Consider the following 57,671-nt stretch of genomic DNA (forward strand, 5'->3'; position numbering starts at 1 on the left):
TGCTGTTGCTGTTGCTGTTGCTGTTGCTGTTGCTGTTGCTGTTGCTGTTGCTGTTGCTGTTGCTGTTGCTGTTGCTGTTGCTGTTGCTGTTGCTGTTGCTGTTGCTGTTGCTGTTGCTGTTGCTGTTTCAGTTTCTCCTCTACAACCGACAGGTTCTTTTTCGCAGCATCAAAGTCAGGTTTTTCTTTGATTAACTGTTCGTAGAGTTTTTCTGCATCTTCCAATTGCCCGTTTTGGGCAAGTGCGTTCGCAAGGTTATAACGTCCATTCAAACTTGGGTTATTTGAGAATGCTTCAATAGCGCTTTCATAGTCGCCCGCTTGATAACTTGCCGCGCCTTTCCAATTTGGATCGGTAAAGGTACTTTGCGCTTTCTCAAACTCACCTTGCTGGTAGAGCTGCTCACCTTTCTGATTTTGGTTTAGGAAGGCATTAGCTTCTGCTTTCGGCGTCCAAGTCATTGGCAATACTGTTGCGATGAGTACCCAAATCATGCCGCGTCGAAAGAGCAGAGCGGCAGGAAAAAGCAACAAAGGTAGCAACCAGAAACCACCATTCAAGCGAGAATCGGTTTTGACATCGTCACTTTGTTTCGCACCTAGGCTGTGGCTAGCGTTGTTGGTAAAGGCTGCGATGTTCTCAACATCACGGTTATTGTGCTGAATTGGCACAAACAGTCCGCCGGTTTCCTTTGCTAGCTTTTGCAAGTTTTTTAGGTTTGTTTTGGCTACTACAGTATTACCTTGTCGGTTCTTCATTAATGAACCGTCAGGCAAGGCAATAGGCGCACCTGTTGCTGTGCCGATAGCGAGTACTGACACACGGATGTTTTTGCCGTTAAGCAATGCCAATGAGCGAGAAAGCTCGGTGTCATCTAAATCGTCCGCTAATAGAACGATATCACCTTGACTCACGCCTGCTTGAGTGAACTGGTTCACTGCTGTTTCAATTGCTGATGGTAAGTTAGAGCCTTGGTAGGGCATTAACTCTGGAGACAAGTTTTCGATAATGCCTGCAAGTGTGCTGGAGTCTGTCGTGAGTGGACTAAGTGTATAAGCGTCACCAGCGTAGGCGACCAAACCAGTGGAGCCTTCTTTCCATTTCGGCAGTAAATCCAGTGCTTTATAGCGTGTTTGTGACAGTCGATTTGGCTTCACGTCCGTTGCGTACATAGAGCGTGACATGTCCAGAACTAGCACTCGATTTTGGCTCAACTCAAAGCTTGGGCGAGTGTTGGTTTGCCAACTAGGACCTGCCAAGGCGATACATGCTACTGCCCAAGCCACTCCCCATACTGCAAAGTAATGTTTGGTTTTGACTGAATGACCAAGCATCTTTGCTAAATGAGGAGCAATTAATGATGACTTTTTCGTTCTGTACTGACTATTAAGGGCAAGCGCGACAGGAACGACGAGCAAGCCTAGCAACCAATATGGGTGTAAGAAAGTAAACTCAGCCATGTTTTCTCCTTACTACAAACAAGAACACGGAAAGTGCAAGTGCTGCGCCTAGTGGATAAGGGAACCATTCCGACTGAGGACGCCAGGTTTGGGTTTCACTAGAGACTGGTTCTAGTTGGTTAATGGTGTCGTAGATCTTTTCAAGTTCTTTAGCATCACGCGCTCGGAAGTACTGACCACCTGTCATTTCTGCGATCTTTGTCAGTGTCTGCTCATCAAGATCTGAAGCCGTATTTACTTTCCGCGTCATGAAGAAGTCTTTCACCATCATTTCGCCAGCACCTACGCCAACGGTGTAAATAGTGGCATTGTATTTTTTGGCAATCTTAGCCGCTTCGATAGGATCGAGAACTCCCGATGTGTTGCTCCCGTCACTAAGCAAGATCATGACACGTTGTGGCGCATCACTATCGACAAAGGTTTTTGTTCCTAGACCGATACCATCACCAATCGCGGTGCTATTGCCCACCAAACCAATTACGGTTTGGTTGATTTGTTGCATCACGGTTTTGCGATCTGCGGTCAAAGGCGTTTGCAGATAAGCGTGGTCACCGAATAAAACCACACCTAAACGATCACCTTGGCGCTTTGCTACGAAGTCGGATAAGACTTTTTTGACTGCGGTTAGGCGGTCGATGTATTCGCCATTGTAGTTCATGTCTTCTTTCTGCATTGAGCCAGATAAGTCGACCACTAACATCATATCGCGGTACTTGGGTTGGAAGTCGACCGGATCGCCATACCAAACGGGGCGAGCACAGGCGATGACCAATAAAGCCCATACTCCAACAGACAGGGCTTTTTGTACCAGTTGCTTTGGTTTACTGTTGTGCTGATTATCTGGCAAATACGCCAGTTTAATTTCAGCTTGCTGAGTCTCTTCAGGGAAGAACTTAAAAATTATCCAAGGTAGGGGCAGTAATAGCAGTGCCCACCACCAGACAAACTCAATGTTCATCCACTGAGAAAGGCTCGAAACGAGAGTTGCCTCAGTCACGAGTTTTTGCCTTTTTCTTTGGTGGCAATGCGGTCGAAATCCAGAAAGTGCAATCATCAATCAAATCCTGATGTTGCTCTTGACCAGATTTTTGATACAGCGCCGCTTGCCACTGTTGTTGTTTGTCGACGAATCGAGTTTCTTTGGTGTAACTATCAAGAAACTCGTACCAAGCAGAGCCTGTTAATGGCGCGATGTCTTCACGAGGGAAGTAACTCAAAGCTGCTTGACGAAGAACCTCTAATGCAGAAGAAGGCGTATGTGGTGTTATTGGGTTGGTTAACAGTTTCAATGCGGTCTTCTTTGCAACAAGACGCTTTGAACGCCACCTTAAGTACAATGCGACAATTAAGATGGAAAGAATTACACCGCCCAAAACAGCCCACCATCCCCAAGCGAGTGGGAACCAATCAGGTGCATTAGGTAGGATCAAAGGTTCAAGGTTTAGGCTTTGGTTATTCGTTGTCATTATTACTACTGCTTGAATGATTTGTATGTTGTTGCTGTTATTAGCTTAATTGCTGAACCAGCGGTAACCCGCTCGATAGGCTATTAAACGGAATTGCCATAGAATGACATTGTTGTTTGATTGCTTGCTGATGTTTGACAAAGTGAGACTCTAATTCCTTACGTTGTCCCTTTGAGCCGAAGTTAAACCATTGACTACGGTGTCCATCAGACGCTTTTGCTTGTCCTCTAAAGTCAGTTTCGCCTCGCTCTAGAGGATCATAAAACTGCACTGCACGAACACTGTTGTGTTGTTTTAACCGGCGTAGTTGAACCAACTCTTTCTCTTCAACTTGAGCAAAATCACTCAGCAGAATCAGTTCACTGCCTTTCGGAGTGAGGTTGTGCAGCGTTTCAATTGCACTCATGTATGGCAACGTGCGTGTGCTGGCAGCTTGTTGATTTGTAAGTAATTGATTGTGAGTATTCACTATCGCGTCAAGAATTCTCAGCCCTTGCTTTTGTAAAGAGGAAGGGCGGAACTCAATGCACTGGGAACCATCATCAATCACCGCGCCAATGCGGTCTTTCTTGGCTAATGTTAGCCAAATCAAGACGCTAGCGAAGTGCGCCAGTTGAACCGATTTCAACACGTATTGCGATCCGAAGTGCATACTAGGACTCAAGTCGATGTACAAAATCACCGCTTGTTCTTTGTCTTCAGCAAACAACTTGGTGTGCGCTTTTCCCGTTCGAGCAGTAACTCGCCAATCGATGCTGCGGATATCATCACCCGCTTGATATTGGCGCACTTCCATAAAGTCCATACCACGACCTTTTTGACGGCTGGTATGATTACCGCTCATTTGTGACCAAATACTCTGGGCTGGTGGCAACCAACGAACCGATTGAGTGCGATATTGAAGCAGCTCTTCTAGGGTCAATGTCACCCCATTCGCATGAGGTGGCAATGTATATGATGCAGACATGTCACCTACCTACGTTATGCGCTACCTACAAGGCTAAGAAGTTTGTCGATAACCTGATTCGCTGTAATGCCTTCTGCTTGAGCGTGGTAGCTAAGTAGAAGACGGTGGCGTAGCACAGGGTAGGCCATGGCTTGAACATCTTCTGGTGAGACGAAGTCACGACCTGCTAGCCATGCATGAGCGCGAGCACAACGGTCAAGGGCGATTGTCGCGCGTGGGCTCACCCCCATAGACAACCATTTTGCTAATTCTGAGTCGTAGTCACTTGGCTGTCGAGTTGCCATAACAAGACGAACGATGTATTGCTCAATCGCATCTGCCATATGGATATTGAGTACTTCTTTACGCGCAGTGAAGATGTCTTCTTGACTTAAGCTTGGACGCTCAACCGTTGCTTCACCTTTTGCCTCCCCACGATTGATGCGCAAGATCGCCAGTTCATGCTCTGCATCTGGGTAATCTACATCAAGGTGCAACAAGAAGCGGTCGAGCTGCGCTTCTGGAAGTGGGTAAGTACCTTCTTGTTCAATCGGGTTTTGTGTCGCCATCACCAAAAATAGCTCTGGTAGGGCATAGGTGTTTCTTCCCGCTGTCACTTGCTTCTCAGCCATTGCTTCAAGCATCGCAGCTTGCACTTTAGCCGGCGCACGGTTGATCTCATCGGCAAGGATCAATGAGTTGAAAATTGGACCAGACTGGAAGGTAAACTCGCCTGTTTCTGGACGGAAGATATCGGTGCCCGTCAAGTCTGCTGGCAGTAAGTCAGGTGTGAACTGAATTCGGTGGAAATCACCTTCTACACAATCCGACAGAGACTTAACCGCACGAGTCTTAGCCAATCCTGGAGGACCTTCAACCAAGATGTGCCCATCGGCAAGTAGAGCAATAAGAAGCTGTTTAACGAGATCATGCTGACCAATGATCTGAGACTCTAAGTAGCTTTGAAGAGTTTCGAAGTTTGTTTTGTGCATTTTTTGGACTCTCTGGGTATCCATATGATTCTTGTTTTGAGTATTGGTCACTTTCTCAAGGGGAAAAGTTCCAGTACGTCCGCGTAATTTATCTTTTCAATATTGGGGCGAGTAAAGTGATTGCAAGCCATTGAAAAGCGTGAATTACCTTACTCGACAGTCTGTTACATCACATTTGCATAATTTTGTGAGAATTTTCTCTAGTTTTGTAGGGGGAGGTCGATATAGATTTCATGCCGTGCATACCAAGCTTATATGCACCTAGTTTTACTCTGTTCAGAATGCAGATAATAAGTGATTCTTTTAAAGGTCCAGATATGTTGAAACTTAATTCCCTGAGTATCAAACAGAAGGTTGTCATCGGTATTACTTTTGCCGTTCTTGCTTCTACAATTATTGTCGGTGTGATGGCTCAGCGCCATGCACGTGAGGTGCTAAGTCACCGCTTAATCGACATTGAGCTGCCTGCTATGTTGCAGCAAATTAATACTGAAATTGACCGCGAAGTTGTACAGATGCAACAAGCGGCAAAACAACTTGCTACTAATGAATTTGTCGTTGAAGCCTTATCAACGACAGACCGTAACCCATCAGTAGAAGCACTACTTGTTCAACAGCTTAACAATGTTAAATCCCAATATCAGTTGAACGACGCTTCCGTTGCGAACCGACAAACGGCTTACTACTGGAACCAAAATGGTTTCCTGCGTCAACTTAACCACTCACAAGACGGATGGTTCTTTGGGTTCACTTCTTCTGGTCAAGATACGTCAGTTAGCGTATTCCAAGAAGCGAATGGCGACGTGAAAATGTTTGCCAACTACCAAGACGTAAACGGTATTTCGATGTCTGGTCTGTCTAAGTCGATGGATGACATGGTATCGCTACTTAATGGATTTAAAATTGAGAAAACGGGTTATGTGTTCCTAACAAATAGTAAAGGTGACATCCAAATCCATCGCCAACAAGGTAAGAACAAAACATCTATTAATCAATTGTTCGGCGGCGCAGCATCTCAATTGCTAAATAAAGGTCACTTTAATCTAGTTACGACTGAGTTCGAAGGGCAAGACATGTTTGTGTCGAGCCTATACGTGCCGTCAATGGACTGGTTTGTTGTTGGTGTGGTTCCTGTGAATGAAGTGTTTGCTGATCTGGATGCAACCGCAGAGAAAATGTTGTTCACAACAGCAATCGTGGCGCTGATCTTCATTGCGATGGGTGTTCTACTTGCCAACAGCATTACTAACCCAATTCGTCAAATCGCTGACCGCTTCACTGACCTCGGTGAAGGTGAGGGTGATCTTGCTCAGCGTATTGAAATCAAAGGTAACGACGAAATCGCTCAGCTATCAAAAGGCTTTAACGGCTTTATTGAGAAGATCCACGCTACCATGAAAGAAGTATCGCTAACCAGTGGTGCGCTAAGCCAAGCAGCAGACAGTGTTTCAAGTAAGGCAACATCTACGCACGATAATAGCCAAGAGCAACGCGACCAAACTATTCAGGTAGTAACAGCGATCAACCAAATGGGTGCGACGATCAGTGAGATCGCATCTAATGCGGCAACAGCGGCAGATACGGCAAACCAAGCGTCTGATAACACCCAAACAGGCCGTCAAGTCGTAACGCAAGCAAAAGAAGTGATCAGTCGCCTTGCTGGTGATGTGGAAACCACAAGCATGGTGGTCACTCAACTTGCGACAACGACCAAAGACATTGGCTCAATTTTGGATGTGATTCGTGATATCTCTGAGCAAACCAACTTACTTGCGCTTAACGCTGCGATCGAAGCTGCGCGTGCGGGTGAGCAAGGTCGAGGCTTTGCTGTGGTAGCGGATGAAGTGCGTAATCTTGCGTCACGTACTGCTGATTCTACTGAAGAGATCCAGAAGATGATTAACCAACTTCAAAGTGATGCTCAAGATGCTGTGACAGCAATGGAAGCGGGTAAAGCGGTAACGTTTGAAGGTGTGGCATCAACAGATGAAGCCGTGGATGTTCTGATGAATATCTCTGAGCGTATCGCCGATATTTCAGATCGAAATACGCAAGTCGCGACAGCAACAGAAGAGCAATCAACCGTTGTACATACCATCAACCAGAACATTGAAGAAATTAACGCTATCAATGAAATGACCACTGCGACGGCAGAAGAGTTGGCTGGCGCAAGTCGAGATCTACAAGAACTGTCATCTCGCTTGGATAAGATGGTTGGTAGCTTCAAGCTCTAGAGTTGGATAGAATAGACCTAGTTTACAAGTTTAACGACTCGATATTTAGGTAAGTACTATGAATGATTTCGAAAAAGAACTAGAACTGATCTCACAAGAAGCCGGTGACGAGCCTGAAGTGAAGCTACCATCTCTTGAAGAACAACAAGAAATCGTAGCGGAACTGAAGAAGCTAGAAGCTGAAGGAAAGCTGACACCAGAGGTTCTTGAGCAATACTTTGGTAAGTTCAATCAGAAAAATTCAGTGCCAGTTCACTAATAAAGAGGGAGTTTTATACTCCCTTTTTTAATACCCGCCATTTAACTCACCCTATTAATCTATTTATTAATCAACAGATTAATCCTTGTTACTACTTTTTTTCATACTTGACAATACTCCCGCTGTACCTAAATCTATTGCTTATTTCAATCAAAATGATTAAGGACTGCAAACGAGATGGAGCACAAAGATATAAGGAACGTAATTTTAATTACTGAGGATAGCTTGCAGTCTTCATTGTTGAGAGATGTTCTTGAAACCAAACTCGGTATTAATGTCTTTCTGATAGCCCCTGAAAAGCTCACCAAGCACACAATTCCATTGGAAGCAGTCTCCGCTATATTACTCGATTATAGTGTTATGACTGATGAAGTCTTCTCTCGTTACATGGAGTTTAAAAAAGCAGAGCTAAAAGATGCCATTGAAGTTCTGTTGAATTGTGACAAATCGATTTCAACGGAAGAGCTATTTGTATGGCAGACACTCGCGGGTATCTTCTACACATCGGATGATATCAGCACATTACAGGCTGGAATTGGCAAAGTATTACAGGGTGACATGTGGTTTAGCCGTAAGTTTTCTCAGCAATACATCACCCATCTGCGCAGACATAGCAGACCAGTTAATAAGAGCGTGTCCGCAATTTTGACCAAAAGAGAGCAACAAATCATCACCTTCCTTTCTATGGGGGCTTCGAATCAACAGATCGCAGAGCAACTATTTGTGAGCGAAAATACTGTTAAGACTCACCTCCACAATATTTTCAAGAAGATTGATGTAAAAAACAGAGTGCAAGCATTAATTTGGGCTAAAGAAAACATTTCAGGTTTATCGATTGCCGTATAAAACTTATAGGGATTCCCCTTTCTAGCCTTAGTTTGCGAGTCAGATCTTATATAGATATTTGATATGTAAAAAGTGTTTCTTTTATGAGAAACACTTTTTTTGTTTATGATTTTAACGAAATTGCAATTCAAAAAAGTAGGAAATAAACATACTCTAGCGACTAGCACTTAGATATGAGACCAAGTGCTGATTAATAATTATTAAATTTAGAATGAAACGTTAGTGAAAGTATGAGAAACATTATGGAAAACAATAAGGATAAGCCTGAAATCCTAATGATCACTCAGCAAAGTTTACAGAGTGAAAACTTCAAGGAGATGCTTTCTAAGAATACCGAAACCAAGATTACGATTATTGATAACAAGAATCCTAGTTACCACGAACTTATTCCAGAGAAGTATTTTCTACTTGTTGACTTTTCTATAGATACTCCTTCTGAAACTTTAGATTATTTAAAAAATAATGAAAAAGTACTAGGAACAATAATGCTTAACCTTGGGCATGAGCTTCAAATAGAAGAGTTGGCTGCGTGGCCTTTCGTGAAAGGGATTTTTGGTCCCAATGATTCTATGAACAAGTTATGTCAGGGCTTAGAGGCAATTATAAAAGGCGAAAACTGGTTATCACGTCGACTGTTAGAACAGTTACTTACTTATTACAAAGATAAGGAAGTGAATCGAATTATTGAGCCAGCTATAGAAGTGGAGTTAACCCGACGAGAAATACAAGTGCTACAGATTTTGAAAGAAGGTGGCTCAAATATGGAAATTGCCGATTCTTTATTTATCAGTGAACATACAATTAAATCTCATCTTTATAACATTTTTAGAAAAATTGAAGTAAAGAATCGAACCCAAGCAACAAGTTGGGCAAAAAGAAATCTTTAGTACTACTAGTAACTCTTTGTATTGGATAAAGAATATTGAAGAAAGTATGAGTTAATATTTTTTTGATAATTGAGTCAGCTTTAAATCTCATCCCATATTCAAACTCGCTCCTTTGAGGTTATTTATTAGACTTTTTATGTCTGAAATTGAGTCGTAGTCCAGACGTGAAAAGGTCTATTCAAAAATAAAGCCAAGAGGGAACAATAATGAGTATAAATCATACGCACAACGGTGATTCAGGTGACAACTATAAAACTGACTTTGATGGCGGCAACGACATCTTTGTTGGATTTGGTGGCAATGACTCCTTTGTTGCGGGCGGCGGCAATGACTACGTCGTAGGTGGTGCGGGAGACGATCGTCTTATTGGCGGTGCCGGAGATGATATTTTGAAGGCTGGTGAAGGCAATGATTACTTGGGCGGAGGTACAGGTAATGACAAATTGCTAGGGCTATTAGGTGACAACAAGCTTAACGGTGGTGTCGGTGACGATACGCTTCTATCTGGTTCAGGTGACAATGTGCTGATCGGTGGTACTGGCGCAGATAAGTTTATCTTCACAGATAAGTTTGGTGGTCATGGTGAGGCGAAGGTCGTTGATTTCACTATTGGTGAAGATTCACTTCATATCGTCAGTGATTCAGTAACATCATATGAAGATCTGACGTTTACTTACGATGCGAACGGCAGCGCAGTGTTCACGGACGGTGCAGACTTAACTGTGAAACTAATTGGCGTCACGCAAGAAGATATCGAGTCATACGGAAGCGACTTATTCATTATCTAAGTCATTCTATTGGGCGCTAGATTACTAGCGCCCACGTATCAACATATGTGGATGTAATCGTGCAAAATACGGTTTTCAAAGAAGTTAAACAGAAACTGTGCACGCTCACAGGTTTGCTGATTGGCTTTAGTTTATTTATAAATTTATTAGTACTTTCAATCCCTTTGTACATGTTGCAGGTGTACAATCGTGTAATCTCTTCCTATTCCATTGATACGCTTTTCTTATTAACGGTTATCGTACTTGCAGCGCTACTAACCATGTCGTTTATCGATATTGCTCGCGCTCAAATGAGTAAATCCTTCGGTTATTGGATAGATTCAAAACTGTCGGTATTTATGCTTAAACGCAGTATTCAATACCAAGCCCACACGGGTAAAAGCTACACCTCTCAAGTGCTGAGAGACATTCAAAACATCAAAAGCTTTTTAAGTAGCCAAGCGCCATACCCTTTACTTGATGTTCCTTGGACCCCCGTTTTCATTCTATTCGTTTATCTGCTGCACCCTATGTTGGGTCACATAGCCCTAGGTGGCTCTATTGTGCTGTTTAGTTTGGGGTTAATTAATGAGCTTGTGACACGCAAAACCTTACAAGAGAGTGAAGTTCGTTCGATTTCCCATATCAATCAAGCAGAAGTCGCGACTCAAAACTCAAACTCAATCATTGCGATGGGCATGATGAACGCCTTTTTAGAGCGTTGGTATTCTAGAGTGAATGAATCCAACCAGTTGGAGCAGCGTGTGGCGGGTAAATCGATCTACCTTGCTAATTTCTCCAAGTTTGTTCGAGGCTCATTACAAATTTGTTTGTTAGGTGGTGGCGCATGGTTGGTAATCCAGCATGAGATCACTGCAGGCGCGATGATTGCGAGCTCAATTTTAATGAGTCGAGCACTATCACCGATGGAGCAAGCGATCGGCACTTGGCGCAGTGCAATGTCGGCAAAAAACGCTTACAGCCGTCTGTTTGAAATAGACAAGATTGTCAAACACGATGAGTCTGATATGCCTTTGCCTCGACCTAAGGGGCACTTCGAATTGACAGGTTTAGCCTACCGCCACCCTGGTGCAACGGAGCCAGTTTTGTCTGCCATTACGCTGTCTATCCCTCCCGGTGTGTCTGTTGGCGTAATTGGTCCTTCAGGCACTGGTAAATCGACCTTTGCTAGATTGCTCCTTGGTAATATCAAGCCTCTTGCGGGCAAAGTGACGTTAGATGGCATGGAAGTCTCTACATGGGCTTCTGAAGATCGGGGAGCACATTTCGGTTACTTAGCACAAGAAGTGGAATTGTTTCCTGGGACTATTCGGGAAAATATTGCGCGTTTCAAAGACGAAGACCCCGCTAAAGTGATTCAAGCCGCTCAGCTAGCTGGTTGTCATGAGCTCATACTAAAGAAAAACAAAGGCTATGATTTCATGGTCGGTGAAAACGGACGAGGTTTATCGGGTGGAGAACGCCAACGAATTGCTTTAGCCAGAGCCGTTTATGGTGACCCTTCGGTCGTTGTATTTGATGAAGCAAACGCAAACTTAGACGGAGAGGGGGAAGCGGCGTACCAACGCTTGATTGCTCACCTTAAATCCCAAGGTTCTACCGTGATTGTGATTGCCCATAACCCAAGCACGTTAAGGCAAATGGACCGATTGCTCTACTTGGCTGAGGGGCGCGTGAAGCTGTATGGAGCGAGAGATGAAGTTCTTAAGCGTTTAATGGGTGAAGAGAGAACAGATATACCGAGGGTGCGAAATGAGCAATCAACTGCCAACCGTTAACGAATTAGCTGCTGAAAAGGTGGTGCGCTTTATGCCATCTTCGGAGCTTCGTTTAAAAGGTCCCATTTTGCTTGGCGTACTTACACTATCGCTATTTTTAGGTGGGCTTGGTTATTGGGCGGCGACGTCTAAGCTTGAGAGTGCAGCTATTGCTTATGGTGATCTTTCTGTATTGAGCAAACGACAAGAGATCCAACATCTAGAGGGGGGCATTATTGATAAGCTCTACGTTCAAGAAGGCGACTTGGTTGAAAAAGGGCAATTACTTATTCAGCTCTCGCAGCGTCAAGCTAACGCTAAGCTGGACTCTGTTGGCGGTCAGTACATCCACACTATCGCAAAAGAAAATCGTCTCAATGCAGAGTTGGATGAGCTTCCAGAGATTGTTTGGTCGCAAGATCTAACAATGTTCGTGAACAGTGAGATTGTTGCCGAAGCAAAGTCTGTTCAAAACAAGATTTTTGAGGCAAGAAAACGCTTTTTTAACAGTAAGTTAAACATCATTGCGCAGAGTGTTTCCGGCGCGAGTTTGGAATTGGATAACCTTAAGGAAACCAAAGTAATTGAGAGGGAGCGCCTCAAATTTATCGAAGAGGAAATTGCGAGCAATCAAGCTTTGGTACAGAAAGGGTTTTCAGGTAAGTCAGCTTTATTACAGCTAAAGCGCCTTGCTGCAGAAGTACGAAGCACCTTAAGTCAGCTTGATCGCCAGTCTCTCACCGTCAGCAAGCGTTTGGATGAGAACCAAGCTAAAGTTGAAGAGCTAAAACTTGAACGGCTCAATGAAATCGTAGAAGAGTTGCGTAACACTAAGAAAGAGATCGTTTCAATTCGTGAGGAGTACCGTTCGGCGAAAGACGTCGTTGCGCGTACTGCCATTGTTGCGCCAATCTCTGGCAGAGTGGTCAATATGCAAGTATTTACCGAGCAAGGTGTTATCGGCTCTGGTGAAACCTTATTGGAATTGGTTCCTCAAGACGATAAGTTGTTGGTGGAAGCTCGAGTAAGCCCTCAAGATATTGATTTGATCAGTCCAGGGCAACATGCTCAAGTGCGTTTAACGGCTTTAAATGCAAGAACACTTGCACCGCTAGATGGCACAGTATTAACCGTCTCTGCTGATAAATTATCTGAGCAGAATCAAGATGACTTTTATCTCGCTCGTATTGCGCTGTCTCAAGACGATGTTGCGAAGCATAGGCTGACATCTGGTATGAATGCAGAAGTGTTGATTCTGTCTGAACCGAGAACACCCCTAAGTTATTTGGTTAAACCATTAACGGAGAGTATGAATCGCGCATTCCGAGAAGACTGATGGATAGCTTCTGTTTGAAATCTCATCACAGTGTTTACACAAATAAATAATCCACTACGCCAGTCACATTTTGCGACGTTGTGATGTGCTTTGATGCGCTTTTATTTAGGTGAGATGAACGATGAGAACAGAAAAAGAAAAAATGCTGGCAGGCGAGCCATACGATGCTTGGGACCAAGAGCTCTACCAAGCGCGAATTGAATGCCGAAAGGTTCTGCAAAAGATTAACAACAGCATTCCTGATACGGATGAATGGCGAAATGCGATTGATGAATTGATCCCTGATTCTGAAGGGGCGTACCTTGAACCGCCATTTCGGTGCGACTACGGCTCAAACATTAAAGTGGGTAAAAACTTCTATGCCAACTTCAATTGCGTGGTGTTAGATGTCGCGGAAGTCCACATTGGGGACAATGTTTTGTTTGCTCCTAACGTGCAAATTTACACTGCGGGTCACCCTCTCGATGTCAGAGGACGCGTGGAAGAAGGCGTTGAATTTGGCACGCCAATTACGATTGGTGACAATGTATGGCTGGGGGGCGGTGTGATTGTTTGCCCTGGTGTCACTATCGGTGAGAATTCTGTTATTGGGGCGGGTAGTGTCGTGACAAAGGATGTCCCAGCGAATGTTGTAGCCGCTGGTAACCCATGCAAAGTAATTCGTTCTATTGAGCAGTAAAGGCGAAGTAAATAAACTAAAAAGCGCAAGTAGACAAAAAGTACAAATAAACAAAAAGCCGACTCTGAGTCGGCTTTTTTGGGGTTCTCATTCTGAGTTCAAATAGACACTCGAGGTCTAAAGCATACTGGAATGTACTTGTTGACCTTGTTCAGTCAGTGAATAAATACGACCGTCTTCCTTGATCACCAAACCACTATTGACCAACTGTTTTAAGTGGAAATTAAACTTGGTGTGATCCTCAATACCCACCACTCGACATAGATCCATAAACTTCATTTTACGATGGATTTTAAGTTGCTTGATTACCGAGCGGCGAATTGGGTTGGATAACGCACTAAAGATTTGGTCATGCTTTCTTTCATCAAGAGGGGATTTTGGTGAGCGTTCAGCATGGACGCGCTTTAAGGTGACCGATAGTGCAGCGAGGTTAAAAGGCTTAGTGAGAAACTCATCTGCCCCTTTTTTCATGGCGTCGACAGCAACGTCAACAGTAGCAAATGCCGTTGTGATGATAATACCAATGTTGGGGTGTTGACGTCTTAAAGTGGAGAGAGCTTCAATACCTGTCATCCCAGTCATCACCACGTCGAATAGCGCTAAGTCAAAATGTTGCTCGCTAGCAATATCTAACGCATCCTCTGCATTATCACATGCGATGACTTCAAACGATTCCAAGGTTAATGCCTCAACGAGGACCTCTCTCAATTCTACATCGTCTTCTGCAAGTAAGAGTTTTAATGTCATTCAATGTTCCTTGGTAAGCGGATTTCAACTGTTAAGCCTGTTACCTGATCACTCTTCTTCGAGTTCCTCAAGTTTAGCTCGCCACCGTGTTGTAAGATAATTTGATTACTGATAGCCAGTCCCATTCCCGTACCTTCTCCCCGAGGTTTTGTGGTGTAGAACGGCGTCTTTGCTTTGGCGATTTTGTCTTGTGGCATCCCTGTTCCCCAATCCGAAATTGAGAGTGTTGCTACGAGTTTGTCTTGATAAGTTTCGATATAAATCTGTTTATGTTCTTGGCTTGCATCGATAGCGTTGCCGATGAGGTTTGTTACCACTTCTTCTAACTGGCCCGCATCGCCTCGCACACTCAATTTGTCGTCTAGTGATGTACTGACAATAAAGCCTTCTAAGCGGTATTGATTGAGAGACAAAGCATGTTCCACAACCTCTTTGAGCGAAACTACCTCACGTCGTATTGGCTTATGGTGAGCGTAGTTAAGTACTTCGTGGCTGATCTCTGCGGCGCGCTCAAGACCCTGCCGAATTCGGGCCAGTTGTCGATGAGTTGCTTCGTTATCCGGCAGCTGCTTTTCCAATAAATCGCAGCTCATGGTTGCGCTGGAGAGTGGTGTTTTAATCTCATGTGCAACCGCTGAGGTCAGTTCACCAAGTTCTTTTAATTTAGCGTCTTGTTGAGAGAGTTGGATATGACTTTCAAGCTGCTTGTTCTTTTCATCGTCAAATACCCTGAGGGCAATCCAAAGAGTGCACAAGATAGAGAGCGCACACACCATTCTAACGATCAGCACCCAAAGTCCTAAATCGACCGTCAGTGCGCCTGCGGCAATGCCATAAGCAACGAGAGAAAGCCCCGTCAGCTTAAAAGGCAGTGAAGCGCCATGACCTTCTTTTTCAAGAATATTGGCGTAGCTCATCATGGCTAGGCCAGAGATGACTCCAGAGCCTAAACCAAAAATCCAGCGTACTTGGTTAGCGGTGTTATGGACATAAATGGCGTATTCTTTGTTGCCGAAGCGGTAAACCAAGCTAACGATAAATAGAACCAGAACCGCAATCGCGGCGTATTTGATGTACTTGACCTTCTTCCAACTGGTCAGATCTAGCATCTTCCAAGCGAAAGCCCCGAGAGCAATGAATGAGAACAAGAGCTTAAATACTTTGAAAGTCTCTATGCCTTTAGTCAGGGTAAATTCGTGTTCATACATCACCAAGTAAAGTTCGGACCATTCATGGAAGCCGTGGATGAAACCAAATAAAGCCAGAATGGGCAGAGCAGAAGCAATAGCAATGCGACTTTTGCGTAGATCTCGAAACAGAATCGCAAAAAAGATGGCGAAGAAAGCTAAGCCATAGAAGAGGTAAATTTTGAAGATGAGTAACATATCCATCATTTGAGTCTAAAGGACTCCTTACCCTTCATCAATATTTAAAATTTGCAATCTTATTATTTTGCATTGCATACATATTTCCTTAGAAACAACCCTATCTATATAGATTTCATATGATGTTTGTGAATTTTTCTTATCATAAATTATTTGCGGGAGATAATTGTTATTCACACTGAGCTGTTTAACTTATTTCTTTAATAAAACTGTCATATTAAATTTTTAATCTCAACGCGTCGATTGATTAGTACCGATTGACTGTTTATTTATTTCAATACCTAGTTTTACTTGAACACTAAAACTAACAGGGCTAATTAAATATTGGTTTTTAATTAGCCCAAATTTCTCACTAAATTATATCGGAGATATATTGTGAAATTTATGAAATCAGCTCTAGTGTCTTCAGTTCTGGTTGCAGCATCATTTGGCGTTGCTGCTAAAACAACGATCAACGGCGCTGGTGCGACATTCCCTCATCCAATTTATGCGAAATGGGCTGAGCAATACCAGAAGGAAACGGGTGTTCAGATTAACTACCAAGCTATTGGTTCTGGTGGTGGTATTCGCCAGATTACAGCAAACACAGTGGACTTTGGTGCGACTGACGCGCCACTGACTATCGAGGAGCTGAACAAAGAGGGCATGATTCAGTTTCCAATGGTGATGGGGGCAATTGTTCCTGTGGTGAACATTCCTGGTATTGATGCTGGAGAGGTGAAACTAACAGGTAAAGTTCTCGCAGATATTTTCCTTGGTAACATCAAAAACTGGAATGATCCTGCGATTGTCGCACTCAATAAAGGTGTCGACCTACCTAATCAACCTATCTATGTTGTCCACCGTTCAGATGGTTCTGGCACCACCTACAATTTTACGGACTACCTCGACCGTGTAAGCCCCGAATGGCATAAGTCTATTGGTGTTGGCAAAGACATTACATGGCCGAAAAAAGCAACAACCATTGGCGGGAATGGCAATGCCGGTGTAGCAAACTTTGTTAACCGTACCCGAGGAGCCATTGGGTATGTAGAGTATGCCTTTGCTAAGCAAAATGATCTCGCCTATACACAAATGCAATCTAAAGATGGCAAGTTTCTAAACCCAGGCATGGACACTTTCCAATCTGCAGCTGCCAATGCTGATTGGGATAATGCTCCGGGTTACCACTTATTGTTAAACGACCAACCGGGTGCAAACTCATGGCCAATGACAGCAGCGACGTTTATTCTTATGCATAAAGAGCAGGCGGATGCGAACAAAGCGAAAGAAATCGTGAAATTCTTTGAATGGAGCTATAAGCAAGGTCAACTTGCAGAAGAGTTGGATTACATCCCAATGCCAAATAAAGTCGTTAACATGGTTAATGAGACTTGGAAAGAGGGTTTGAAATCTAACGGTCACACGATTATTCAATAATTAATCAAGTAGCCTGATAAGTAATATATTTATCAGGCTACTATATAAAATATTATGACTACTTTAGCTATTAAAAGTAAAGTGAACGGCGATTCGGTTTTTAATAAGCTGAGTTTTGCTAGTGCTTTATTAATTTTTGTAACTTTAATTGGTATTTTATTATCTCTTATTGAAGGTGGTTGGCCAGCCTTTAAGGAATTTGGTCCAGGCTTCATTTTTAGAGATATTTGGGATCCCATTAACGGTCAATTTGGCGCTGCCTCAGCAATTTATGGCACGCTGGTTACTTCTTTCATCGCTATTGTTATTGCTGCACCGATTGCGTTAGGTACGGCTGTATTCCTTGCTGAGTTAGCTCCTAAATGGTTGAGTCAACCAGTAAGTAAAGCCATTGAACTGCTTGCTGCTGTACCAAGTATCATCTACGGTATGTGGGGACTGTTTGTCTTCGTTCCTTGGTTTTCTGAAGGTTTCCAAATGTGGGCCGGTGTGCATTTGGTCGATATCCCTTTGGTAGGTGGTTGGTTTAATGGTCCGCCGATTGGGATAGGCTTATTGGCGGCGGGGATCATCTTGTCATTTATGATTCTGCCTATCATGACTTCTTTAACGCGTGACGCATTGAAATCCATTCCGGATGTCCTCCGTGAAGCAGCATATGGAACGGGAGCGACACCATTTGAAGTCATCACTAAGGTGCTTATCCCTAAAGTTAAGAATGCAACAGTGAGTGCTGGCATTTTAGGTCTCGGTCGCGCTCTCGGTGAAACCATGGCTGTCGCCTTTGTTATTGGTGGTGCGAGCCGTATTGAATTTTCATTCTTTATGCCAGCAAGCTCCATTTCTTCGACGATTGCTCAGCAATTTAACGAGGCAACAGATCCAATCCATATCGCATCGTTAATTGGTCTGGGAGTGGTGTTGTTTCTTATCACTTTCTTTGTGATGGGTTTTGCTCGTCGTTTGTTAAGGAAGTCATCATGAATAGCAGAAAATTAAAGAACTTTAGCTTTCTAACATTTTGCACTTTGTCGGCAGCGTTCGGTGTCTTCGTTCTCGCGAGCATCTTATACACCTTGATTGGTGAAGGAATAAAGGGCCTGAGCTTCGCTATCTTCACCGAGTTAACGCCTGGTCCGGGCAGTGAAGGTGGCTTAAAAAATGCCATTGTGGGGAGCTTAATGCTGACTGGCTTGGGCATTCTGATTGCTGCACCGATTGGGGTTCTTGCGGGCACGTGGTTGGCAGAAGCCGATAAAGAAAACACAGTGGCCGAATCGCTGCGCTTTCTTAACGGTATGTTAATGAGTGCTCCCTCTATCTTGGTCGGGTTGTTTGTCTACGCCATGATTGTGGTACCGACAGGCGGTTATTCTGGATGGGCAGGTGCCATCGCATTAGCCGTTCTCGCACTACCAGTGATCGTTGCTTCAACGGAAGAGATGCTACGTTTGGTTCCGCCAACGTTGAAAGAAGCGGGAAGCGGTGTAGGGGCGCCTAAATGGCGAGTGATCACCCAACTTAGTTACCGCGCCGCAGCTCCGGGGATTATCACTGCCATTCTTTTATCCATCGCTCGTATTTCTGGGGAGACGGCACCGCTTTTGTTTACTGCGTTAAACAGTAGCTTTATGACGACCGACATGAGCAAACCGATGGCAAACTTACCAGTGACGATATACCAATTTGCTATGAGCCCTTACAGCTCATGGCAAGAGCTGGCATGGGCTGGCGCATTGATTATCACCAGTTTTATTTTGATTGTTAACGTACTGGCGACGTCGTTGCCGCAATTATTAAAAGCGAGAAGAGCATGAACACGGCAACATTAAATCCAGTCAGAGCAAGCATGAATGAATCCATTATGAATACTTTGGTAAACAGTGTTAGCGCCAACGATGTCTCAGCAAGTTTGACTCATCGTATGGACATTCAAAACTTAAATTTTTACTACAACAAAGGCTCTGATGCAGCGTTGAAATCCGTATCAATGCCAATCTATAAAAACCGAGTGACGGCACTGATTGGTCCATCGGGCTGCGGTAAGTCTACACTGCTTCGTACGTTAAATCGTATATATGACTTGTATGGGCATCAGTACGCTGAAGGCGAAATCTTACTTGATGGTGAGAGCATCTTTAGCAATACGGACGTCAATGAACTGCGTTCCAAAGTGGGCATGGTTTTCCAAAAACCAACGCCATTTCCCATGTCGATATACGAAAACATGGCATTTGGATTGAAGATACAAGGTGCATTTAGCAAAGCCGAAGTTAGAGAGCGTGTCGAGTCTGCACTAAAGCGTGCGCACTTGTGGGAAGAGGTGAAAGATAAGCTAGATGCAGATGCGAATGGTTTATCAGGTGGTCAGCAGCAGCGCTTATGTATTGCTCGAACGATTGCGCTAGAGCCAGAGGTTATTTTAATGGATGAGCCAACTTCCGCGCTGGATCCTATTGCCACCGCCGCCATTGAAACTCTGATAACAGAGCTGCGTGAGAAGTACACCATCGTTATCGTAACGCACAACATGCAGCAAGCGATGCGCATCTCCGATTACACGGGTTTTATGTATCTAGGAAAGCTCGAAGAATTTGGTAAGACTGAAAAAATTTTCCATCACCCAGACAACGACCGTACTAAACGTTATATCTCAGGGGACTTTGGATAACGAATAACAACAATAGCGCTGATTAGTCAGCACGTTTTAGGCACGGTTTCGCGAGGATCGTGCCTATTTTTTAATGCTCTGACACTCTAGAATTAAGGTCATCTCAAACAATGTCATCTCAAACAATTAAGAACGCAGTATGTACAAAAACAAAGTGGTGGTTATTACAGGCGGCAGCCAAGGTATTGGTAAGTATCTCGCGCAGGCTTATTTAGACCAACAAGCGAAGGTCATTGTGTTTGATATTGCCGTAAACCAAAATCCGAACGTCGAGTTTTATCACGTCGATCTAGGGCAGCCTACGCAGATTGAGCTCGCTTTTGATGAGATCCAACGTGCACACGGTAAGGTTGATATTCTGATCAACAACGGTGCAATCGCTAACTTTAACAAACCTGTTGAACAACTGACTTTTGAAGAATTCTCTCGAGTCATTGATGTCAATCTCAAAGGGGCGTTTGCGTGTTCACGTCGATTTATTGCATTAAACCGTGCTCAATCTTTTGGAAGAATTGTCAACATTGCCTCGACACGTTGGAATCAAAATGAAGCTGGTTGGGATGCGTATGGTGCATCTAAAGGAGGCTTAGTTTCGATGACTCAATCCATGGCGATTTCTCTGTCTGATACTCCCATTACCGTTAATGCTGTAAGCCCTGGTTGGATACAAGTTGAAGGGTATGAAGATTTAGATAGCTTTGACCATCAGCAGCATCCATCGGGTCGAGTAGGTAAGGCAAAAGATATTGTAAATGCGTGTTTGTTCTTATCTCATCCAGAGAATGACTTTATTAATGGACACAACTTGGTTGTCGATGGTGGAATGAGTAAGAAAATGATCTATCAAGACAGTTTGATTGATTAAGCTTACTTTCTTGGGTACAGAAGTGCTCTTCAGTAGAGTACTTCTTATTATTTTATCGGTAGTCGTTTACTTTCCTCTTTATTCTCCCCCCCTGTTTTTGAGTACATTCATTTTCACCGTTTGAAATAGGCATTTAAAAAACTCTTTGCGCAAAAGATGCCGAATGATAATTCCTCTGCTTCGATACACTCTAAAACCAGTGGCGACGATATCTATTTTTCGTGCTTCGGGTTAGGACTCATATATTAAAAAACAGTGACATACTTTTTAAAAAGACGATGGGTTGGGGAAATTATCACCGAAATTGTGATATTGCCCTTAAAACTATATAGGAAATTTCTGAGTTTGTAGTAATGCTCTGTTTTAAATGGATTTATGAACTAACTTTGATATTGACGTCTTGTTAGTTAAAGCTAGGTATAACGATGAAATGGATTTTATTGCTTGTGAGCCACATCTTGTTTGCAGTGGCGGGTTTTGCTGCGGGTATTTATGCACTGCCTATTCTTATCCAACCTGATTCACCAGATGTTTCGGTTGTGTCTAACTCTTCGGAAGGTGTTCTCTACCGTGGCATGTTCGAGCGAAATCGAACAGATAGTGACTTTCTTCATTGGGGAGAAGGGGATCTATGGGTCACTGAAGATACGATTGCTTTTCAAGGAGAATTAGCTCCCGGACCGGATTATAAGCTGTATCTCTCACCAACGTTTGTTGAAACCGAGGCGGATTTTAATCGCTTGAAGTCACAAATGGTGAAGGTGGGAGAGGTGAAAACATTTGACCGTTTTATGGTCACTCTTCCTCAAGATCTGCCCTTAGATAACTACACGTCAGTCATTGTTTGGTGTGAAACCTTTGGTGAATTTATTACGTCTGCACAGCTCAAATCTGTCGCAAAAATGAATCAGAGCTAATACCCAAACAATTTTAACTCATGTCGAATAATAACTGACAGAAACGTGACAAAAGGAGCGTTTCTGTCGCCAGTATCTCGACGCCTGTATTTTGACGGGGCGCTGTCCTGTCATAAATCAATAAATGATTAATATTTTGTATGAGTCGGAAAAGTATTGTGCCAGTGATTCAACGTTATCTCGCTTTATTCTTTTTGATGTTTTTAGTTTCCGCCCAAGCGATGGCCGCGGGGGAAATTGAAATATCGTTTAGTCCCACATCAGGAACTGCTTATGAAAATGGGGAAGTAATCAGTTATTCCATTGATGTGAAAAATACAACAGCGAATACTATTGGTAATGTTGCTGTAACGAATAAGATATGGGAAGTCATGTCTGGTTCGAATAAAGCATTTAGCCGCTTAACAATCTCTGATTCTCATACATTAGGTTCGAGCCCAGGCACTTACACCGCAAGTAACAGTAACCTCGATGTGAATGGGGCTAGCCTACTCCCTTTTGGACGGGTTACTTACCAAATTGAAGCGACCATTGCGGATGACGCCGCTGAGGATATTGTCTTAGGCAACACCGAGGTAAAAGGTACCGTTTCCGGCACAGAAACGACGTTTACCAATACATCAACGATTACGTTTACTCCTGCGGATTACGACTACACGTTAGAAGCTTCCGTTCAGCCGGCTCAATACCAAGTGGGGAGTAAGCTAACTTATAAGCTGATTGCGACCAACAGAGGCTCTGTTACCGTTAAAGGCTTAGATATCGAGCAAGCGTTCGAGACGCTGACGGCTCAAAAACAAGATGGCTCAACAGGTGCAGCTTTCAGTGATGTTCATATCAGTGCTAAAGCCTCGTCCGGCAGCAAAACGGGTACTTTTGCTACTTCTGGTGATTTGTCGGTTAAAGACGCTGAGCTCTCTGTTGGTGGTCACGTCACCTACACCATCAAAGCGACCGTTGTTGATGACCTTGTTGGCGACATTGTCACCAAAGCGACATCAACGACTCGTGCTGGCACTGTTAACAGTAGTGAACTTACAACGCCTCCGGCAGATCCAGATATCGCTCTGGCGCATACTTTACAGTCGACATCTCCTTACTTAATTAACGGTGAGGTTGATTTTCAAATCAAAGTCACCAACAACGGCGGAGCGATTGCTCACAATTATCATGTAAAACAGAATATTAAAGATTTGGTTAGCCCAAATGGTCTAGCTAATGATCGTACTTCTTCCTACAACAATACGGATGTGGACGGAAATCCTTTTGATACTTGGGACATCACGGTATCAAACATTGGTGGAAAGTCAGATTCATCTTATGCGGGCAGTACGCAAACGAACGTTGACTTCAATGATATCGTTTCGATTTATCCAGGAGAGTCGATTACCTACCAAGTTAAAGCAACGTTAACCCCTGTTACCATTGGCGCTCTGCAAGGTTTCACTGCGTCAGTGACGGATCAAGCTGACACCCTAGTTAAGAGTTCAAGTATTTCAGACACGGTAAATGCAGAGAAAGTACTGAGTGTTGCGGATTCCGACATTTCAATTACCAAAACGACCTCGGCGTCAGAGTATGTGCCAGGTGGTGAGATTGAATACGAAATCACGGTTACCAATGGCTCTTCCAAGTATTTTGCCAATAACCTTTTGGTGCAAGATAACCTGACTTGTGTGGTGACTGAACAAGCAGGCGGCGCGGGCGATGGTCAAGCTTTTGAAAAGTGGAAAGTGGATGTTATTTCAGGTGAGGATTCCATTGGTTCGGACCCTGGTTCGTTTAGTTATGGTACTTGGACGTCAAGCCCGCTTTCACTGACACCGGATATCGCGCCGGGCAAAACGATCAAATACAAGCTAACGGCAAAAACGAGTGATACGAGTACCGGTCTTATTTTGGATGACAGTGCAAGCTGTGCCAATGATAACGTGACGGAAGAAGGATCTGGTGTACAAACGCCGGACGATAATTTACGTGCGAGCAAAGATGTCGACAGTCGTTTCTACTCTTCCGGTCAGGCTCTGACTTACACCATCACAGTAACCAATGATGGTGATGGTTTCGCTAACCAAGTTCAGGTTTTGGATGACCTTAAGTCAGTCAAAACTCAAGATATTTATGGTAGTGAGATCGCCGCGTATACGGGCTGGACCATTACCGCACAGGCTTTCAAAGATGACGGAAGTTCTGCAACCGCAAGTGACACCGGCATTGCTGGTGAGGTGAAGTACCCGGATAACCTAAATGTGATTGCGACGCTTCAGCCTCACTCTTACATTGAATACACCATTGTTGCTGAAACCAATCCGCTCGCAAATGGACATATCTCTAACCAAGTGACTGTGGATGGCTCGGTTTATGCCGACCGTGGCTCTGACCCGCGTGACTTTGTTATTCAGTTAAACAAGCAAGTAAAAACAAACACAGATTCAAGCTTCCATGGTGAGCAGACGGCTTACTCAAAATTAGACAACGAAGTGACGTACCAAATCAGTCTAAAGAACGCGAAAGAGAATGGCTACGCGACTGACGTTGAAGTAAAAGATCTATTGTCGACGATTAAAGCTGGCGTCCTTGAGCCAGATGGCATGACGAAACCAGTGTTTAAGTCTTGGCAAATTAGTGCAGAGATTATTTCGGATGACCCTCGCCTAGATGGAAACGCTACATATACCGATGTTGGTACGTTCGCTGACAACACGGACTTAAATACCAAAGTGCAGATTCCACCGAACGTGGAAGTGCTATACACCATTGTGGCTCAAATCGATCGTGATACGCCTGATGAAATCCTCTTTACTCGCTTTAACAACACTGCGGATGTCAAAACGCCAGATTCAGGCATTCAATCTTCTGTGGCTGATACGGTTACCGTGTACCCACATGATCCAAAAATCATTGTTGTGAAGACAACTCCAGATGATGATTTTATTCCAGGAAAAGAGGTATCTTTCAAAATAACGGTAAGAAACAGAGGGCTTGGTTATGCAGACGAAGTTCGTGTATTTGATGATATCAAAGCTCTTAATGCCTTCTCTACCTGGAGTTACACCTCTGAAACTGACTCAAACAATTCGCCTTATAAAACAGGCAGCTATGCAGGGGACTCAAGTGGTTACCAAACGGATGAAAATCTTGATGCCCGAGTCGATATTGACCCCAATGTAAGTGGAGTTGATGGCTCTGTAACATTCGTTGTAACTGGTGTCGTTAAGAACGACTACAAGGAGAGTGAAATCTCTAACACGGCTGAAACCTACGATCCTTCGACCAATTTGAATCAGTCTTCTTCTGCTGAAATCGGTCATGTATCTGGGGATTCATTAAACGTTTCGATTCTTAAAACAGCCGATAAAGTTCGCTTTATTCCTGGTGAAGACGTGACTTATGAAATCCGTGTCAAAAACAATGGTTCAACTACAGAACATGGACTCAAAGTCTATGACTATCTGAATGATATCAAGTCAGTTCTAGCGAACGACAAAGACAATCAGTTCCAAGATTTTCCTGACCAAAACCCGTTTGAATACTGGCAGTTTAAGACTGGTTCAGATTTCGAGCCTGCCACTAACGATGATTTTATCTACCCACCGGGTGGTAAAGGCGCGACAATGAGCCTAGACCCTGGAGAGATTCGAACTTTTCAGATCAAAGCACGCGTCAAAGATAACGTTGTTGGCTCACTGGATGGAACCACTCTCAACAACAAGATCGAAAATGATGCCTACGTGTATCGTTATGTCGGCAACGACGAAGATTCACACGTTTCTCACCACGAAATGGAGCGCGCTTACAATGGCGGTGACGTGGTCAGAAAGCTGCTGGTTAACGGTAAAGAATCAAACTTCTACTCGCCGGGTGATACTTTAACCTATCAAGTGACCGTTTCTTCTCAAACGGGCTATGTGAATGATCATCCAGTTCAAGAAGATATTGATAGTGTTAAGACTCAGCTACTTGATGGTAGCAAAGATACGCCATATGCGTCTGGCTATACCGTTGATGTAAGTAAGCAAGATAGCAAAGGTGGTAAAGGAACCACTGATGGTACTTTGGATGGCACCGTTGCAGATAACCAGAACATCGATACAACGATTGATGTGGCTGGTGGTGATTCGGTGACTTTTGAAGTGGAAGGTGTTGTTCGTGAGGACGCCGTAGGCACGATTACTATCGGTGGTATCACAGTTGTTCCAAATGGCTACCATCTTTCATTTAGTAAAACGGTCGATCAATCCAGTTATGAGCCAGGGAAGCCATTGGTTTACCGATTAACCATTGAAAACGATGGTAAAGGTAACGCCTATAACATCCCAGTGATTGATGAATTGTCGGGTATCACGGTTGATCTCGTCGATGGTAAAAATGAAAAAGCCTTTGATTCTGGTTGGACGGTAGCGCCACGTATTGTGAGTGGCAGTGATAAAGCGATCCTCGATTTAGATAGCAGTATCGCGAATAACAAAGACATCAATACCCATGCCTCCATCCCGACGGGTACAAAGATTGAGTATGTAGTTACTGCAACCGTCAATAAAAATGCGGTGGGTAAGATCCTAAACCTATTGACCGTCGACGGCGATACCGTGAGTGCAGAGACTAAGGCATCTGCCGAGAAATACGATTTCTCTAAACACGTCGTAAAACTCTATGACCAAGATGGCACCACCGAATTGACAGGTGGATACACGCCTGGTGGTTACATCGAATACGAAATCTTATTGAAGAACTTAAACAACGTTCACATCAATCAGATGCCAATCAAAGATGAAATCAGCAAAATTCAAACGGATTACTTTGGCGGTGTGAAAGGTCGTGCGTTTGACTCATGGACGATTACTCCGAGTGTGGACGCGAGTACGATCAGTGATGCGGGTAAAGTCAGTAACAACACGGACATCAATACTAACTTCAACCTCGCGGCAAATGAGTTTGTAACCGGCGGTACGTTTGTTAAGTACACCATTAAGGCGAAGATTAGTGAGCAAGCCGTAGGGCAAATTCTCAACGTAGCCGTCGTTGATAACAGCCATAACTTGCCATCAGAGCCAGTGAACATGCTGCCAGCAAATATCTCTAAAACGCATAAAGCGTATACGGATACAACGTTTGCTACGCATAAAACCACTTACAATCACACAACGAGTAGCGAGAAGATCGTTTACCACTTGCGTATCGAGAACAAGGGTAAAGGTCTGGAGTACAACAAATCTCTCGAAGAGTTTTTCTCGAAAGTCAAAGTTCGTACTGCACAGAATGCGGATGGTGAAGCAGACTCACAGACGCTACCAGCATTCGATCAATATGGTTGGACTGTGAAGGCAACGACTTCTGGAGAAGCAACGACGCTGATCGATGGGTATGTAGGCGGTGCTGATGTCGATATTGATATCGCCAAGCTGTCTATTGCTCCAGGTGGTTGGATTGACTTTGTTATGGAGTCGCAAATTCGTCAAGACGCACTTGATCAAATCGTAGTGAAGCCGAAATACAATGGCTCTAACTTCAGTGCAGCGACGGTTACTCCGGAAGGCAGCAACCTTGCCGTGAGCAAAGAAATTGTGTCTATTGCAGGTAAATCTTACACATCGGGCGATACTTACAAGCCTAACGATGAGGTGATTTACAAGTTTACTGTTACTAATACAGAGCCTGTTTGGCGTGACCAGACGATAATCCAAGACATCGTGTCTGGCGTTCGTGTTGAAGTCGTAGGTGGAACCACGAAGTCGGCATTCTCAGAGACATCAATCTCTCATATCTTTACCTCTACAGGTACCTCGGGAACGCAGGATACCTTCATTGAAACTTATGATGCATCCGATAACTTGGACCTGTTAGTTGATATCGCTCCCGAAGAAGTCATAGAGTTTACGGTGAAAGGAAAAGTTCGTCCTGACGCGTTAGGAGACATTGATGGCAACACCGGGCGAGCAGGCAATCAAAGCGATACCACAGATGTGATTCCACCAGTGGCTCCTGTATTGAGCTTTGAAAAGTCGGTACTGAGTACAACGGCTGACAGCAGCACTTGTACCTTCCCATCGACCTCGGGCTCTGGGTGTCATTACAACCCGAATGGTCAAGTGCAATACCAAGTCAGTGTTACTAATACCGGTGAGAGTATTGCTAACGATGCCACAATCGTGGATGAACTGAACACAATTAACACATCCGATGGCAAGCCAGCATTCCAAGATTACAGTGTTGCCATTATCAGTGCTCCAGATGCGGATAGATTCTCTATCACTGGTGATTATCAAGGCACAGTGCCACTTAATGCGGCATTTGATTTGATGCCGGGAGATACCGTGGTATTCGAAGTTGATGGTACGGTAGCTGCAGACGCAACAGGCACTATCACTAACATCGCCAAGGTGAATGGTGACGATAGTAATCCCGTTGTTCTTGACCCAGGCACGTCGAGCCTAATCGCGCAAAAATCTACAGATACACCGACCTACACGCCTGGTTCAGAAGTTCGTTATCAAATGCGTATTCGAAACCAAACATCGAATAACGAGAAGATTGATATTCGAGATGCTATTAGCAGTTATAAGGTAAAAGTGGCTGACGGTTCAGAGCAGGTAGCATTAAAAGATTGGACAGTCAGCGCTCGTGTGATTTCTGATGGCAACCCGTCATATACGGATATTACTAACCTCAATAGCATTGCCGCGAATAGCGACATTGATGTCACAGTACAAATGGGCGGTAAAGCGACTGACGATACTTACACTGAGATTTTAATTGAGGTTGTAGGGCATGTTCGTGATGACGCAGTTGGTGAGTTTACCAACCAACTACAAGGTAAGTTGAACTCGGGGTCGACCTTTTTCACTTATAACCTAAAAGAGAAGGTGATTGTCCCAGAACCGGGCAGCTTGACAGTAACGAAAGTCACGTCGACTACGCCGGCTATCTACCACCCTGGTGACACCATTGGTTATGACATCGAAGTCAAAAATACCGGTGATGGTTACGCAACGAATGTCCTGATCGCTGATCTTTGGAAAAATATTCGCGCCGATAAAGCGGGCTCTACATTACCAGTGCGCGCGTTTGATGCTTGGTCTGCTACCTCAATCAATGTTGTGGGCACTACCCCAAATCTGACGCAACAGATTGCTGGCTCGGAGATTACAGGCGATAAAGGCGAAGGCTATCAAGTTCGTTACAACATTCACCCTGACCATACGGTTCAATTGCATGTTGAAGGTGTCGTAAAAGCGGACCTTGTTGGCGACATTACTAACCTGGTGGAAGTGAGTGATTCAAGCGGCTCCCAAACAGCTGAAGCAACTTATGTTGCTGCGACGGCAGATCTTTCTGTCGATAAAACGGTTGATAAGAACCAGTATGAATCTGGCGATACACTGACTTATACAATCAAAATTGAAAACACGACCGCGAACTGGGCGAATGACGTTCAAGTTAAAGACCTTGTAAACGACATCACCTCTACCAACATTACTGGTGCAACGGTGAAAGCGTTTGAGTCTGGCACTATCTTCTTTAATGCAGCTTCGCAAACTGGTGATACAAAGTTCCCATCAGCGACAGGGGAGTTCTTGGACGGTAGTTTGGATATTGGTCCAAATGACGTTGTGACTCTGACCGTAGAAGGGGAGCTAGATCCGGAAGTTGTCGGGGATGTCACTAACAAGGTCGAAGTGACTTATAACGGCACGACCAAGACTGCTGACGCGACCAGTACAGCAAAAATCCCAGATTTAACCTTCACAAAAGAACCGATGGTTGAGTTCTATAGTCCGAACCAAGCAGCTGGCTACATCTTGAAGATCGTTAACCAAGATAATAGCTACGCCAATGACATCAACCTGAAAGATGAGATTGGCGCATTGACAGTAACGACGGTAGATGGTTCGACCAATCAAGCCTTCTTGCAATGGGCAGTGCAATACGTCTCGGGCAGTTCATTAACAACGGTGGATGCAAACTCTCTAGTCGTGGACAAGGACATTGACTACAACATCGACCTTGCGCCAAATGACACCATCACACTGTACGTGATTGGTCTCGTCAATGCTGAGGCTACAGGAGATATCGTTAACCAAGCGACCTTGAACCATAACAGCAAAGACTTTACTGCGACTGCGACGCTGAAACCTCGCCCGGGTGACATCGTTCTGGAGAAAACCACTGATGAGCGTTACTACCAGCCGGGTGAGTTCTCTACTTTCCGCGTCAAAGTGACCAACAACGGTTCAGGCTTTGCGTCAGATGTCAAAGTGGAAGACTTCATTTCTGCTCTTGAAGTGGAGACATCGGGCGGCGCTATGGCACCAGCATTCAAAGACTGGACAATCGTGACTACGAAGGGCGACCCTCGCACCAATATCGAGAAGGTCCCAGGACCAAATGATGATATCTCTACCAATATTGATATTGCGCCAGGTGATACGGTGGAGTTTGCCATTACGGGTACGGTCAATGTCAGTGCGGTCGCAAACGTTGTAAACACTGCCACAGCAGAGTTTGGCGGTGCAACGATTGATGCTACGGCAACTTTGGAAACCTTACCTGAGGAAGTATGGATAGAGAAAACGGTGGAATCACCTATCTACATTCCGGGTGAGGACGCGGTATTCCACGTTCGCGTATACAACGGTACCGATGGCTTTGATAACGACATCAAACTCGATGACATTCTGTCGGGTATCAGAACGACTAACGTGAATGGTGTCAGTGATCGCGCGTTTATCAGTTGGACAATTAAAACCACTAGCAAAGACACTCGTACGACGATTACGCCAATGCCGGTAGATGATCGAGACATTCGTTCGGTTATTGATATCGCGCCACATGACATCGTTGAATTCACGATTACCGCGAAAACGAATCCGTTGGCAGCAAGTGACATTACCAACATTGCCACTGCGGATTTGAATGGCACCACGCAGCAATCGAGCGCGACGATTCAACCGCAGTCTCAGGGCATTTCTATCGAGAAGACCACCGACAGTGAGTACTACATTCCGGGTAAAGAAGCGACTTTCCGTGTCAAAGTGAAGAACGAAGGTACGGTGCCAGCAACAGACGTTGAGGTGAAAGATGCCATCAGCGATCTTGACGTAGTGCGCCTTGATGGCACCACCGTTAAAGCCTTCGACTCTTGGCGTATTGATGTGAATAAGAGCAATCCAGAAACAGACATCACTAACATTCCGGGAGTGAACGCAGACATTGACTCAATGCTGACGATTGCTGCGAATGATGAAGTTGAGTTTGTGGTCACAGGGCTTGTTAATCAATATGCGACGGGTGAGATTGAAAACACCGCAAGTGCCACATTCCGCGGTGATACTCAAGAAGCGAGTGCAACGCTGCTATCGATGCCAGAGTCCGTCAAGCTTGAGAAAACCGTTGACGAGGAATATTACCGTCCGGGCGAAAATGCAACTTACCATGTCGTGCTGAGTAACGAATCTGGCTCATTCACCGAAGAGATTGTACTTAAAGACCTGCTCTCTGAATTGAAGGTGAATACGATTCATGACACCGAAGCCGCTGCATTCACCAGTTGGAGAATGACGAGTTCATACAGTGATGCTCGAACCATCGTGTTGCCAAAAATCCAAGGTGATAACGTGGATATCAATAGTCGTGTAGTGCTTGCTCCAAACGACAAACTGGAAATCGAAATCACAGGTGTCGTGAACGTGGATGCCATGGGGGAAATTACCAACCATGCGTATGCGTACGATAAAACAGAGAGTGATGTGCTTGCTGACGATTTCGTTACGATTAAGCCACAGCCGATCATCCTAGCCGTCACCAAGGTTGCGGATAAAACCGAATACACCAATGACGACGATGAAATCACCTTTACCATGACGGCAACCAACCGTGGTTCTGCTGATGCTGACAACGTTAACTTGTTGGATGAAATCGATAAGTTGATTGGCAGCAATGGAAATGCGTTATTTACCTCGTGGACGGCGACCATCACCGAGCTTAAATCTGGTGCTGTGGTATCGGTTGACTCAGATAATAATGTTGACTCAAACCACACTATGAAAGCCTACCAAGGTAACGAGTATCAAATTGTGGTGGCAGGCGAGATCAATCAGGGTATTGATGACAACTTCACCAACGTTTTCACTGCGACCGCGCCGACGGGCGAAGTTGCGACCGCCAATGTCACTATCAAAGTGAAGAAACAAGCTTACAACGAAGGCATGCTGACCGTAACTAAGGTTGCGAGTAAGTCAGAAGCGAGTGTAGGTGAAGTGGTGGAGTACGAAGTAACCATCACTAACGAAGATAAAGAAAACCCATTCACGGGTGTGCGTTTGGTGGACCGTTACCCAGGTGGCTTTGCTTATATCCCAGATTCTACTGAGATGGTGAATAGCGGTCCTGATGGTGTATTTGACACTTCAGATGATATTCAAATTTCAGTGGACCCGACCAAAACCAATCAGCTGATCTTTGACGTTGGTGACATGAATATTTACGGCAAAGGCGATTCTAAAACGGCTGATTCTGTTCGTATTCGTTACCTAATGCGGGTCAGTGTCGGTGCCACCTTTGGTGTCTATACCAACACTGCATGGGCAGAAGCGCCACCAGCAGAGAGCTTCTCTGCTCAGAGCGCGACCACAAGCTATGTGGTGAAATCTAATCTAGCCAGTGCAACGGTGGAAGTGATGCCAGATAAGGTATTCGACACCGCTTCGATCATCGGCAAGGTGTTTGAGGATCACAATGGTGACGGCTTCCAAGCAGATGCGACAGCGGATGATATTTATATCGATGTCGATTTAACCGCAGGTGACTACATTCCCGGTTCAACCTTCATTACGCAAGATGGTGTTGAAACGCAGCTTAAAGACGTTCAAGTCACGCAACAAGGTCAAGGTGTGCTGATGTCGAGCATCGACAAAGGCTACGAAGTGGATGAGTTATACGGCTTGTCACGCAATCGAACGCTTGAGCACAGCAACAAAGTGGCATTCCAATTCAAGACTCGAACTCGCCAAGGCTTCCCATTCAAGGTGACCACGGATAACGGCACGCATATCGAGTTCGACAAGCAAGGTAATGCGATTACCAAGCACAAAGGAGACAAGAAAAAAGGTCTGTCAGCAGAGAACATTGATGTAGTGAGAAACCTCTACCGAGATGGTGATGCGTATTTATGGGAAATCATCGTAGAGAACAAAGGGCTATACGAAGATGGCATTCCAGGCGTTCGATTACTGACCGTCGAAGGCATCATTATCGAGACAGACCAATATGGTCGATACCACGTTCCAGATCAGTGGGTGTTGAATAAGAAAGGTAAGCAGTTTTTGGTCAAAGTTGACACAGACTCGCTACCAACAGGCATGAAGGTGATCAGTGAGAACCCGAAAGTACGCCGAATTACACCAAACAAGCTGACGAAATTTAACTTCAGTATTCAAAGCAGTGGGGATGATTAACCGTTCGAAGAACAGACGCTGGCTGGGTGCGTCCCAGCCGACAATTCAAACGGTTAAGCAGGATTATTATGATTAGATTGAGACCATCAAAACTGACAATGTGCATCGCGGCTGGTTTGCCGATACTTTCCTACGCGAAAGACACCAGCCAATTGGAAAAACTTGACAGTGACTCTCTGGGTATTGAAGTAAAAGCTCACGAACAAACGGATAACTCACGTATCTATCTCGACCAAGGTGCGATTTGGGTAAGCCGCGACATCATGCGATTTGACCCAGTTCTTGACCTGAGCATTAGCAGTGATGTTGAAGTGAAAGATGGCAAGCCATTGCAAGAAATGAGCTTCGCTATCACAACCAACTTTAGCTACTACGTCGATCATTACCAACTTGAGGTGTTTCGGGGTGGAGACCGCGGTTTAGTGAACCCATTAGCCGTGGTAGAAGGACAGCAATTTGCTAATGACTTCAACATTGTTTGGGACGGCGCTACCACGCAAGACTACCAATTTGAATCGAACACGCAACTGTTGTTCCGTTTAAAAGCCTTCGATAAAGACGGTAATATGGACGTGACGACGGTTGGTGTGATTGACCTTGTCGAGCCAGATTCTGAAGTCGATATCGATAAGAACGACGGTGAAGAAGAGCAAAGCCGCAAGCTAGGTAAGGCTCAGTTGATGCGTCACAACATTCCAACCTCTGCGGGTCTGGCAAGATTCATGGGTACAGGGTTAAAAGGTGTCGACAAAGTTGTGATTGGCGAAGACGAGTTCGATGTGGAAGAAGGTGAGCTATACGCAGAGCAATACCTACCAGCAGACGCTTATTTATTCCCAACTCGCGTGGTGTTCGACAATGGTGAAGAGCGCCGTTATCAGCTTTATGTGCGTATTCCAGATGAGTATTGGGTACAAGCGGGTCTTGCTGACTTCTACATTGGTAAAAACAAGGTCACCGGTAACTCAGCGGCATTGGCCGTCGACGACCAATACCAAGATGACATCTACAACCAAGGACGCTTAGCGTACTTTGGACAGGGTAAGTTTGGTGACAAACTCAGAATTACTACTCACTTTGATACCAAAGAGAGTGACGTTCGAGACATGTTTAAGCACCCGTTTGCCTCTGATTCATCCAGTGTATTCGACATTCTAGAAGACGACGATGAGATGTATTACGGCAACTACGGTGACAGTTCGAACATCTACAAAGTGGTCAACACCAAAGGTAAGGTTTATCTCAACGTCGAATACGATAAATCCAATGTGTTGTGGGGTAACTACAACACAGGAATTACGGGTACAGACAACAACGATTACAACCGTAGCTTATATGGTTTCAAAGGTGATTACCGTACTCGCTCAACCACCAAGTTTGGTGAAGATCGCCTGAACATCGTTGGTTTTGCGGCTGAATCGGACTCGCTCTTTGCTCACGATGAATTCTTAGGCACTGGTGGTTCGTTGTACTTCTTGCGTCATGGTGAAGTGGTTCCGGGCAGCGACAAGGTGATGGTGAAAGTTGTTGACCCTGACAGCAGCATTACGGTTCAGGAAATGCCACTGCAATCGGGACGAGACTATGAAATCGACCCGTATCAAGGTCGCATCATTCTAACCAGACCACTAAACAACATCATTTCTGACAACTTTGGTTCGGTTATCAACGACCAGCCTTCTTCTGGCTACGACAACTATCTTGCGGTGGATTATGAGTACGTGCCTCAAGGCACTGATGCGATAGATTCTATGACTGCTGGTGGTCGCGTGAAAGGTTGGGTGAACGATTACATCGGCATCGGGGCAAACTACCAAACCGAAGAAAAAGACAATCAAGACTACGAAGCATACGGCACAGACTTAACCTTGCGTGCTTCAGAAGGCACCTATTTAAAAGCCGAATTCGGGCACAGTAAAGGTCGACAAACTGATTCTAACTACGTCTCTTTAGACGGAGGTTTAACTTTCACCCCAATTGGCAATAACGCAGAAGATCGCGAAGGTGATATCTACCAAGTGAAAGGGGTGATGAACCTATACGATCTCGCTCCGAACGTCTTTTCTGCAGTGGGTAACGACGTCAAAGCTTGGTATAAATCCAAAGATGCAGGCTACAGTTTTGCCAGTCAAGATGACGACTTAGAGCAAGAGTCATACGGTACCGAAATTCGTTTCCAAGCCACTGACCGAGTTGCAGTAAAGACGCGCTTTACCTCGGTTGAAGAACGTGAATCAGACGGTGATTTACGCACCGATACCCAACAAGCGGAATTGGAAACTCAAGTTAAGGTCACCAAACACATCAAGATCTCGGCGGCGGGTAAACAAGTTGAAGAGCTAAACAACCAAGATGAAAAAGGCAAAGGCACCTTAGCGGGTCTGCGTGCTGACTACATCTGGGATAGCGATAACAACGTTTATATCAAAGGTCAGAAAACCGTAGGTCAAACGGATGAATACGACGAGAACGACAGCGTCACTCTGGGTGGTGAAACCCGGATTCTAGAAGACTTTGTGGTAGGTGCAGAATACACCACTGGCGATCGTGGCGATGCCGCAGAAGCGAGTGTGACGTATGACGTAACCGAAGATTACAGTACGTATTTAACCTATGTAGATGACACATACGAAGGCAAAAACAATGTGATTGTTGGTCAGCGTGCAGACCTAACTTCTACGGTTGATTTCTACCAAGAAAACCAATTTGTTGATGAAAACAACGGCAAAGGTCGTATTGACTCGTTTGGCTTTGGTTACGACATGAACGACGACATCGACATGGGCATCGGCTACCAAAAAGGCGAAATTGAAGACGATCAGAAGATCACCACAGAGCGCCAAGCGGTGAGTGTGAGCACTTCGATTGATATCGATGACGTGCTGTTCAAGAACAAAGTGGAGTACCGTGTCGACAAGACCGATGATTCCGCAGACCCAGATAAGAAACGTATCGACCAATGGGTGACGACTAACCGTTACACGCATCATCTGACGGAAGAGTACACCTTATTTGGCAAGTTCAACTACTCGCGCTCTGAGAGTAAGTCGAGCGATAAAGTATTGGCTCGCTTTATTGAGTCGACGGCAGGACTGGCGTATCGCCCAATCTACAACGACCGTTTGAACTTGTTATCTCGCTACACCTATTTGGTGGATTTCGACCAGCTCAACCGCGATGTAGATTACAAAGATGAAGAGAGCCATATCATCGAAATTGAAGGTATCTATTCGTTGGATGCAAACTGGGATTTAGGCGCGAAATACGCTTATAAGGACAAACATGAAATTTTCACTCGTCAGTCAGGCGAAGACATTCCTGTCGATAGCAAAATTTCATTGTACGGCTTGAGTGCATCTTATCGTGTCATGAAAGATTGGGATGTTACCGGCGAGTACCATTGGAAGACGGACAGCACCTACGATGAGCTAGAGCAGGGCGCATTGGTTTCCGTTAACAAACATTTGAGTGATAACTTCAAAGTCGGCGTGGGTTACAACTTCTCGGGCTTTGATGGCAACCTAGCGAATGATGACGATTACGACGCATCAGGCGTGTTCATTAACCTAGTTGGTAAGCTATAAGAGGGCGATATGAAAACGACGATTCGTTTGTTAAGTGGCATGATCGCAGGGGCAATATTGGCAGGTTGTTCGGCGGATGCGTATGTAAGCCAAGAGAACCGAGAAAAGTTTGCGGACGTGAATGTCTCCAAATTTCTGATCAGTGAATGTTTGGCGCCGCAGCGCGAAATTCATATCGCGGTTGCCGAACATTTCGATTTCGATAAGTCCACCATTCGTGAAGCCGATGCGGCAAGTCTAGATGCGTTCATCCATGATATTCAAGGCTTGAGTGGGCGCATCACGATTGTTGGTCATACCGACTTTAAAGGCTCTGATGAGTACAATGAGAAGCTGTCTATGCGCCGTGCTGAATCGGTAGAAGCGTATCTTCAGCAACAACTCAACCCAGAGCAATACGATTGGGAAGTGAAGCACTTTGGTGAGTCGCAGCCGCTAGCGTTGGGTAAATCGGATCAAGCTCGCGCCGAAAACCGTCGTGCTTACGTTATGTTTGAAGAGGCGAAGAAATACGAAGAGATGCCTTTCTGTGAGCCGCCAAAACCAGAACGCAAGATCTACATGGCGATGACACCACACTTTGATTTCGATAAGTCGGAATTAAAACCGGAAGACCTTTCACAATTAGATGACTTCATCGCCAAACTGCAAGGTTTAGAAGGTAGCATTATGGTGGCTGGTCATACCGACCAAGTGGGCTCGCTCTCTTATAATGAACAACTGGCGGAGCGAAGAGCGCAAACCGTAGTGGCGTATCTCAAGACGAAACTCGATCCATTGCAGTTTGTGTGGGAGGTAAAAGCCTTTGGTGAGCTTCAACCTGTGATCAACGAAGAATCTCCAGAAGCCAATGCTTTAAACCGCCGTGCGTTTATCGTATTTAAAGAGAGCGAACTGGGGCAACCGACGGAATAATTTGGTAAGGTTGTCCTCTCGCAAGCTAGCTACCTACCTGTTTTCATAGCGGTAGTTAGCATACAAAGGTCAACCTATCCAAACCAAACAGGGAGTCGGGTAATGGAGAAAGTGCAGTTAGTCGTCGATTTTCTTCTCACTCACAAAATTTTATTTTCCGCATTAATCCTGCTGTTCATCATTGTTCTGCGTCGTTTGATTCTGTCTCGAATTCGTGGCGACGATGCCTTCATTACGGAAGAACAACGCAGTTGGATGTCGAGAACCAAAAACGGTACGTTCGCTCTTACGCTGATCCTGTTGTTCATCTTATGGCAATCAGAAATCAGCGAGTTCGCCCTAAGCGTTACCGCGATTGCAGTAGCGATTGTTGTCGCATCTAAAGAGATTATTCTTTGTTTTACTGGTTCGATTCAACGAGCCAGTTCTCGTTCATTTCGCATTGGTGACTGGATTGAAGTCGGTAAGCTATGTGGCGAAGTGATTGAGCACAACATGATGGCGACAGTGATTCAAGAAATCGACCTGCATCATGGGCAATACCACTTCACAGGAAAAACCGCGACGTTGCCTAACAGCATGTTTTTCACCTACCCAGTGAAGAACCTCAACTTTATGAAGCGTTACGTTTACCATGACTTTTCTGTTGTGGTGAAAGACTTCGTCAACCTATACCCAATTTTGCCATTACTGACCGATAAGATTGACGAACATTGCAGTTACTTTGCTGATGTCGCGCATCGCTACAACGCGATGATTGAAAAACACGCCGGTGTCGATCTTCCGGGTGCAGAGCCGCATATCCATATCTCAAGCAACATCAATGGTGAGCAAATCGTACATATCATGATTTTCTGTCCAACGGACAAAGCCAACCACTTAGAACACCTGATTCGCAAAGACTTTATGGAGCTGTATGAGCAACGATTCCCGATGAATCCGGAACACTGAGTTCTCGCTCAATAATCATCACCTCAATGTTAACCCTCATCAATCAAAGCTGAGGGTTATTTTTATTGTTCATTTGTCGTTACGACAAAATATCTTAATGGATCGAGGCGCATATAATCGTTAAATTACGCCCGCAATCTGTCCTCAGACAACTTCCGCTTGTTGCTAAAAATACACAATAAAAACATCAATTAAGACTACTCAGATAGTCCGTACCGTAATGGTTGGCTCCCCACGGGCTCTACGACTTAACGGTAAAGGTTGCACGCATGGCTGTTTATTAAACCGCTGAATCTCTTCATAACATTACTATTAAGATGCTTCATGCAAACTGGCTTTAAAATCAAATTTTCGCCTTCTCAACGTCTATTCGCATTGATGGGGCAGTGGCAGTCAGCGTCAAAATCCTATTTAACGGATTTGGCGTCAATCGCATTGCTGCTGTTACCTTTGATTCTGTCTAATGCGTTGGCAGTTTTTTTTGGACACGTATTCCGTTTTACTGGCTTAGCGGATTTCTCCCAACTGCTGTTTCATGTATCAGATATCCTGATCAACTTATATCCAAGTGCATTCTGCGTGGTGGCGGGTTACTACCTTTCCCATAAAACCAACGTTTCGAGTGCCGTGTTCATCATCTATTCGTTGATCATGTTCTACTTGATCTCAATAGAGAATGGCAGTCTTTCACAGACTTACATGTTACCGAACAACCCATTGTTGGCGTTATTGAGCGCGACAATGACGTACGTTTACTGCAGCATTTTCAAGATACGTCTGTTAGAACCCCAAGCCCTCGACTTTTCATCACGACTGCTTAAGCACGTGGTGCACTTTTTCTTATTTGTGCTCATCGCGTTGGTGATGTCCCATTTCACGGCGATCTTTATGGCGTTGTCAGGTGGCATGGTTCGTGAGCTCGGCGTAGACCCGCTGACATTCAAAGGTGGTTTGATCTATCAAACTGTGCTGGGTTTACTTGGCTCGATTGGCATCAATGGACACAACCTGTTGTTTGCGATTAAGCAGCAGATCTTTGCCGCAACCGAAGCCAATGTAATGGCGTGGCAGGCCGGAGAGGCGTCACTGAATGTGATTAGCCAAGGCTTTTACGACGCATTTATGTCGATGGGCGGATCTGGCAACTCGATCAGTTTGCTTTTCTGTGTGCTGATGTTTGCTAAAGAGCGCAATCATTTGATGCTTGCTCTGGCAGCGATGCCTCTGGTGATCTTTAACATCAACGAGGTTTTGTTGTTTGGTTTGCCAATCATCTTCAACCCGATTTTGATCATTCCTTTTGTGCTCGTGCCGCTAGTGAGCTTTGTCATCACCTTTTTGTGCATTTCATCGGGGTTGGTATCGCCGGTAGAGAATATTGTGAACTGGATGACACCACCCTTGTTCAGTGGCTATATGGCGATGGGGAATCAAATAGAAGGTTCGATTCTTCAAGCCTTCATCATTGTATTGGGCATCTTCATCTATCGACCGTTTTATTTGGCGTACGCAGGAAAATACTCAGCACAGTTTCGTGCGAATACGGCTTATACCGGTATCGAAAGCTCGATATTTAAATCACTGCTAAGTAACGTAAAGGCGTCGAACAACTCCAGTATCAGTAAGTCGACGGCGCAGAAACGCTTAACCACGATTTTGCGTGAAGGTGAGTTAGTGATGTTCTATCAAAAGCTCCAGTCGACCAAAAACGTCAGTGAGTTTTCTTATGAAGCGCTACTTCGTTACATCGATAAAGATGGCACGTTATGCCCGCCGACGTTTGTGAGTGATTTTCAGATGCTCAACTCGATGCCATTGCTAGATAAGTTGGTGATAGAGAAAGTCTTGGCAGACATGCAGAAAATGCGCTTATCGAAAGATCGTCGTATTGCCATCAACATCGCGGTGGCGACGATAGAACAAGAAGAGTTTGTGCCGCATTTGCTTTCGCGTTTAGCCCATTACGGTATTTCTCCTGAGTGGTTGGAAATTGAAATCACAGAAGAAGCGATCCTCAGCAATAAGGTTTTTTTGATCAAAACAATGGAAGCGCTTCAGGCACAGGGTATTCGTATTGCAATGGATGATTTTGGTACAGGCTATGCGTCGTTTCCACACCTGCTGAAATACCCATTCGACAAGATCAAACTAGACCGTTCACTTTTGTTGGATGCAAACAATCAAAAGGGCAAAGATCTCTACAAGTTGGTTGCGAAACTGGGTCACATCACCCATTGTGAAGTCGTGGCAGAAGGGGTGGAGACGCAAGCGGAATATGACTTTGTTAAACGCTGCGGCGTGGACAAAGTGCAAGGTTATTTCTTTGCTCGTCCATCGCCTTTATTAGACATTCTTGGTGAACAGCAAGAAAAACCATTTCTATCGTCACAATTACAAAGTCGAGTGGAAATATAGACTTGCTGGCGCTAATGTGCGCCTCCTTGCTTAAATAGCAGGCGAATTAACGAACGACGTTGACCTTAGAAGCAACGCGTTTCTATCAAACGAGAGAGTACCGAGGGGCTTAAAAGGTGCTCTTTCTGTTTGGTCGATTACAACAAGTTGGCTGTGGCTACCCTTGTTGAGTGACTATTCGCAACGTTGAACGATCAACGCTTTGTTACTCGAATGATACCGTCCTCGACGTGTTTGTCGAAACTCTCCCTCATTGCGAAACAAATTAAATGGATTTAATTGCGGCGAATTTCTTGAGCGGCTCTTTGAGTCGTACTTTGATGGATTAACTGAGCCAAATGAACAATCGATACATTAATCGGCTTTTTACTGTAATTTCTTCCAACTTATACATTAATGGTTTGTGTAACGTCTTAGTGATGTTGCTGCCTGTTTCATTGATTTCTGCATTCAGTACATTGTTGAGCAACCTACTGATGATCGCAGGCTATGAACAACTTGGTATGACTGTTGGGGCAGCAAGCGCCATTATTTGGAAGCTATTTCCCATTTTGCTTCTAGTGTACTTCTCGCAGTTCCTTTCCTCTTTGCTAAAAGTCTCGCGAGTAAACGTGATAACGCCTTCGTTGATGATTTACTTTATCGTCTGTAACGAATGGGGCTTATTGCAAGATGGTACTGTTGTTCCGAGTAACTACCCATTAGCGATTCTGGTTCCGACAGTTGTCGCTTGGTCTGTACGCTTCATGCAAAACCGCAGATGGTTTATGCGTTCTGATTTACCAAATGTGGTGGATCAATCATACAACCTCATCATGGCGACCGTAGTCTTGGTGGTTGGTTACACTGTGTTGGGCTATGCACTTGGACAGGCATTCTGTGCCGCTGATATTGCAGATCTGTTACTGCCGAAACTAGACCCAAACTCGTTGCTTGATGGGATCATTTATGAGTTTGTGCGTAACCTATTTTGGTCGATTGGCATCAATGGTCACATCATTTTTGCCCCTTACAAGTCAGAGCTTTATGAGGTAACTCGTGTCGCGATAGAAAACCACGAAGCGCTGGGCACACCACTGCCAATTTTAACCACAAACTTCTTTGATTTTTATGCAGGAATGGGTGGTGCAGGGAACACCATTTCGTTGGTGCTGTGTATGCTGTTTCTGACTAAAAATCGCAGTTATAAAGCCTTGGCGGCAACAGCACTGGTGTTGAGCTTGTTTAATATTAACGAGCCCATTATTTATGGCTTACCCATCATGTTTAACCCAGTCATGATTGTGCCATTTTTAATCGCACCTGTTGTGGGGTTAGTCATCGCGTATATTACAACAGCAATGGGGTTGGTGGCACCGATTACCGAGATCGTTAGCTGGATGACTCCGCCGCTCGCCAGTGGTTACATCGGGACTGGTTACACATGGACTGGCGTGGTATTACAACTGATCATCATCTTAGTCGGTGTGCTGATTTACTATCCGTTCTTCAAGCAAATGGACAAGATTGGGAATGCGAATACGTTGTTTGCAAAGTCAGTCTCTGATGATTTTTTCAATTACGAGGGATTAGACAATGGCAAAGTCGCTGGGGCATTTTTCCCTGAAATTACCAATAAGTTCGCGGCACAAAAACGCATCAGTGATCTGAAAAAGCATGGCGAGTTCGTGTTGTTCTACCAACCGCAGGTTAATGCTCGCACAGGGGAGATTCGGTCGCTTGAAGTACTGATTCGTCACCGCTCAGAAACGGGCGAGATCACGCCTCCAACGTTTCTTGAGGACTTTGCCAAAGTCGGCTTAATGAGTGAGTTGGATTTATGGGTGGTTGAGACCACACTGCGTGAAGTGGCGCCTTTGGCGAATCGACCAAACTTTAAGGTCTCGATTAATTTATCTCCAGAAACTTGCTTGGTGCCAGACTTCACCGAAAAAGTATTGACGATGATTAATGAAAGCGCGTTGTCTTGCTCGCAAGTTGAGTTTGAAATTACTGAAGATATGTTGATTCAAGATGAGCATCGTACACACCGTGTGTTGAGCACACTGCGAGAAGCGGGGGTGAGGATTGCCTTGGACGATTTTGGTTCTGGTTATTCGTCAATTGGTTACTTGTCGAAATACGATTTTGATAAAGTGAAAATAGATCGTTCGTTGGTGCTTAATCTCAACAACAAAAATGGTCGTGAGCTGTTTAGGTTAACGGCGAAACTCGTAAAAATTACTGGTGCTGTTACGGTGGCAGAAGGCATAGAGACAGAAAGCGAACTGGAGTTTATGGCAGAGCTCGGTATCGATCTGATCCAAGGCTTCTATTTCTATCAACCAATGCCCTTCGACGATGTTGTAAAGCTTGAATACAGTCAGCGAGAAGAGAGTCTGGATTACGATCACTTTGCATTTTAAGGCCGAGGTGAGCAGATACAAAAAAGGGAAGCGCTCAGCTTCCCTTTTCTTTTAGGTTCAATTTATGTCGCTCTAAGAATCTCAAACTAGAATACTTAGATGAAGGCGTGATTATTTGAACTCGAATTTACCCTGCATGATTGCCCAGTGACCTGGGAAAGAACAGAAGAACGAGTAATCGCCTCCCGGAGTCATCTTCTCAGTGCTGAACGTGATAGAAGTGCTTTCACCACCGCCAACCACTTTAGTGAAGGCATAAACACGGTCATCGTTTGGTTTCACGTAGTTGTTTTCTAGACCAGCAGACATGCCTTCTGTACCCACTGCTTGAAGGTTTGCCGTATCAGTAATCACCACGTTATGACCCATTGATTGCGCAGGCATTTTACCAGTGTGGTTCAGCGTCAGTTTCACTTCTTTACACGTCGCTGGCACGCTCAGTGTTTTGGTCGAAAACTGCATCATATCGTTAGCATCGATGGACACTTCACACTCTGCGCTTGCTTGCGCGCCAAAGCTTAATCCAACTAGTGCAAAGGTTGCTGCTACTAAACGTAAAGACATATAACACTCTCCATATTTTATTTTTGGGCTGACTTGGATTCAAACCGATCCAATGCATCTCATTATCATCGAATATTCCAATTGAAACCGTGCTTCAATCCGGATATTGACGTTTTGTTGCAAAGTTATACTTATCGTTTTCACTGGATGATCATTCATATGCCTTATTTTGAACGCTTCATTTAAGAAGTGTGAAGACGATCTTTATAACCACCTCAGATGCCTATTTGTGTCTTCAGAACGCCCTGATTTTGGCGTTTTTTTCGCTAACATGTAACTAAGTGTTTCAAGTGTTTTTATTCTGTAACTTATTGATTTTCAGATGCATAAAAGCAAAGTAAAGACAAATTCTTATCTCGATTGTCACCAGAAAATAGATTTGTTTTATCCAGTGCACACTTTCTGAATTTTGAACTAGAGTCCCAGTTTTTTGTTTGCTTACCGATTGCGTACGAAATGTCGTCAAATTGACGCTTTATTTTTGGCACTTTTACACCTGTAAGCTGGGTTACATTTAGTTACATCTGTCCGCTGCGACGCGAAAAAAGTCCCCCTCTATAATGCCTTTCCTTTTTATTGTTGTTTGTATAAGTCCTTAATTATGAGAAAGAATACGCTAGCGATCATGCCAAGTGTTTTAGCACTGGCGATCGGTATGGGGTTGCCTGCTGCACACGCAGGAGTGATCACAGACGCAACTATCGTCGGCTCAGAAAGCCAGTGGTGGAACACTTACAAAGTGATCCTAACGAACGACGGTTCAAAGCCAGTTGAACTTCGTGATGCGAAAGTGACGTTTGATTCAAACCTATCAATGTCGACTCCCTCTTGGTCTGCGACTGGCATCAGCTACCCGGGCATGAAGTTCACCAGCGACGCACAAGGCAACGTCTTCAAGAACACGCTCGCGTTGGCTTTTGATAGCGGTAGCTGGGTGAAATCACAACTTCCGGCAGGTGAGCGTATTGAGCTAACTCTGGGTGTGAGTGGTGTATTGGATCTGACTCTTCTTCAAAATACCATTCGTCTGATCGCTGATGACGAAGGTGAAGTAGGTGAACCAGAAATTTCTCTTCAATTAGCTTCGCCAGTGAACGGTGCTGAGTTTGAAGAAGGTCAAGCGGTTGCCATGCTAGCGAACGTTACGGCAACCAACACCAGCGTTAAAGCTGTGACTTTCTTTGTCGACAACAAACAAGTTGCTCGTGTAACGCAAGCCCCATTCCAAGCAACTTGGACTTCTGTTGGCGCAGGCACTCACACGATCAAAGCTGTAGTAGAAGACACCTCTGGTTTAACCCAACAACAAGCGGTAAGCATTTCGGTAAAAGAGAAGCCAGTTGAGCCACCAGTGGTACCTGAAGTGCATGAGCTGACATTCGTCGCGCCTACACAGGGTCAAGCATTGATGGTGGGTCAGGCAACGACGATCAAAGCCCGTGTTGATGGTGAATTGATCTCTAAACTGGAGTTTTGGGCGAATGACCGCAAGTTAGGTCAACGTAACATCGCTGCAGGTCAAACGACGTATTCTCAATCTTGGACGCCAAATGAAGTGGGCAATGCGACACTTAAAGTGGTGGTTCTTGATAAGAACAACCAAATGGTTGAGCAACGCAGTATCGCTGTTGCTATTGAAGCTGCTCCAAGCTTTGTTAAGCCAGAAGTGAGCTTCTCTTCGCCTTCGAACGGTTCTAAGTTTGAAAAAGGTGAAGCGGTATCCATTTCTGTTCGTGCAACGGATGCTGATGACGATTTGTCTCGCGTTATCGTGAAAGCAAACAACAAGCAAATCTGTGATTTCAACGCATCAACTACAAACCAGTTCTCTTGTAACTGGACGGCGTCAGAAGTCGGTGCAGTTAAGCTAGAAGCGATCGCAACAGATGCTGAGCATCTAACGGCGACAGCACGTGTAAACATCACAGTTGAAAAAGTAGAAACACCGACGCCTCCGCCAACAGGTGGACTGTGTGCTGATTTTAATGTGTACCCAGACTGGACTCGTGGTGATCACGCAACAGGCGGCGACATTATGGTTCATAAGAACATTGCCTACTCAGCGGTGTACTGGACTCAATCTGTTCCTGGCAGCGATAGCTCATGGTCATTACATCTAAACTGTGATGGTACTGAGCCGGGTACAGCGCCAGCGCTATCATTGCGTAACCCAATGGACCCAGTGCGTCTAGAAGTGGCAGGTTGGCCAAACACATTCGTAGTGGCGAGCCCATCCACTCAAGCACCAAGCACACTGACTATTGCAGCAAGCAGCAGTGATGCGCTCACAGACCTAGAGCAACTGACACGTTCGTTTGTGTCGGCTATCGAACAAGCAGAGAACGCGGGTACTGCATCTGTCGTGATTCGATCGGATGTTCTGGATCTCGCTACGCAAGACAAAGGTGCATCGTTTGGTGCCGTTGCGGTTAAAGAAGCACTGACGAATGCCATTGATATCAAGGGTAGCCGTATTGATATTGATGCGATCAACGCACTGAGCGATGACGTGAAAGGCTGGGCGCATGCGTACAACTTGATCTTCACCACCCTTGCACCACAAGCGACATTTGGTTGGTCATTAAGCATTGGCGAGTTTGCTTACGATACCCACTCTGGTCGTCAGTCTGTATGGGATGAAGCGTCCGTTTTCACTGCCGATCTACTTGATAGTTTCGAGCTTTACAAAGCAGATGCTGCGAACAAAGCTGACTTTGTGGTGTTTACTAAATCGAATGCAACCACGGCACTAACCAGCGAGCAGTGGCATCACGCACTTGAATACGTAAAACAGGTAACAGATTACGTTGATGCGCCTGCAATGTTAGCGAACATGCCAACAGAGCAAACCGCAAATTACTTCATGGGCAATACTCAAACCGATCAGCAAATCCGTAAAGCCGCGTACAGCAACGTATTTGCATTGATGTTTGATCAAGACTCTCAAGCTCTAACCAGCAAAATTGAGCTTTACCAAACGGCGAAAGTGCCACTGTACTACGTAGGTGAAGAGTTAGAGAAAGGTTCGTTGACTCGCATTGAAGCGCTAAACCAAGAGTTAGCAAATGCTGAAAGCGTGATGGATAACGAAGCCTTCCTATACGAAACGCCACAGTCTCAGTGGGTTCCGTCAACGGTTTACAAGTGGAACGACTTCTTAGATGGCTTGAACGCAATGCACAACATTGGTGTGGCGGGCAATAAGTTCTGGTTGATGAACGATGAAGTTGATGATGCAACCAACATCAAATACGCGAAAGTCGCGATTGCTGCGTTCCTTGCGCAAAGTATGCAAGAGACCATCCGCTACAACGCGTGTGATGAAAACAACTGGTCTGAAGTGAAATACGGCGCGCCTGCGGATTACCCAATGACAGCAAGTTGTGGTCAACTGGGTCAGAAATACGCAGATTACGGTGTAAACCCAGTTTCAGGTTTAGATCATGCGTACTCTTGTCCTCGTGATGACAAGATGGAAGTCAGTGCGTTGACTCATGCGAAATGGTATGGTGCTCCAGCTCCAGTCTTTGCAGCACCTGATGCAGTACTTGAAGAGCGCGGTCTATTGGTGAACGGTGCAGCAGGTCGTTGGACAAACAACGGTCACTGTAACGATGTTCCAGAAAGCGTAGATACGTCTAAGCAAGTGTGGGAACGCGACGAGTGTAAGACGTACGTTGGTCAGAAAGCAGGTAAGTTCATTTGGGACGGCAGCAGCCAAGAAAGCGTTGAAGGCTGTGGCTGGTGGGGGCGTGGTGTAATCCAAACCACAGGTCGTCAGAACTTTGGTACGCTTAACCACTACCTAGGTCGCTCGCACGTTGATCCATCAACCATTGGTAAGACAATTGATGGCGTAACGGTAGAAGCGCCACCGGCGAACCCACTTTATGCTGAGCTAGACTTCTGTTCAAACCCAGGTCTGATTTGTAGCTCGGAAGAGAACAAAGAGATCAAGTGGATCGCAGGTCTGTTCTACTGGGTAACGTCAGTTCAGGCATACAACGATGAAGGCGGTCAGTACGCGGATTGGAACTACCACAATGAGCTGAAGAAGTATGTAGATAGTGGTCTGCAAGGTTCTCAATTTATCGATGACGTTTCAGGCATCGTTAACCGTGGTTGTCCGGACCTGACGTGTTCGACAGGTGATGTTCACAATGTGAAAGAGCGCCGCGAGAACTTCAAACTGGTACTACAAAAGCTAGGTCTTGATCCTCGCTAATTAAGACAAAGCAACATCAATGAAGAAAAGCCATCACCGAAAAGTGGAGGCTTTTTTGTTTTTAGCATTTGGCTCAGATGCTTAGTTTTTATTATTACTAATTCGTAATAGTTATTTTCTTTTTCCGCTTATTATCATTTATTTTCAACCCAATATAATGCCCGCCATTCCAAACGTATTTGCTGCGTTTTTGATTTTTATCTTTCGATGGATGGTTTCCGGGAGGGGAGTATGTCGAACTTTGTTGTTGTCGGTGGTGGTGCTGCGGGTCTAGAAATGGTCACGCGTTTAGCGAGCAGTTTTGCAGACAAATCTGACCATACCGTTACTTTGGTTGAGCCATCTTCTCATCACTTATGGAAACCAAGACTGCATGAGATTGCGGCGGGCACGTTTGATAACGAGCTCGATTCGGTTGCGTTTCGTCTTCATGCTGCTTGCCACGGTTACCAATATGTTCAAGCGCGCATGTCAGGCTTAGACCGTGCGAACAAAACCATCACTGTGAGTACTGAGTTTTCACCAGAGCAGACCGGGTTATCGCAGCAGTTAACACTGGATTACGATTACCTCGTGATTGCCGTTGGTGCGATCAGTAACGATTTCAAAATTCCGGGCGTGAGCGATCATTGCTTATTCTTAGATTCCGCTTCTCAAGCAGAAAAAGCGTGGGAACAGATGAAGCAAATGCTAGCAAATGGTGGTTCACATCGTGTTTCTATCGTGGGTGCCGGCGCAACTGGTGTTGAGTTAGCGGCTGAATGGGCGAAAGTCAGTAAGCAATTAAACCGCTACCAAAATGATACTCAACTTTCCATTACGCTCATCGAAGCGGCGGATCGTGTGCTACCTGCAAGTGCTGAGTGCATGTCTGCCAAGGTACTGAAGAAACTACAAAAGCAAGGCGTTAATGTTCGCTTAAACACCAAAGTTCAACGTGCAGAAGCAGACCGTATCGTGACGGAAAATGAAGTCATTCTTGCCGATCTACAAATTTGGGCAGCAGGGATTCGATGTCCAGATTGGATAGCGAATCTCGATGGTCTAGAAAGTAACCGCATTAACCAACTTAAAGTGCTGCCAACACTGCAAACTACTCTCGATGATAGCGTGTTTGTTATTGGTGATAGTGCTGAATGCCCACAAGAAGATGGAAACATTGTGCCGCCACGAGCGCAAGCTGCCAATCAAGCTGCAACACATTTGGCGAAGCAATTTAAACGCTTAGTGAAAGGCAAAGAGTTAAAACCGTTTGTGTTCAAAGACGGTGGGATGGTCGTCGCGCTTGGGCATGACTACGCGGTTGGCGCATTGATGAATGACAAAGTCGTATTGCGTGGACGCTACGTTCGCCGCTTGTACGACACGATCTTTAGGCTGCATCAGCGCGTTATTTTCGGTTGGTTCCGCGTGTCGGCTTTGGTAGTGCTTAAACGCGTAAAAGGTTTATTGAACCCATATTACAAAGGCTCTTGGTCTTAATCCAAGCCGTGACTCTTCGATTCCATTTTTTCATTTTTATCGAGCGCCCAAATCATCAGGATTTGTGGCGCTAGGTGTTTTTTATGCGTCATTTGCAACTCTCTTTGCCCGTTCAACTTCTTATTTCTGCCCTAATTGCGTGGAGTGGGGCTCAAGCCATCCTTCTTCTTATGGACCATGGACTGGTCGACAAATCGCTTTTACTGTCGGGTGATTACTACCAAATTTTAATGTTGGGCAAAACGGTCTATCTCGGCTTACTGAAAATGGTAGTGGGTTTGATGGTGCTGTTTTCTCTTGTCGAAGGCATCACCAATATTGGTTCAACCGTTCGTCTTAAAGCTCTGGGGGGGCGAACACTACTTTTCTACAGTTTCACCACCTTAATTGCCATTAGTTTAGGGCTTGGTGCGTCGTTAGCTTTGCCTGCATGGGAGCCACTTAATCAAAGCGTTTCTGTGGGTAGTGATGTTCATTTGATTGACGAGCAAGGTGCTGGTGGTGCCGCCATACTCACCAACCTTGTCAAGATGGCGATGGTGAATCCATTTGCTGCACTGGCGAATGGTAACTTGCTGGCGATCGTTGTTTTCTCCTTTATGGCAGGCGTTGCGATTTTGCTTTCTGTTCCATCGGGTCATCCGTTGCTAGCGGTGATCTCGGGGCTGAACAAAAGTGTTAACACCATGATTCGAGGCATCGTTAAGCTGTCTCCGATTGCTATTTTTGCGATCGTGTTTGATATTACGCTGACCTCAAGTGGGAATCTGATTCAGCAACTCGCGTTGTTTGCGTTACTGGTGTTTGTGCTCACGATGGTGCACGGGCTAGTGGTATTACCGACGATTGCTAAGGTAATGACCGGGATTTCTCCAGTCGCACTGTTTAAAGCGATTTCAGCCCCATTAGCCATGGCGTTCGCAACGTCATCAAGTGCGGCGGCGCTGCCTTTGGCAAAACAAAGTGCGGAAGATAATTTAGATGTCGCGCCAGAAGTCAGCAGTATGGTGCTGCCGCTCGGCTCTGTAATGAATATGGACGGCACCGCGCTATTTGAGGGTGTCGCTGCAATTTTCCTAGCACAGTTATTTGGGGTGGATTTGAGTACCACAGGGTTGGTGATGATCTTTATCATGGCAATGGTCTCTTCCGTTGGTGCGCCAGGCATGCCTTCGGGCTCCATGTCGGGTATGCAGTTAGTACTACTAGCTGCGGGCATTCCATTGGAAGCGATAGCCATTTTATTAGTGATAGAAAGGCCGTTGGATACGTTCCGCACCGCCGTCAATGTGGAAGGGGATTTGATTGCGACGCTTGTCATCGACCGTTGGCAAAAGAAACAAGCTGGTGATGTTTTTGACCAACCTACAGCGGCTTCGGTGAGTTAACCCTAAGGCCAAGTCGGTTCTTCTTTAATATCGAGCTTGAAAAAAGGAGTGACATTGTGCGTCACTCCTTAGTTCCTATTAGGGATTTGGTGTTTTATCTGAACCCGTCATCATTACCACGAAAAGGTTTGGATGACGTTGTCTTTTGCCATTGGGTTAGACGCAATCGCGTGATTGATGTTTCTTAGAAAATCGTCGCGAGAATCCAACAGCCAGCCTTTTTGAGGAACGATGTTGTTGCCATGGTCGCCCCAGTAAAAAGTATCAATGTTCAGGTTTTCAAGCAGGTATTTTTCCTCTTCCAACACCTGTAGTTGTGTCGGCATAATGAACTCACCATTCTTCACTTCCTGCTCCATCACCGTTCCCGGTTGAATCGCAAGTGCCATTGGGGCAATTTGCTCAGGATTCATTTGGTTCAAAATATCGGTTGTGGCGATGATGTGCTCTTTTGAACGCTCACGCCCACCAAGTCCAAAGATGAAAGAGAGCAATACTTCGATGCCAGCTTCTTTCGCCATTGCCATGCCTTCAATGGCTTGTTCTGGTGACATGCGCTTTTTGATGCGCTCTAGAACAATTCGATCACCCGATTCAAGACCGGAATACGCCATATCAAGTCCAGCATCTTTGAGCTCTTTTAGCTCTGCAATGGTTTTACGGCGGAAATCGTTCATGCCACTGTAAAGTGAAGTCTTTTTGCACTCAGGGAACGTGGAGCGCAGTTTGTCGAAGATCTTGAGCAAGTAATCCGTGCGTGCTGCCATAACGTTACCGTCGATTAGAAAGATCGACTCTACGTGTGGGTAGATAAGACGCGCTTCCTCAATATCTTTAAACACATCCTTAATGGGACGCACTTTAAAGCGCTTATCATCAAACATGCTACAGAACGTGCACGTATTGATGCTACAGCCCAGCGTAGTTTGGATAAGAATGCTGCGGTATTCCGGCCATGGTCGGTAAACTTTGCCCTCATAGTTCATAAATGGATCTCCAGTTAAAGGCGGGATGATTCAGTGCCATCGCTCGCTAAAGACAGAGGGGATAAGCGCAATATAACGTCGCCTTATTCCCGATTACCGAAGATTAACAACATTAGTAATTGTTGATAATTGGTGTTTTCATCGAATAAGTTTTTAGATTTTGTTGATAATTAGGGGGCGGGGGATTTTGTTGGAATGCAGATAAAAAAACACCCAGCCGAAGCTAGGTGCTTGAACAAAAATAGCAATATTTATTTTGGCTTGAGTTAGACAAGCTTCGCAATCACAGTTTCAATGGCATCAACCACTTGCTGTGACTTTGGTTCGTTTAAGGCGTCACGATGAGGTGCCGCAAAAGCTTCAATGTCGTTATCGAAGTAAGCGCCATGTGCTTGTGCAAACTCATCCGATAGTGCGGCACGAATTAAAATGTCAGCACCCAAGCGAATATCGCCGCCAGCAATGCCGTAAGCGTCTTTTACCATCTTGCTACCAAGTAGAGACTTTGGGTTGACTGATACAACCATAGGACCGACGTTTTTCAACTGTAATCCCATCACGCGTGACCACATGGTAAGTGCCAGTTTGCTTTGTGCATAAGCTTCACCGTCTGACAACGGTTTGTCACCCATTAATGCCTCAATGCTAACAGGAGCTTGCGCAGCAGAAGACAAGTTCACCACACGCCCTGTATTGCCAAGCAACGGAAGTAACTCTTTTGTCAGTAGGTAAGGCGCAATGGTGTTGACTGCAAAACGCACATCTAGGTTATCTTGGGTTCTTGCGTTTGGTGTTGCGTATACGCCAGCGTTATTGATGATGACGTCCAGCTTGCCAAAGCGCTCTGCTATTTCTGCAACCATCTGTTTCACGGCGCGTGGAGAAGACAAATCCGCAACAATACTTTCGACTTTACCTGCGTTTATCTCAATCAAGCTCTGTTCTACGTTTTGGACTTTTTCTTGGTTACGACCGTGCACGATCACATGATGCTCGTCAGCCACTAACATTTTCGCTGTTTCTAAACCAATGCCGTCTGTAGAGCCTGTGATCAGGATGATTTTTTGCATAGCTGAGATTCCTTATGAATTCGATATGAAACAATCATAGTGGCATCTTCCGCATTAGACTATTGAGGGCGTTGGGGAAACACTTTATAGGAAAAATTGAAAATCAATCTATTGGTGTTTTTGTGGGCGAATCGACGAATTCACCCCCTTTGAAATGCTATGGTTATTTTAAGCGTTGCTTAAGATTTGAGCAGCTTGTTTAACTTAAAATATACTCAGCCAAAGAGGTCTCTATGTTAGGTGAAAATCACTCATTAACTCATGAATTCCCAGAACATTTGGATACCATCACTCAACTGACAGCTAACGACTCCGCGTTTGCTGAAAACGCTAAAAACTACAACACGCTCGACAAAGAAATCCGTGAACTCGAATTGCGAGGAAACCCAATCGACGACCATGAAATGAACACTTTAAAACACAACCGTGCAGAACTAAAAGACTGGCTTTACTCAAAAATAATGAGCGCATAATCCTTCAAGTGCTTCATCAATGGCGGCTCGAATCTTCGAGCCGTTTTCGTATCTGCAAGATGGGTTGTTAGCTTAAGCACGCTATTTAACGGGTAGATGCCCAGTCTTCACCCAGATCACCGTTTCTTGTTCCACAAAAGGAAAGTGCTCACTCATGTGCGGACTGCGCAACCATGTGTGAGTTGGATACTCACCAAATTCGTCTCTAAACTCGCCCGATAATACAAAGATCTCTTCGCCACCAAAGTGACGGTGTGGCTGGAATCTTTCGCCTTTTGGCCACTTTACCAGCGCCACATGTTCGTGTTCGAAATCGTGCAATGGCATCACCTGCAATCCGCCAATACCCGGTAGCCAATCTGCTTGATGAGTATGAATTCGTACCGTTTCAATATCGCTTGGATCAAACTGGTTGAGTTTTACCAAGATTACACAGCCTTCACGACTAAAAGGCGCGTGTTGGCTGCCCGGAGGGTTGCGTATATAAGTTCCGGCAGGGTAGTCGCCATGTTCATCGGAAAACACCCCCTCAAGCACTAGGATTTCTTCCCCATACGGATGAGGGTGGGTAGCAAACGCTGAGTTTGGCTCGTACTTCACTATGCTGGTGGTATGTCCTGACTCTTTAGCTTCACGCTCTAACGGTTTACGCCACACGCCAACAGCAGGGCTAGCGATCCATTCCTGTTCTGCGGTTTTAATCACCAAGCGTTGTGAAAAATCCATGTTTAACATAGTTGCTTCCAGTATTTGTTTATATCCAGTACGTATATCCAAGCATCTTGGCGTCATCTGGGTAATAAAGCGATTCTAGTCGCTTTCGCGTGTTTGCCAACCAGGAGTTTTCACAAGGTTAGGTATGGATTTTTCGAGTGATTCGGAGGCCTTGCCGGTTAACCTTATGATTATTATTGATAATTTACATATAAGTTAATTTTACAAATTGTTACATGCTTCGCTTTTTTTACTCTTTGTTATGTTATAACATTCGCGAAATATTGAATGGTGTTATAACATAACAAAATAAGGAAAAACGTAGTGAATAAGAAATTGGTCTCTTTAGCGGTTGGTAGCTTGTTTGTTTCCCCAGTTTTTGCCGATGCGCTTTCGAACCCTCAGATTGGCGTAGTGCTAGACGGTTACTATCAAGATGGCCAACGTCATAACTCAGAGCGTGAAGAAGGTTTTGGTCTTGGTCACACTGAGTTGAACATGTCTGCAAACATTGATGACAAATTCCACGGTGCGCTAACAGCAGTATTAGAAAGCCATGGCAATGAAACAGAATTGATGCTTGAAGAAGCTTTTGTCGAGACACTGGCACTTCCATACGGTCTCAATGTTCGTGCTGGTCGATTCCTGTCTGATTTTGGTTACCTGAACAATCAACACATGCACACCGACAGTTTTGTGGAGCGTCCGATTGCTTACCGCACATTCCTAGGCTCGCACTACTACGATGATGGTGTACGCGCAAACATTGTGTTGCCAACGGATCTGTACGTGAAATTTGGCGTTGAAGCATTAAGTGGTAGCAAGATGTCTTCTGTTGAAGAAGGCTCCAAAGTAGGCGTTTACACCTCTACGCTGAAACTAGGTAATGATTTCTCTGAATCATCTAGCTGGCAGTTTGGTTTAAGCTACCTGCGTAACGAAAACGGGAAAGTGAAAGAGTTCGAAGATCACGACCACGGTCATGGTCACGAAGAGGAGCATGGTCACGACCATAATCATAGTGCAGCAGTCACTGGTGCAAACCTTTACGGTGCAGATTTCGTATGGAAATGGGCTCCAGATGGTAATTACAAATACAGCAACTTGACACTATCAGCGGAATACATGTTGTTGGACGGCGTGGTAGACAGCAAGTTTAAAGATGATGCGGAGTCGCCAGATAACCTAAGCGCATACTACGTATCAGGTGTTTACCGATTTAACCCAAGCTGGTCAGCAGGTCTACGTTACGGTGAAGCAGAAAGCTACGATGGTCATGCTCACGGCGACCATATGCACTTCACTGCACTGAATGATAAAGAAATGGATGCGATGATCGCGTGGGATTCTTCTCACTTTGGTACTATCCGTGCGCAATACACTCGTATCGATAACCAAGACAGCGAAACAGATAACGTATTTACTCTGCAATACGTTATGACATTTGGAGCGCACGGTGCACATGCGTTCTAAGCTGACACTGACTCAATGCAGTTTAGCGATGATGGCGGCGGGGGCTGCCATCATCTCTTCGCCTGCTTTGGCTCTCAACATCTTCGTTTGTGAGCCAGAATGGAAAGCCTTGCTCGAAAGCCACGCACCAGACGCCACCATCTATTCTGCGACCACAGTAAAGCAAGATCCGCATTACGTCCAAGCTCGCCCTTCTTTAATTGCCAAAATGCGTCAAGCCGATATGGCAATGTGTTCCGGCGCCGAGTTGGAAGTAGGGTGGCTACCCATGTTGCAAGTACGCAGTAGCAATGCTGCGGTACAAAACGGCGCACCGAGTATGATTTACGCAACGGATTTCGTTCGAATGTTAGATACTCATGACCACGTCGACCGTAGCATGGGGGACATTCACGCCCATGGCAATCCGCACGTGCAGTTTGCAGCCAACGATATGATTCCACTCTCACATGCGATCACCGAGCGTTTGAAAACCATCGATCCAGATAATGCGCAAACGTACCAGTTTAATGGCATGAAGTTTCGTGCGCATTGGCGTAAAAAACTCAATGAATGGAATGAAAAAGCCGCGCCATTAAAAGGGAAGCAAGTGGTGGGGTATCATGCGACTTATCGTTATTTGTACGATTGGCTTGGCATGGAGCAAATTGCTGACTTAGAACCAAAACCGGGTATCTCGCCAACCACATCTCACCTGCAATCACTCACCAAGTTAGATGCCAATAGTTTTGATGCGATTGTTTACTCATCTCACCAAGACCAGCGTCCAGCAAATTGGTTACAGCAGCATACAAACAAACCTGTGATTCAACTGCCACTGACGGTTTCTAAAGGTGAAAGCTTGGATGAAATGTACGATCAAGTTATCGACGATTTATTGGCCGTGCTCGTGCAACCCATTCCGGTGAAGATCTAAACCATGGCTGAGTATGCATGGTTATTGCCAGCGGTGTTGTGCGGCTTAATTGCTCTGGTTGGAAATGTGGTTCTTGGGCAACAAGTTCTCAATCGACAGATCATCTTTATTGATTTGGCGGTGGCACAAGTTGCCGCTTTGGGAGCTGCGCTCAGCCATTATTGGTTGAACCAATACGCACTGTTTTCAGGCTCCTTCTTTGGTGAGATGGTCGGTCCTTGGGTGATGTCGTTATTGCTTTGCGGTCTGATCGCCGTAATGGAGAAGCGATACCAACAGCATTTAGAGCCGATGATCGGCAGCCTGTTTGTAGTATCCGCATCGCTGGCGATTTTGCTCGTGAGCAAAGACCCACATGGCGGTGACTTCATTCAAGGCATCCTTAATGGTCAGTTGTTGTGGGCAACGTGGGCGGACGTTTGGCCTTTGGCTTTGATAACCGCGGCGATGTTGCTGTTGGTATGGTTCAAGCCTGAGTTTATGCAGGGCAGTGGCTTCTATCTTATCTTTGCTATCTTGATGCCGATTACGGTCAAGCTCACGGGGATTTACTTAGAATTTGCGTTGTTGGTGATTCCGGCTTTGTGCGCCGCAACATTGAAAGGGATTCGGTTCTTTATTGCGAGTATCAGCATTGGTATTGTCGGAATACTATCGGGCATTGCTGTTTCGGCTCGTTACGATTTACCAAGCGGGGCGAGTATTGTCATCACCTTGTTTATCGCAGGTATGTTGTTCAATCTTTTGCTGCAACCTTGGTTGCTCAAATCGCAATCTGCTTGCAAAGGTCAAGAGCATATCGCGCAATGATAAAAAGGCTCCGCATTCACGGAGCCTTTTGTTTAGCACTGCTTTTTCTTATTAGTAACGCCTGATCAGTCTTCGTTTATAGACCAATTAGCCACTCTATCTGTTTCTATTTTAGCAAGATTTGAAAATAGGGAGAATTTGAGGCTGAATCGAATCTGTCAAAGTGTTATCCAACGCAGGGAATAATTGATTG

Annotated in this window: 39 protein-coding genes (1 of these 39 running past the window's edge); 27 read left to right on the forward strand and 12 right to left on the reverse strand. The window is 45.0% G+C overall.

What is annotated here, in order from left to right; all coding sequences use genetic code 11:
- The 5 genes from ABMY42_RS19035 to ABMY42_RS19055 form a co-directional block, all read right to left on the reverse strand.
- On the reverse strand, positions 1-1,460 hold a 1,460-nt coding region (locus ABMY42_RS19035), incomplete at its 3' end, for a VWA domain-containing protein (protein ID WP_349266646.1).
- The gene (locus ABMY42_RS19040; RefSeq protein WP_005452846.1) at positions 1,453-2,457 is read right to left on the reverse strand and encodes a VWA domain-containing protein; all 1,005 of its coding nucleotides are present in this window, start codon (positions 2,455-2,457) and stop codon (positions 1,453-1,455) included. The genes ABMY42_RS19035 and ABMY42_RS19040, both read right to left, overlap by 8 nt.
- Positions 2,450-2,926: a DUF4381 domain-containing protein gene (locus ABMY42_RS19045; protein WP_005452844.1), complete on the reverse strand. Its 477-nt coding sequence runs from the start codon at positions 2,924-2,926 to the stop codon at positions 2,450-2,452. Before ABMY42_RS19045 ends, ABMY42_RS19040 begins: the two co-directional genes overlap by 8 nt.
- Positions 2,927-2,966: 40 nt before the next feature.
- Complete coding sequence (locus ABMY42_RS19050) at positions 2,967-3,893, reverse strand: DUF58 domain-containing protein (RefSeq protein WP_005452842.1); 927 nt, start codon at positions 3,891-3,893, stop codon at positions 2,967-2,969.
- Between the two features lie 14 nt (positions 3,894-3,907).
- Positions 3,908-4,864, reverse strand: coding sequence for a MoxR family ATPase (locus ABMY42_RS19055; protein WP_005452840.1), 957 nt, complete (start codon positions 4,862-4,864; stop codon positions 3,908-3,910).
- Between the two features lie 317 nt (positions 4,865-5,181).
- Between ABMY42_RS19055 and ABMY42_RS19060 the strand changes: the two genes are divergently transcribed.
- The 8 genes from ABMY42_RS19060 to ABMY42_RS19095 all read left to right on the forward strand — a co-directional run bounded on the left by ABMY42_RS19060 (position 5,182) and on the right by ABMY42_RS19095 (position 13,650).
- Positions 5,182-7,098, forward strand: coding sequence for a methyl-accepting chemotaxis protein (locus tag ABMY42_RS19060; RefSeq protein WP_349266647.1), 1,917 nt, complete (start codon positions 5,182-5,184; stop codon positions 7,096-7,098).
- Between the two features lie 58 nt (positions 7,099-7,156).
- Positions 7,157-7,357, forward strand: a complete 201-nt coding sequence (locus ABMY42_RS19065) for a hypothetical protein (protein ID WP_005452830.1) — start codon at positions 7,157-7,159, stop codon at positions 7,355-7,357.
- 177 nt (positions 7,358-7,534) lie between these two features.
- Positions 7,535-8,203 carry a LuxR C-terminal-related transcriptional regulator gene (locus ABMY42_RS19070; RefSeq protein WP_005452827.1) on the forward strand — a complete coding sequence of 223 codons (669 nt, stop codon included), beginning with the start codon at positions 7,535-7,537 and terminating at the stop codon, positions 8,201-8,203.
- 230 nt (positions 8,204-8,433) lie between these two features.
- Positions 8,434-9,090 (forward strand): LuxR C-terminal-related transcriptional regulator, encoded by a 657-nt coding sequence (locus ABMY42_RS19075; RefSeq protein ID WP_017189577.1) that lies wholly within the window; start codon positions 8,434-8,436, stop codon positions 9,088-9,090.
- Positions 9,091-9,296: 206 nt separating this feature from the next.
- Positions 9,297-9,878: a calcium-binding protein gene (locus ABMY42_RS19080; protein WP_050938413.1), complete on the forward strand. Its 582-nt coding sequence runs from the start codon at positions 9,297-9,299 to the stop codon at positions 9,876-9,878.
- A gap of 59 nt (positions 9,879-9,937) precedes the next feature.
- Entirely contained in the window at positions 9,938-11,656 is a 1,719-nt protein-coding gene (locus ABMY42_RS19085; protein WP_349266648.1) for a type I secretion system permease/ATPase, read from the forward strand.
- On the forward strand, positions 11,631-12,971 hold the full coding sequence (locus ABMY42_RS19090; RefSeq protein ID WP_017189575.1) for an HlyD family type I secretion periplasmic adaptor subunit: 1,341 nt from the start codon (positions 11,631-11,633) through the stop codon (positions 12,969-12,971). Before ABMY42_RS19085 ends, ABMY42_RS19090 begins: the two co-directional genes overlap by 26 nt.
- A gap of 121 nt (positions 12,972-13,092) precedes the next feature.
- Positions 13,093-13,650 carry a sugar O-acetyltransferase gene (locus tag ABMY42_RS19095; RefSeq protein ID WP_005452817.1) on the forward strand — a complete coding sequence of 186 codons (558 nt, stop codon included), beginning with the start codon at positions 13,093-13,095 and terminating at the stop codon, positions 13,648-13,650.
- Positions 13,651-13,767: 117 nt separating this feature from the next.
- On the opposite strand, the gene ABMY42_RS19100 is transcribed toward ABMY42_RS19095, so the two are convergent.
- Both ABMY42_RS19100 and ABMY42_RS19105 read right to left on the reverse strand, forming a co-directional pair.
- Positions 13,768-14,397 (reverse strand): response regulator, encoded by a 630-nt coding sequence (locus ABMY42_RS19100; RefSeq protein ID WP_005452815.1) that lies wholly within the window; start codon positions 14,395-14,397, stop codon positions 13,768-13,770.
- Entirely contained in the window at positions 14,394-15,788 is a 1,395-nt protein-coding gene (locus tag ABMY42_RS19105; RefSeq protein ID WP_101959933.1) for a HAMP domain-containing sensor histidine kinase, read from the reverse strand. The genes ABMY42_RS19100 and ABMY42_RS19105 overlap by 4 nt, the downstream gene beginning before the upstream one ends.
- A 378-nt stretch (positions 15,789-16,166) precedes the next feature.
- On the opposite strand from ABMY42_RS19105, the gene pstS reads away from it, so the two are divergent.
- The 12 genes from pstS (at position 16,167) to ABMY42_RS19165 (ending at position 43,377) form a co-directional block, all read left to right on the forward strand.
- Positions 16,167-17,201: a phosphate ABC transporter substrate-binding protein PstS gene (gene pstS, locus ABMY42_RS19110; protein ID WP_033008317.1), complete on the forward strand. Its 1,035-nt coding sequence runs from the start codon at positions 16,167-16,169 to the stop codon at positions 17,199-17,201.
- 54 nt (positions 17,202-17,255) lie between these two features.
- Positions 17,256-18,185 (forward strand): phosphate ABC transporter permease subunit PstC, encoded by a 930-nt coding sequence (gene pstC, locus ABMY42_RS19115; RefSeq protein WP_009697019.1) that lies wholly within the window; start codon positions 17,256-17,258, stop codon positions 18,183-18,185.
- Positions 18,182-19,018: a phosphate ABC transporter permease PstA gene (gene pstA, locus ABMY42_RS19120; RefSeq protein ID WP_005452801.1), complete on the forward strand. Its 837-nt coding sequence runs from the start codon at positions 18,182-18,184 to the stop codon at positions 19,016-19,018. Before pstC ends, pstA begins: the two co-directional genes overlap by 4 nt.
- Positions 19,015-19,872, forward strand: a complete 858-nt coding sequence (gene pstB / locus ABMY42_RS19125) for a phosphate ABC transporter ATP-binding protein PstB (RefSeq protein ID WP_349266649.1) — start codon at positions 19,015-19,017, stop codon at positions 19,870-19,872. The genes pstA and pstB overlap by 4 nt, the downstream gene beginning before the upstream one ends.
- A 139-nt stretch (positions 19,873-20,011) precedes the next feature.
- Positions 20,012-20,737 carry an SDR family oxidoreductase gene (locus ABMY42_RS19130; RefSeq protein ID WP_274886653.1) on the forward strand — a complete coding sequence of 242 codons (726 nt, stop codon included), beginning with the start codon at positions 20,012-20,014 and terminating at the stop codon, positions 20,735-20,737.
- 425 nt (positions 20,738-21,162) lie between these two features.
- Positions 21,163-21,654 (forward strand): DM13 domain-containing protein, encoded by a 492-nt coding sequence (locus ABMY42_RS19135; protein WP_005452792.1) that lies wholly within the window; start codon positions 21,163-21,165, stop codon positions 21,652-21,654.
- Positions 21,655-22,025: 371 nt separating this feature from the next.
- Positions 22,026-33,107 (forward strand): hypothetical protein, encoded by an 11,082-nt coding sequence (locus ABMY42_RS19140; RefSeq protein ID WP_349266650.1) that lies wholly within the window; start codon positions 22,026-22,028, stop codon positions 33,105-33,107.
- A 68-nt stretch (positions 33,108-33,175) separates the two neighbouring features.
- Positions 33,176-36,691 (forward strand): hypothetical protein, encoded by a 3,516-nt coding sequence (locus ABMY42_RS19145; RefSeq protein ID WP_349266651.1) that lies wholly within the window; start codon positions 33,176-33,178, stop codon positions 36,689-36,691.
- A gap of 9 nt (positions 36,692-36,700) precedes the next feature.
- Positions 36,701-37,606, forward strand: a complete 906-nt coding sequence (locus ABMY42_RS19150; protein ID WP_349266652.1) for an OmpA family protein — start codon at positions 36,701-36,703, stop codon at positions 37,604-37,606.
- A gap of 102 nt (positions 37,607-37,708) precedes the next feature.
- Positions 37,709-38,557: a mechanosensitive ion channel family protein gene (locus ABMY42_RS19155; RefSeq protein WP_005452782.1), complete on the forward strand. Its 849-nt coding sequence runs from the start codon at positions 37,709-37,711 to the stop codon at positions 38,555-38,557.
- 324 nt (positions 38,558-38,881) lie between these two features.
- Entirely contained in the window at positions 38,882-40,972 is a 2,091-nt protein-coding gene (locus tag ABMY42_RS19160; RefSeq protein ID WP_349266653.1) for an EAL domain-containing protein, read from the forward strand.
- Positions 40,973-41,310: 338 nt separating this feature from the next.
- The gene (locus ABMY42_RS19165; protein WP_269986019.1) at positions 41,311-43,377 is read left to right on the forward strand and encodes an EAL domain-containing protein; all 2,067 of its coding nucleotides are present in this window, start codon (positions 41,311-41,313) and stop codon (positions 43,375-43,377) included.
- A gap of 111 nt (positions 43,378-43,488) precedes the next feature.
- On the opposite strand, the gene azu is transcribed toward ABMY42_RS19165, so the two are convergent.
- Positions 43,489-43,941 (reverse strand): azurin, encoded by a 453-nt coding sequence (gene azu / locus ABMY42_RS19170; protein WP_005452777.1) that lies wholly within the window; start codon positions 43,939-43,941, stop codon positions 43,489-43,491.
- A gap of 601 nt (positions 43,942-44,542) precedes the next feature.
- On the opposite strand from azu, the gene ABMY42_RS19175 reads away from it, so the two are divergent.
- The 3 genes from ABMY42_RS19175 (at position 44,543) to ABMY42_RS19185 (ending at position 51,036) form a co-directional block, all read left to right on the forward strand.
- Complete coding sequence (locus tag ABMY42_RS19175; RefSeq protein ID WP_349266654.1) at positions 44,543-48,166, forward strand: Ig-like domain-containing protein; 3,624 nt, start codon at positions 44,543-44,545, stop codon at positions 48,164-48,166.
- Between the two features lie 231 nt (positions 48,167-48,397).
- Positions 48,398-49,648: an NAD(P)/FAD-dependent oxidoreductase gene (locus ABMY42_RS19180; RefSeq protein ID WP_349266655.1), complete on the forward strand. Its 1,251-nt coding sequence runs from the start codon at positions 48,398-48,400 to the stop codon at positions 49,646-49,648.
- Positions 49,649-49,731: 83 nt separating this feature from the next.
- Entirely contained in the window at positions 49,732-51,036 is a 1,305-nt protein-coding gene (locus ABMY42_RS19185) for a dicarboxylate/amino acid:cation symporter (RefSeq protein ID WP_349266656.1), read from the forward strand.
- A 113-nt stretch (positions 51,037-51,149) separates the two neighbouring features.
- On the opposite strand, the gene ABMY42_RS19190 is transcribed toward ABMY42_RS19185, so the two are convergent.
- Complete coding sequence (locus ABMY42_RS19190; RefSeq protein ID WP_349266657.1) at positions 51,150-52,022, reverse strand: radical SAM protein; 873 nt, start codon at positions 52,020-52,022, stop codon at positions 51,150-51,152.
- Between the two features lie 266 nt (positions 52,023-52,288).
- The gene (locus ABMY42_RS19195) at positions 52,289-53,092 is read right to left on the reverse strand and encodes an SDR family NAD(P)-dependent oxidoreductase (RefSeq protein WP_349266658.1); all 804 of its coding nucleotides are present in this window, start codon (positions 53,090-53,092) and stop codon (positions 52,289-52,291) included.
- 233 nt (positions 53,093-53,325) lie between these two features.
- On the opposite strand from ABMY42_RS19195, the gene ABMY42_RS19200 reads away from it, so the two are divergent.
- Positions 53,326-53,565 carry a YdcH family protein gene (locus ABMY42_RS19200; RefSeq protein WP_005452761.1) on the forward strand — a complete coding sequence of 80 codons (240 nt, stop codon included), beginning with the start codon at positions 53,326-53,328 and terminating at the stop codon, positions 53,563-53,565.
- Between the two features lie 81 nt (positions 53,566-53,646).
- On the opposite strand, the gene ABMY42_RS19205 is transcribed toward ABMY42_RS19200, so the two are convergent.
- Positions 53,647-54,300, reverse strand: coding sequence for a cupin domain-containing protein (locus ABMY42_RS19205; protein ID WP_005452759.1), 654 nt, complete (start codon positions 54,298-54,300; stop codon positions 53,647-53,649).
- A gap of 303 nt (positions 54,301-54,603) precedes the next feature.
- On the opposite strand from ABMY42_RS19205, the gene ABMY42_RS19210 reads away from it, so the two are divergent.
- From ABMY42_RS19210 to ABMY42_RS19220, 3 genes are read left to right on the forward strand one after another with little or no spacing between them, the layout of a single operon-like run.
- Positions 54,604-55,752, forward strand: coding sequence for a hypothetical protein (locus tag ABMY42_RS19210; protein ID WP_017189561.1), 1,149 nt, complete (start codon positions 54,604-54,606; stop codon positions 55,750-55,752).
- On the forward strand, positions 55,742-56,668 hold the full coding sequence (locus ABMY42_RS19215; protein ID WP_349266729.1) for a zinc ABC transporter substrate-binding protein: 927 nt from the start codon (positions 55,742-55,744) through the stop codon (positions 56,666-56,668). The genes ABMY42_RS19210 and ABMY42_RS19215 overlap by 11 nt, the downstream gene beginning before the upstream one ends.
- Positions 56,669-56,671: 3 nt before the next feature.
- Positions 56,672-57,478: a metal ABC transporter permease gene (locus ABMY42_RS19220; protein WP_349266659.1), complete on the forward strand. Its 807-nt coding sequence runs from the start codon at positions 56,672-56,674 to the stop codon at positions 57,476-57,478.
- A 111-nt stretch (positions 57,479-57,589) separates the two neighbouring features.
- Here the strand turns inward: ABMY42_RS19220 and ABMY42_RS19225 are convergent, their stop codons facing one another.
- Positions 57,590-57,671, reverse strand: partial view of a DUF1501 domain-containing protein gene (locus ABMY42_RS19225; RefSeq protein ID WP_349266660.1) — the final stretch only. It continues 1,265 nt past the right edge of the window; the window shows 82 of its 1,347 coding nt (coding positions 1,266-1,347); its start codon lies beyond the right edge, outside the window; the stop codon is at positions 57,590-57,592.

Source organism: Vibrio sp. SSH13-20 (genome assembly GCF_040104475.1).
In the GTDB taxonomy this organism is placed as follows: domain Bacteria; phylum Pseudomonadota; class Gammaproteobacteria; order Enterobacterales; family Vibrionaceae; genus Vibrio; species Vibrio harveyi.

Bases quoted from the DNA above. Each gene is read 5' to 3' on its own strand.
- pstA (WP_005452801.1), top strand. From the start codon at position 18,182: ATGAATAGCAGAAAATTAAAGAACTTTAGCTTTCTAACATTTTGCACT.
- pstS (WP_033008317.1), top strand. From the start codon at position 16,167: ATGAAATCAGCTCTAGTGTCTTCAGTTCTGGTTGCAGCATCATTTGGC.
- ABMY42_RS19215 (WP_349266729.1), top strand. From the start codon at position 55,742: ATGCGTTCTAAGCTGACACTGACTCAATGCAGTTTAGCGATGATGGCG.
- ABMY42_RS19100 (WP_005452815.1), bottom strand. From the start codon at position 14,397: ATGACATTAAAACTCTTACTTGCAGAAGACGATGTAGAATTGAGAGAG.
- ABMY42_RS19055 (WP_005452840.1), bottom strand. From the start codon at position 4,864: ATGCACAAAACAAACTTCGAAACTCTTCAAAGCTACTTAGAGTCTCAG.
- ABMY42_RS19075 (WP_017189577.1), top strand. From the start codon at position 8,434: ATGAGAAACATTATGGAAAACAATAAGGATAAGCCTGAAATCCTAATG.
- ABMY42_RS19090 (WP_017189575.1), top strand. From the start codon at position 11,631: ATGAGCAATCAACTGCCAACCGTTAACGAATTAGCTGCTGAAAAGGTG.
- ABMY42_RS19220 (WP_349266659.1), top strand. From the start codon at position 56,672: ATGGCTGAGTATGCATGGTTATTGCCAGCGGTGTTGTGCGGCTTAATT.
- ABMY42_RS19050 (WP_005452842.1), bottom strand. From the start codon at position 3,893: ATGTCTGCATCATATACATTGCCACCTCATGCGAATGGGGTGACATTG.
- ABMY42_RS19070 (WP_005452827.1), top strand. From the start codon at position 7,535: ATGGAGCACAAAGATATAAGGAACGTAATTTTAATTACTGAGGATAGC.
- ABMY42_RS19140 (WP_349266650.1), top strand. From the start codon at position 22,026: ATGTCTGGTTCGAATAAAGCATTTAGCCGCTTAACAATCTCTGATTCT.
- ABMY42_RS19160 (WP_349266653.1), top strand. From the start codon at position 38,882: ATGCAAACTGGCTTTAAAATCAAATTTTCGCCTTCTCAACGTCTATTC.
- ABMY42_RS19060 (WP_349266647.1), top strand. From the start codon at position 5,182: ATGTTGAAACTTAATTCCCTGAGTATCAAACAGAAGGTTGTCATCGGT.
- ABMY42_RS19155 (WP_005452782.1), top strand. From the start codon at position 37,709: ATGGAGAAAGTGCAGTTAGTCGTCGATTTTCTTCTCACTCACAAAATT.
- ABMY42_RS19195 (WP_349266658.1), bottom strand. From the start codon at position 53,092: ATGCAAAAAATCATCCTGATCACAGGCTCTACAGACGGCATTGGTTTA.
- ABMY42_RS19175 (WP_349266654.1), top strand. From the start codon at position 44,543: ATGAGAAAGAATACGCTAGCGATCATGCCAAGTGTTTTAGCACTGGCG.
- ABMY42_RS19165 (WP_269986019.1), top strand. From the start codon at position 41,311: ATGAACAATCGATACATTAATCGGCTTTTTACTGTAATTTCTTCCAAC.
- ABMY42_RS19145 (WP_349266651.1), top strand. From the start codon at position 33,176: ATGATTAGATTGAGACCATCAAAACTGACAATGTGCATCGCGGCTGGT.
- ABMY42_RS19135 (WP_005452792.1), top strand. From the start codon at position 21,163: ATGAAATGGATTTTATTGCTTGTGAGCCACATCTTGTTTGCAGTGGCG.
- ABMY42_RS19180 (WP_349266655.1), top strand. From the start codon at position 48,398: ATGTCGAACTTTGTTGTTGTCGGTGGTGGTGCTGCGGGTCTAGAAATG.
- ABMY42_RS19080 (WP_050938413.1), top strand. From the start codon at position 9,297: ATGAGTATAAATCATACGCACAACGGTGATTCAGGTGACAACTATAAA.
- ABMY42_RS19045 (WP_005452844.1), bottom strand. From the start codon at position 2,926: ATGACAACGAATAACCAAAGCCTAAACCTTGAACCTTTGATCCTACCT.
- ABMY42_RS19185 (WP_349266656.1), top strand. From the start codon at position 49,732: ATGCGTCATTTGCAACTCTCTTTGCCCGTTCAACTTCTTATTTCTGCC.
- ABMY42_RS19065 (WP_005452830.1), top strand. From the start codon at position 7,157: ATGAATGATTTCGAAAAAGAACTAGAACTGATCTCACAAGAAGCCGGT.
- ABMY42_RS19190 (WP_349266657.1), bottom strand. From the start codon at position 52,022: ATGAACTATGAGGGCAAAGTTTACCGACCATGGCCGGAATACCGCAGC.
- pstB (WP_349266649.1), top strand. From the start codon at position 19,015: ATGAACACGGCAACATTAAATCCAGTCAGAGCAAGCATGAATGAATCC.
- ABMY42_RS19130 (WP_274886653.1), top strand. From the start codon at position 20,012: ATGTACAAAAACAAAGTGGTGGTTATTACAGGCGGCAGCCAAGGTATT.
- ABMY42_RS19150 (WP_349266652.1), top strand. From the start codon at position 36,701: ATGAAAACGACGATTCGTTTGTTAAGTGGCATGATCGCAGGGGCAATA.
- ABMY42_RS19205 (WP_005452759.1), bottom strand. From the start codon at position 54,300: ATGTTAAACATGGATTTTTCACAACGCTTGGTGATTAAAACCGCAGAA.
- pstC (WP_009697019.1), top strand. From the start codon at position 17,256: ATGACTACTTTAGCTATTAAAAGTAAAGTGAACGGCGATTCGGTTTTT.
- ABMY42_RS19200 (WP_005452761.1), top strand. From the start codon at position 53,326: ATGTTAGGTGAAAATCACTCATTAACTCATGAATTCCCAGAACATTTG.
- ABMY42_RS19105 (WP_101959933.1), bottom strand. From the start codon at position 15,788: ATGGATATGTTACTCATCTTCAAAATTTACCTCTTCTATGGCTTAGCT.
- ABMY42_RS19095 (WP_005452817.1), top strand. From the start codon at position 13,093: ATGAGAACAGAAAAAGAAAAAATGCTGGCAGGCGAGCCATACGATGCT.
- azu (WP_005452777.1), bottom strand. From the start codon at position 43,941: ATGTCTTTACGTTTAGTAGCAGCAACCTTTGCACTAGTTGGATTAAGC.